50 protein-coding genes and 4 tRNA genes (2 of these 54 only partly in view) are annotated in these 56,886 nt (G+C 72.5%); 38 read left to right on the plus strand and 16 right to left on the minus strand.

The features are described 5' to 3' along the window. Positions 1–541 carry the start of a 3-oxoacyl-ACP reductase gene (locus VR894_RS00560; protein ID WP_324649350.1) on the minus strand. Its footprint begins 818 nt before the window's first position, so 541 of the gene's 1,359 nt are visible here — the first part of the coding sequence; it begins with the start codon at positions 539–541; its stop codon lies beyond the left edge, outside the window. Continuing rightward, positions 541–1,884 carry an acetyl-CoA C-acetyltransferase gene (locus VR894_RS00565; RefSeq protein ID WP_324649351.1) on the minus strand — a complete coding sequence of 448 codons (1,344 nt, stop codon included), beginning with the start codon at positions 1,882–1,884 and terminating at the stop codon, positions 541–543. The genes VR894_RS00560 and VR894_RS00565 overlap by 1 nt, the downstream gene beginning before the upstream one ends. Before the next feature lie 37 nt (positions 1,885–1,921). Here VR894_RS00565 and VR894_RS00570 point away from each other — a divergent pair, with 37 nt between their 5' ends. Both VR894_RS00570 and VR894_RS00575 read left to right on the plus strand, forming a co-directional pair. Continuing rightward, on the plus strand, positions 1,922–2,671 hold the full coding sequence (locus tag VR894_RS00570) for a TetR/AcrR family transcriptional regulator (protein WP_324649352.1): 750 nt from the start codon (positions 1,922–1,924) through the stop codon (positions 2,669–2,671). Continuing rightward, positions 2,668–4,833 (plus strand): acyl-CoA dehydrogenase, encoded by a 2,166-nt coding sequence (locus tag VR894_RS00575; RefSeq protein ID WP_324649353.1) that lies wholly within the window; start codon positions 2,668–2,670, stop codon positions 4,831–4,833. The genes VR894_RS00570 and VR894_RS00575 overlap by 4 nt, the downstream gene beginning before the upstream one ends. A 99-nt stretch (positions 4,834–4,932) precedes the next feature. Here the strand turns inward: VR894_RS00575 and VR894_RS00580 are convergent, their stop codons facing one another. Then, positions 4,933–6,348, minus strand: a complete 1,416-nt coding sequence (locus tag VR894_RS00580) for an HNH endonuclease (protein WP_324649354.1) — start codon at positions 6,346–6,348, stop codon at positions 4,933–4,935. A gap of 224 nt (positions 6,349–6,572) precedes the next feature. Here VR894_RS00580 and purL point away from each other — a divergent pair, with 224 nt between their 5' ends. The 11 genes from purL to purM all read left to right on the plus strand — a co-directional run bounded on the left by purL (position 6,573) and on the right by purM (position 19,648). Next, on the plus strand, positions 6,573–8,894 hold the full coding sequence (gene purL, locus VR894_RS00585; protein WP_324649355.1) for a phosphoribosylformylglycinamidine synthase subunit PurL: 2,322 nt from the start codon (positions 6,573–6,575) through the stop codon (positions 8,892–8,894). Between the two features lie 59 nt (positions 8,895–8,953). Further along, on the plus strand, positions 8,954–10,291 hold the full coding sequence (gene gdhA, locus VR894_RS00590) for an NADP-specific glutamate dehydrogenase (RefSeq protein WP_324649356.1): 1,338 nt from the start codon (positions 8,954–8,956) through the stop codon (positions 10,289–10,291). A gap of 76 nt (positions 10,292–10,367) precedes the next feature. Further along, positions 10,368–10,793, plus strand: coding sequence for a DUF2255 family protein (locus tag VR894_RS00595; RefSeq protein ID WP_324649357.1), 426 nt, complete (start codon positions 10,368–10,370; stop codon positions 10,791–10,793). 91 nt (positions 10,794–10,884) lie between these two features. Further along, the gene (locus tag VR894_RS00600; protein WP_324649358.1) at positions 10,885–11,631 is read left to right on the plus strand and encodes a YceI family protein; all 747 of its coding nucleotides are present in this window, start codon (positions 10,885–10,887) and stop codon (positions 11,629–11,631) included. Beyond that, positions 11,628–12,356, plus strand: coding sequence for a copper homeostasis protein CutC (locus VR894_RS00605; RefSeq protein ID WP_324649359.1), 729 nt, complete (start codon positions 11,628–11,630; stop codon positions 12,354–12,356). The genes VR894_RS00600 and VR894_RS00605 overlap by 4 nt, the downstream gene beginning before the upstream one ends. Before the next feature lie 88 nt (positions 12,357–12,444). After that, positions 12,445–14,712 (plus strand): bifunctional metallophosphatase/5'-nucleotidase, encoded by a 2,268-nt coding sequence (locus VR894_RS00610; protein ID WP_324649360.1) that lies wholly within the window; start codon positions 12,445–12,447, stop codon positions 14,710–14,712. A 78-nt stretch (positions 14,713–14,790) separates the two neighbouring features. Next, the gene (locus VR894_RS00615; RefSeq protein ID WP_416380799.1) at positions 14,791–15,132 is read left to right on the plus strand and encodes a sterol carrier family protein; all 342 of its coding nucleotides are present in this window, start codon (positions 14,791–14,793) and stop codon (positions 15,130–15,132) included. Between the two features lie 49 nt (positions 15,133–15,181). Then, entirely contained in the window at positions 15,182–15,523 is a 342-nt protein-coding gene (locus VR894_RS00620) for a hypothetical protein (protein ID WP_324649362.1), read from the plus strand. Positions 15,524–15,537: 14 nt separating this feature from the next. Then, positions 15,538–16,980 (plus strand): RNB domain-containing ribonuclease, encoded by a 1,443-nt coding sequence (locus VR894_RS00625; RefSeq protein WP_324649363.1) that lies wholly within the window; start codon positions 15,538–15,540, stop codon positions 16,978–16,980. A gap of 41 nt (positions 16,981–17,021) precedes the next feature. Beyond that, positions 17,022–18,545 carry an amidophosphoribosyltransferase gene (gene purF, locus VR894_RS00630; protein ID WP_324649364.1) on the plus strand — a complete coding sequence of 508 codons (1,524 nt, stop codon included), beginning with the start codon at positions 17,022–17,024 and terminating at the stop codon, positions 18,543–18,545. Continuing rightward, on the plus strand, positions 18,542–19,648 hold the full coding sequence (gene purM / locus VR894_RS00635) for a phosphoribosylformylglycinamidine cyclo-ligase (RefSeq protein ID WP_324649365.1): 1,107 nt from the start codon (positions 18,542–18,544) through the stop codon (positions 19,646–19,648). Before purF ends, purM begins: the two co-directional genes overlap by 4 nt. Positions 19,649–19,721: 73 nt before the next feature. On the opposite strand, the gene VR894_RS00640 is transcribed toward purM, so the two are convergent. Further along, on the minus strand, positions 19,722–19,907 hold the full coding sequence (locus tag VR894_RS00640) for a DUF3073 domain-containing protein (RefSeq protein WP_324649366.1): 186 nt from the start codon (positions 19,905–19,907) through the stop codon (positions 19,722–19,724). Positions 19,908–20,192: 285 nt separating this feature from the next. Here VR894_RS00640 and VR894_RS00645 point away from each other — a divergent pair, with 285 nt between their 5' ends. Continuing rightward, positions 20,193–20,420: a BldC family transcriptional regulator gene (locus VR894_RS00645; RefSeq protein ID WP_324649367.1), complete on the plus strand. Its 228-nt coding sequence runs from the start codon at positions 20,193–20,195 to the stop codon at positions 20,418–20,420. Positions 20,421–20,449: 29 nt separating this feature from the next. On the opposite strand, the gene VR894_RS00650 is transcribed toward VR894_RS00645, so the two are convergent. Beyond that, positions 20,450–20,770, minus strand: coding sequence for a DUF3618 domain-containing protein (locus VR894_RS00650; RefSeq protein ID WP_324649368.1), 321 nt, complete (start codon positions 20,768–20,770; stop codon positions 20,450–20,452). Further along, complete coding sequence (locus VR894_RS00655; protein WP_324649369.1) at positions 20,767–21,198, minus strand: phage holin family protein; 432 nt, start codon at positions 21,196–21,198, stop codon at positions 20,767–20,769. Before VR894_RS00655 ends, VR894_RS00650 begins: the two co-directional genes overlap by 4 nt. A 266-nt stretch (positions 21,199–21,464) precedes the next feature. Between VR894_RS00655 and VR894_RS00660 the strand changes: the two genes are divergently transcribed. Then, positions 21,465–26,468, plus strand: a complete 5,004-nt coding sequence (locus tag VR894_RS00660; protein ID WP_324649370.1) for an ExeM/NucH family extracellular endonuclease — start codon at positions 21,465–21,467, stop codon at positions 26,466–26,468. Between the two features lie 141 nt (positions 26,469–26,609). On the opposite strand, the gene VR894_RS00665 is transcribed toward VR894_RS00660, so the two are convergent. From VR894_RS00665 to VR894_RS00675, 3 genes are all read right to left on the minus strand, one after another. Further along, positions 26,610–26,682, minus strand: a tRNA-Phe gene (locus VR894_RS00665). 46 nt (positions 26,683–26,728) lie between these two features. Beyond that, a tRNA-Asp gene (locus VR894_RS00670) sits at positions 26,729–26,802 on the minus strand. Positions 26,803–26,830: 28 nt separating this feature from the next. Next, a tRNA-Glu gene (locus tag VR894_RS00675) sits at positions 26,831–26,903 on the minus strand. Between the two features lie 170 nt (positions 26,904–27,073). Between VR894_RS00675 and VR894_RS00680 the strand changes: the two genes are divergently transcribed. Further along, complete coding sequence (locus VR894_RS00680) at positions 27,074–27,433, plus strand: metallopeptidase family protein (RefSeq protein ID WP_324649371.1); 360 nt, start codon at positions 27,074–27,076, stop codon at positions 27,431–27,433. Position 27,434: 1 nt separating this feature from the next. Continuing rightward, positions 27,435–28,343 carry a cation diffusion facilitator family transporter gene (locus VR894_RS00685; protein ID WP_324649372.1) on the plus strand — a complete coding sequence of 303 codons (909 nt, stop codon included), beginning with the start codon at positions 27,435–27,437 and terminating at the stop codon, positions 28,341–28,343. A 20-nt stretch (positions 28,344–28,363) separates the two neighbouring features. Here VR894_RS00685 and surE read toward each other — a convergent pair whose 3' ends face one another. Both surE and VR894_RS00695 read right to left on the minus strand, forming a co-directional pair. After that, positions 28,364–29,239, minus strand: a complete 876-nt coding sequence (gene surE, locus VR894_RS00690; RefSeq protein WP_324649373.1) for a 5'/3'-nucleotidase SurE — start codon at positions 29,237–29,239, stop codon at positions 28,364–28,366. A 2-nt stretch (positions 29,240–29,241) separates the two neighbouring features. Next, complete coding sequence (locus tag VR894_RS00695) at positions 29,242–30,264, minus strand: 1-phosphofructokinase family hexose kinase (protein ID WP_324649374.1); 1,023 nt, start codon at positions 30,262–30,264, stop codon at positions 29,242–29,244. 57 nt (positions 30,265–30,321) lie between these two features. Here VR894_RS00695 and VR894_RS00700 point away from each other — a divergent pair, with 57 nt between their 5' ends. The 4 genes from VR894_RS00700 to VR894_RS00715 all read left to right on the plus strand — a co-directional run bounded on the left by VR894_RS00700 (position 30,322) and on the right by VR894_RS00715 (position 32,449). Continuing rightward, positions 30,322–30,855, plus strand: a complete 534-nt coding sequence (locus VR894_RS00700) for a GNAT family N-acetyltransferase (RefSeq protein WP_324649375.1) — start codon at positions 30,322–30,324, stop codon at positions 30,853–30,855. Between the two features lie 32 nt (positions 30,856–30,887). After that, positions 30,888–31,310: a peptide-methionine (R)-S-oxide reductase MsrB gene (gene msrB, locus VR894_RS00705; RefSeq protein ID WP_324649376.1), complete on the plus strand. Its 423-nt coding sequence runs from the start codon at positions 30,888–30,890 to the stop codon at positions 31,308–31,310. A gap of 9 nt (positions 31,311–31,319) precedes the next feature. Then, the gene (locus VR894_RS00710) at positions 31,320–32,084 is read left to right on the plus strand and encodes an endonuclease/exonuclease/phosphatase family protein (protein ID WP_324649377.1); all 765 of its coding nucleotides are present in this window, start codon (positions 31,320–31,322) and stop codon (positions 32,082–32,084) included. Between the two features lie 95 nt (positions 32,085–32,179). Next, on the plus strand, positions 32,180–32,449 hold the full coding sequence (locus VR894_RS00715; protein ID WP_324649378.1) for a GlsB/YeaQ/YmgE family stress response membrane protein: 270 nt from the start codon (positions 32,180–32,182) through the stop codon (positions 32,447–32,449). A 58-nt stretch (positions 32,450–32,507) separates the two neighbouring features. On the opposite strand, the gene VR894_RS00720 is transcribed toward VR894_RS00715, so the two are convergent. Next, the gene (locus VR894_RS00720; protein ID WP_324649379.1) at positions 32,508–34,430 is read right to left on the minus strand and encodes a DUF2207 domain-containing protein; all 1,923 of its coding nucleotides are present in this window, start codon (positions 34,428–34,430) and stop codon (positions 32,508–32,510) included. A gap of 190 nt (positions 34,431–34,620) precedes the next feature. Between VR894_RS00720 and VR894_RS00725 the strand changes: the two genes are divergently transcribed. After that, on the plus strand, positions 34,621–36,132 hold the full coding sequence (locus tag VR894_RS00725) for a DEAD/DEAH box helicase (protein ID WP_324649380.1): 1,512 nt from the start codon (positions 34,621–34,623) through the stop codon (positions 36,130–36,132). A 38-nt stretch (positions 36,133–36,170) separates the two neighbouring features. Here VR894_RS00725 and VR894_RS00730 read toward each other — a convergent pair whose 3' ends face one another. Both VR894_RS00730 and VR894_RS00735 read right to left on the minus strand, forming a co-directional pair. Beyond that, positions 36,171–36,320 carry a hypothetical protein gene (locus VR894_RS00730; protein ID WP_324649381.1) on the minus strand — a complete coding sequence of 50 codons (150 nt, stop codon included), beginning with the start codon at positions 36,318–36,320 and terminating at the stop codon, positions 36,171–36,173. A gap of 99 nt (positions 36,321–36,419) precedes the next feature. Beyond that, positions 36,420–36,492 (minus strand) — tRNA-Lys (locus tag VR894_RS00735). A gap of 207 nt (positions 36,493–36,699) precedes the next feature. Between VR894_RS00735 and VR894_RS00740 the strand changes: the two genes are divergently transcribed. Then, the gene (locus VR894_RS00740) at positions 36,700–36,978 is read left to right on the plus strand and encodes a Fe-S cluster assembly protein HesB (protein WP_324649382.1); all 279 of its coding nucleotides are present in this window, start codon (positions 36,700–36,702) and stop codon (positions 36,976–36,978) included. A gap of 110 nt (positions 36,979–37,088) precedes the next feature. Continuing rightward, positions 37,089–37,745, plus strand: coding sequence for a hypothetical protein (locus tag VR894_RS00745; RefSeq protein WP_324649383.1), 657 nt, complete (start codon positions 37,089–37,091; stop codon positions 37,743–37,745). Between the two features lie 2 nt (positions 37,746–37,747). Here VR894_RS00745 and VR894_RS00750 read toward each other — a convergent pair whose 3' ends face one another. Beyond that, the gene (locus VR894_RS00750) at positions 37,748–38,131 is read right to left on the minus strand and encodes a spore germination protein GerW family protein (protein ID WP_324649384.1); all 384 of its coding nucleotides are present in this window, start codon (positions 38,129–38,131) and stop codon (positions 37,748–37,750) included. 158 nt (positions 38,132–38,289) lie between these two features. Here VR894_RS00750 and VR894_RS00755 point away from each other — a divergent pair, with 158 nt between their 5' ends. From VR894_RS00755 to VR894_RS00785, 7 genes are all read left to right on the plus strand, one after another. Next, positions 38,290–38,913, plus strand: coding sequence for a hypothetical protein (locus tag VR894_RS00755; RefSeq protein ID WP_324649385.1), 624 nt, complete (start codon positions 38,290–38,292; stop codon positions 38,911–38,913). Then, positions 38,913–39,794, plus strand: a complete 882-nt coding sequence (gene mshD / locus VR894_RS00760; protein ID WP_324649386.1) for a mycothiol synthase — start codon at positions 38,913–38,915, stop codon at positions 39,792–39,794. Before VR894_RS00755 ends, mshD begins: the two co-directional genes overlap by 1 nt. A gap of 9 nt (positions 39,795–39,803) precedes the next feature. Further along, positions 39,804–42,245: an RNA degradosome polyphosphate kinase gene (locus tag VR894_RS00765; RefSeq protein WP_324649387.1), complete on the plus strand. Its 2,442-nt coding sequence runs from the start codon at positions 39,804–39,806 to the stop codon at positions 42,243–42,245. Continuing rightward, positions 42,242–43,246, plus strand: a complete 1,005-nt coding sequence (locus VR894_RS00770; protein WP_324649388.1) for an NUDIX hydrolase — start codon at positions 42,242–42,244, stop codon at positions 43,244–43,246. The genes VR894_RS00765 and VR894_RS00770 overlap by 4 nt, the downstream gene beginning before the upstream one ends. A gap of 105 nt (positions 43,247–43,351) precedes the next feature. After that, entirely contained in the window at positions 43,352–44,722 is a 1,371-nt protein-coding gene (locus VR894_RS00775; RefSeq protein ID WP_324649389.1) for a Gfo/Idh/MocA family oxidoreductase, read from the plus strand. After that, entirely contained in the window at positions 44,715–46,061 is a 1,347-nt protein-coding gene (locus VR894_RS00780; protein WP_324649390.1) for a Gfo/Idh/MocA family oxidoreductase, read from the plus strand. Before VR894_RS00775 ends, VR894_RS00780 begins: the two co-directional genes overlap by 8 nt. After that, complete coding sequence (locus VR894_RS00785; RefSeq protein WP_324649391.1) at positions 46,058–47,134, plus strand: acetylesterase; 1,077 nt, start codon at positions 46,058–46,060, stop codon at positions 47,132–47,134. The genes VR894_RS00780 and VR894_RS00785 overlap by 4 nt, the downstream gene beginning before the upstream one ends. Here VR894_RS00785 and VR894_RS00790 read toward each other — a convergent pair. Continuing rightward, a complete protein-coding gene (locus VR894_RS00790) occupies positions 47,124–49,130 on the minus strand; it encodes a DUF6807 family protein (RefSeq protein ID WP_324649392.1) in 2,007 nt (668 codons plus the stop codon). The two genes, VR894_RS00785 and VR894_RS00790, sit on opposite strands and share 11 nt — an antisense overlap. A gap of 191 nt (positions 49,131–49,321) precedes the next feature. On the opposite strand from VR894_RS00790, the gene VR894_RS00795 reads away from it, so the two are divergent. From VR894_RS00795 to VR894_RS00825, 7 genes are all read left to right on the plus strand, one after another. Then, positions 49,322–50,260: a sugar ABC transporter permease gene (locus VR894_RS00795; protein ID WP_324649393.1), complete on the plus strand. Its 939-nt coding sequence runs from the start codon at positions 49,322–49,324 to the stop codon at positions 50,258–50,260. Beyond that, entirely contained in the window at positions 50,253–51,194 is a 942-nt protein-coding gene (locus VR894_RS00800) for a carbohydrate ABC transporter permease (protein WP_324649394.1), read from the plus strand. Before VR894_RS00795 ends, VR894_RS00800 begins: the two co-directional genes overlap by 8 nt. A 93-nt stretch (positions 51,195–51,287) precedes the next feature. Next, positions 51,288–52,637, plus strand: coding sequence for an ABC transporter substrate-binding protein (locus VR894_RS00805; RefSeq protein WP_324649395.1), 1,350 nt, complete (start codon positions 51,288–51,290; stop codon positions 52,635–52,637). A 78-nt stretch (positions 52,638–52,715) separates the two neighbouring features. After that, positions 52,716–54,128, plus strand: a complete 1,413-nt coding sequence (uxaC, locus tag VR894_RS00810; protein ID WP_324649396.1) for a glucuronate isomerase — start codon at positions 52,716–52,718, stop codon at positions 54,126–54,128. 13 nt (positions 54,129–54,141) lie between these two features. Further along, positions 54,142–55,581, plus strand: coding sequence for a tagaturonate epimerase family protein (locus VR894_RS00815; RefSeq protein WP_324649397.1), 1,440 nt, complete (start codon positions 54,142–54,144; stop codon positions 55,579–55,581). Positions 55,582–55,657: 76 nt separating this feature from the next. Further along, positions 55,658–56,644, plus strand: a complete 987-nt coding sequence (locus tag VR894_RS00820) for a LacI family DNA-binding transcriptional regulator (RefSeq protein ID WP_324649398.1) — start codon at positions 55,658–55,660, stop codon at positions 56,642–56,644. A 164-nt stretch (positions 56,645–56,808) separates the two neighbouring features. After that, positions 56,809–56,886, plus strand: partial view of a DUF4397 domain-containing protein gene (locus VR894_RS00825; protein WP_324649399.1) — the beginning only. The gene runs 753 nt beyond the window's last position; 78 of the gene's 831 nt are visible here — the first part of the coding sequence; it begins with the start codon at positions 56,809–56,811; its stop codon lies off the right edge, out of view.

The following is a 56,886-nucleotide window of genomic DNA, read 5'->3' on the forward strand; positions in this document are numbered from 1 at the left end:
AGCGCAGCGCGCCCAGCGCCGACGGTGCCAGGACCGGGACGCCGTCGGCGAGCACGACGCCGTTGGCTGTGGCGCCGGCCCGCAGCTCCTTGGCGAGCGACCGGAGGAAGCCGTCCACGCCCTGGCGGACGGCGACCAGCGAGGGGTCGGTGGCGTCGTCGGCGCGGCGGGAGATGGTCACGATGCGGCCGCCGGGGGCCATCCGGCGCAGCACACCGCCGAGCGCGAGGGCGGGACCGCCGAGCGCGGCGGGGGATGCGGCGTCGGTGACGACGAGGACGACGGCGCCCCAGCGCCTGCCCTTGGCGAGCTCCGGGTCGCGGCGCACGTCGAGGTGCCACCCGAGGAGGGCCTCGGCGACGTCGTCCGCCGCCCGCTGCGAGGCGCCGTCGTCGAGCACGAGGACCGGGCCCGGGACGAGCGGCTGGTCCACGCTCGCGGGGTCGGTGCGGCGCAGCCGGACCGGCTGGGGGAGGCCGAGCTTCTTGGCGGCCGACTTGCCCCAGCCGCGGGAGACGAGGTCGAGGTAGGTGTCACTCATCACGCCTCCAGGATCATCGCGGTGGCCTGCCCGCCGGCGGCGCACACGGAGATGAGGCCACGCGTCGTCTCGCCGGTCTGCTGCTTCTTCTCCGCGAGGAGCTTGGCCAGCGTGCCGACGATGCGTCCGCCGGTCGCACCGAAGGGATGACCCGCGGCGAGGGAGGAGCCGGTGACGTTGAGTCGGTCGGGCGCGACGGTGCCCAGCGGCTCCCGGTCCAGGCGCTCGCGGCAGAACTCGGCGTCGTTCCATGCGGCGAGGGTGGCCAGCACCGTGCTGGCGAAGGCCTCGTGGATCTCGACGAAGTCGAAGTCCTCCAGCGTGAGGCCGCGGCGCTCCAGCAGGCGCGGGACCGCGTAGCAGCCGCCCATGAGCAGCCCCTCCGCACCGCCGGTGAAGTCGACGGCGGCGGTCTGGGCGTCGACGACGCGGGCGAGGGCGGGCAGGCCGCGTTCGCGGGCCCAGTCCTCGGTGGCGAGGAGCACCGCGGAGGCGCCGTCGGAGAGCGGGGTGGAGTTCCCGGCCGTCATCGTCGGGTTGTCGCTGCCCGGCGCGGTGAAGGCGGTGCGCAGCTTGCCGAGCTTCTCCAGCGAGGTGTCCGCGCGGAGGAACTCGTCGCGGGTGACGCCGCGGTACGGCGTCAGCAGGTCGTCGAAGAAGCCACGGTCGTAGGCGGCGGCGAGGTTCTGGTGGGAACGGAGCGCGAGCTCGTCCTGCGCCTCACGGGTGATGCCCCACCGCTCGGTGGTGACGGCCTGGTGCTGACCCATGCTCAGGCCGGTGCGCGGCTCGGCGGTGTCCGGCGCGACCGGCGCGAGGTCGCGCGGCCGGATCGCGGAGAGGGCCTTGAGGCGCTCGGGGAGGCTCTTCGCGCGCGAGGCGCGCAGGATCGTGCGGCGCAGGCGGTCGGAGACGACGATCGGGGCGTCGGACGCGGAGTCCACGCCGCCGCCGACACCGACCTCGGCCTGACCGAGGGCGATCTTGTTGCTCACCCCGAGGATCGCCTCGAGCCCGGTCGCGCAGGCGCGCTGCACGTCGAAGGCGGGGGTGTGCGGGTCGAGGGAGGAGCCGAGCACGACCTCCCGGGTGAGGTTGAAGTCGCGGGAGTGCTTGAGCACGGCGCCCGCGCTGACGTCGTCGAGGCGCTCACCGGCCAGCCCGTAGCGGGCGACGAGCCCCTCGAGGGCGGCGGTGAGCATGTCCTTGTTCGACGAGGCGGCGTAGCGGCCGCCGGCGCGGGCGAAGGGAATGCGGTTCGCGCCGACGACGACCGCCGGGCGGATGGATGAGGTCACGGCGTTGTTCCTTCGGTAGCGGGTGGGACGGAGGTCCCTGGCCATCGTGGGACTCAGAGTACCTGATACTCTCGGTCTCGTGATGCCGAGCACACCTGCCGAGGACGACGACGTGCGCGTCGACGGTCGTGACGCCCGCTGGGCCGCGCACCGCAGCTCCCGGCGCGCGGAGCTGGTCCGGGCCGCCCGCCGGGCGGTCCACCACCGTGGCCCCGACCTGTCGATGGACGACCTCGCCGCCGAGATCGGGACCTCGAAGTCGATCATCTACCGCTACTTCACCGACAAGTCCGGCCTCCAGGGGGCGGTCGGCGCCGCCGTCATCGAGGACCTCCGCGCGGCGCTCGGCGAGGTGAGCGGGCGGGTGACCCGGCCGCGGGACCGGATCGCCGCCATGGTCGACGTCTACCTCGGCATCGTGGAGTCCTCCGCCGGTGTCTACGCCTTCGTCACCCAGCCCGAGGCCACCGCCACCGCCGGTGCGCTGCGCGGCTTCGTCGCCGAGATCGAGGACATCGTCGCCGAGGCGCTCCTGCCGGTCCTCCGTCACGGCGGGGCCGAGCACGCGACCGACCGCGCGCTCGCCGCCCTGTGGGGCGCCGGCGTCGTCGGGCACGTCCGCAGCGTCGCCGAGCGCTGGATCGCCGCCCGCGGCGCGGACGCCTCCGCCCCGGGCGCCGCCGACGACGGCGAGGGCCAGGTCGCCGCCATGGACCGCAGCGAGCTCGCCGCACACATCACCGACTGGCTGTGGACCGGAGCAGCGGGCGTCGCCCGTCGGTCCCGCGCCACCCGTCACCGACCCGACGACGCGATCGGAGCACCCGCATGACCACCACCACGAGCAGTCCCCGCACCCCGGAGGACGACGCCGTCGTCCGCGAGCGGTCGGGGCGTCCCATCTCCCCGGACATCGCGGCGGTCGGCCCCGCCGCGGTACCGGTGACCGTGCCGACGTCGGCGGTCAGCCCGGACGCGGCCGCCGAGGACGCGACGGACGTCGTCGACACCAGGGCGGTCGGTGACCTGCTCGACGGTCGCTGGCGCGAGCAGCGCCGCGCCTCCCGCGACCTCGCGCTCCACCCCGACTTCCAGCGGCTCCCCGACCAGACGGTCGCCGAGCACCGCGAGCGCGTGCTGTGGCAGCTGCGCGAGCTCGTCAGCCGCAGCGAGGTGCTCCGCGGCTTCCCCCGCGAGGTCGGCGGCGGCGGCGACCCGGGCGGCAACCTCGCCGGGTTCGAGGAGCTGTTCCTCTCCGACCCGTCGCTGCAGATCAAGGGCGGCGTCCAGTGGGGCCTGTTCGGGTCCGCCGTGCAGCACCTGGGGGTGCCCGAGCAGCACGCGACGTGGCTGCCCGGGATCATGAGCCTGGAGGTCCCCGGCTGCTTCGCGATGACCGAGGTGGGGCACGGCTCGGACGTCTCCTCCATCGCCACCACCGCCACCTACGACCCCACGACCGAGGAGTTCGTCCTCCACACCCCGTTCCCCGCGGCCCGCAAGGAGTACATCGGCAACGCGGCCCTCCACGGGACCGCCGCCGTCGTGTTCGCCCAGCTCGTCACCGAGGGGCGCAACCAGGGCGTCCACGCCCTGTACGTCCCCATCCGGCAGCGCGGCGAGGACGGCGAGCTCACCTTCCTGCCCGGCGTCGGTGGACGGGACGACGGCCCCAAGGGAGGGCTCAACGGCGTCGACAACGGTCAGCTGTGGTTCGACCACGTCCGCGTGCCGCGGGAGAACCTGCTGCGCCGCTACGGCGAGGTCGCCCCGGACGGGACGTACTCCTCGCCGATCACGAGCAAGGGCCGGCGCTTCTTCACCATGCTCGGCACGCTCGTCCAGGGGCGGGTCTCCCTGGGAGGCGCGGCCGTGGGCGTGAGCAAGGCCGCCCTGGCCATCGCCGTGCGGTACGGCGACGAGCGGCGCCAGTTCACCGGCGCGGACGAGCACCGTGAGGTCACCCTCCTCGACTACCAGCGGCACCAGCGCCGCCTCCTCCCGCTCGTCGCCCGCACCTACGCGGCCGCCTTCGCGCAGCAGGGCCTGCTCGAGCGCTTCCACGAGGTCTTCAGCGGGGAGCACGACGACGACGAGTCCCGGCAGGACCTCGAGACCCTCGCGGCCGCGCTCAAGCCGACGACGACGTGGCTCGCGATGGAGACCCTCCAGGAGTCGCGTGAGGCCTGCGGGGGAGCGGGCTTCATGGCCGAGAACCGGCTCGTCACCTGGCGCCAGGACTTCGACATCTACACGACCTTCGAGGGGGACAACAACGTCCTGCTCCAGCTCGTGGGCAAGCGGCTGCTCACCGACTACGGCAAGGCGATGGCGAAGATCGACATCGCGGGCGCGGCACGGTTCGTCGCGGCCCGGGCCGGGGACATGGCGCTGCACCGCACGCCGCTGCGGCGCGCGGCCCAGTCGGTGCTCGACTCCGGCTCCAAGGCGCGCTCGGCGGGCCACCTCCGCGACCCCGAGGTGCAGCGCGAGCTGCTCGAGGACCGTGTCGAGACCATGGTGGCGGGCATCGCCTCGGTGCTGCGCGACGTCAAGGACGCACCGGCCGAGCAGGCGGCCGCGGTGTTCAACGAGCATCAGGACGAGCTCATCGGCGCCGCCCGCGCCCACGCGGAGCTGCTCCAGTGGGAGGCCTTCACCGCGGCGCTCGACGCCGTGCCCGAGGGTGCGACCCGGCAGGTGCTCACCTGGCTCCGGGACCTCTACGGCCTGGAGCGGATCGAGCGGAACCTCGCCTGGTACCTCGTCAACGGTCGCCTCACCGCGCAGCGCGGCCGCGTGGTGACCGGTTACATCAACCGGCTCCTGGCCCGGCTGCGGCCCCACGCCGTCGAGCTCGTCGACGCCTTCGGCTACACCCACGAGCACCTGCGTGCGCCGATCGCCTCCGGTGCCGAGCGGGAGCGACAGGAGGAGGCCGCGGCCCAGCTGCGCCGCCGCCGCGCCCTGCCGGAGCGGGTCGCCGCCACCTGAGCCCCCGGGCTCCGCGCGTCGCCACTGCCCCCCAAGCGGCACGCGCGGACCCGGGCCCTAGGGAGCGCACGAACTTGGCGGAACGGGCCGGTCGTCGTGTCACCCGGCGTGCGGGAGCCTCGGGACGGGCGAGGAGTAGGTGTGCCCGGTGGGCGTGCGGGTCACGACGGTCGGTCCGGCACGGGACCGGTCCCCGGGTGGATCACCACTGCTCTCGGGCGCGGCACTCCACCCGGGCGCCGACTTCGTGTAGTTGCACCTCTCGCAGTAGCCCTGGAGGTTCTCCTCGGCCGTAGCGCCGCCGGCCGCATGGTCCACGACGTGGTCGATGTGCCGCACCGGCGCGTCGCAGTACGGGGTGCGGCACCTGCCGGAGTCGCGGGTGGCCACGTAGTGGGCGAGCCCCGGTGGGGCGAACCGAGACCGGGACTCCATCGCGACGAGGTGCCCGGCGGGATCGGTGAACAGGCGCCGGACCCATGTGCCGCAACCGCCCTCGTCCTCGAGAGCGCGGCGAACCAGGTCGCGTGCCCACCCGGCGGGGACGGTGCCGTACTCGGGCAGGTAGCCGGGTTCGTCGCCACCGGCCAGGGCGTGGTCGGTCATGACGAGCTGGAGGTGGACCTGGGCCGGGACGTCGGCGTCGCTCCCGGTGACCCGGGAGACGAGGGTGTCGGCCATCACCTGCCCGCGACCGCGGTCGTCCCCGGCGGCACGGGCGGCGTCGGCGGCGGCCCGCAGTGCCGCGAAGGCGGCGACGGCCTGGCCGACCGGCAGGAGCGCGGTGAGGTAGGCCATCGTGTCCGGTGCGGGGCGGATGCCGACGAACCGCTCGCGCTCCGCGTGGGCTGCCCGGTCCACCACGCTGTGCGGGTCGAGCCGGTAGGCGAGCCGCTTCGCCAACGCGACCAGGCGCTGGTCACCCGCGCCGACGAGCAGGTGGGCGTCCTTCCACAGCTCCGCGTCGACGTCGCGGCGCTGCTGGGCGCTGAGGCAGATGGTCTCCCGCACCAGGAGGGCGGCCCGCCACTCGGACAGCTCCCCACGGCGCAAGGCGGCGAGCGTGCAGGGCATGTCCGCTCCGAGAGCCCGCGCCATCCCGAGGTGCTGGCCACCGCGGTGCGGCGAGAGCCGGCGGGCGAGCGCGACCTCACCGGCCAGCCCCTTGCCGCGCGTGGCGGCCGGGACGCCGGCGGCCTCCTCGGCGTCGAGCCGTGCTGCGGACAGGTGTGCGGTCACCACGACCTGGGCGCCGGCAGCCGCCGCCTTGAGGTCCTCGAGCTCGCGGAGGAGGTCGATGCACTGCGCCTCCGTGAGCCCCGGGGCGCCCGCGTGCTCCTCGGGACGGGACTCGGGGGAGTCCAGGGTGGGGTCGAGTCGCTCGAGCAAGTCCCTCATCGCGGCGACGTTCTCCCGGCTCAGACCCACCGGACCCGGCGGGCACGTGCTCACGGCGGCCGGACGCCCTGCGCCGGCAGAGCCGGTCGGAGAGCCGCTGAGCGCGTCCGTGACCATGCCTCAACGGTAGGACCGACCACCGACATTTCCGCGACAAGACGCCGAAAGGTGGACCTCGGCCAGTGGGTTTGGGTCCCGCGAGGCAGACCTGTGGATCAATCACGGCGCGGTGGGGAGCTCGCCCGCCAGAGGTCCGTCTGGTGGCGCCATTCGGGCGTCCGCCGCACCGCGCGGTAGATTGTCCGCCGTGCATGCCTTTGCCATCCCATTACGGGGGCTCCATGACTGACGGCCACCAGTCCGACACGGTCGAGAACGCGTCGGCCACGCCGGACGTCACCCTCCCGTACCGCGAGCTGGGGCTCAAGGACGACGAGTACCAGCGGATCGTCGAGATCCTCGGCCGTCGCCCGACCGCCGCGGAGCTCGCCATGTACTCGGTCATGTGGTCCGAGCACTGCTCCTACAAGTCCTCCAAGATCCACCTGCGCCAGTTCGGGGACAAGACCACCGACGCGATGCGGGAGCACCTGCTCGTCGGGATCGGGGAGAACGCCGGCGTCGTCGACATCGGCGACGGCTGGGCGGTGACCTTCAAGGTCGAGTCCCACAACAGCCCGAGCTTCGTCGAGCCGTACCAGGGCGCGGCCACCGGGGTCGGCGGCATCGTGCGCGACATCATCTCGATGGGCGCCCGGCCGGTCGCCGTCATGGACCAGCTGCGCTTCGGGGCGGTCGAGCACCCGGACACCGCGCGGGTCGTCCACGGCGCCGTCGCCGGGATCGCGGGCTACGGCAACAGCCTCGGCCTGCCGAACATCGGTGGCGAGACCGAGTTCGACTCCTCCTACCAGGGCAACCCGCTGGTCAACGCCCTGTGCCTGGGCGTGCTGCGCCACGAGGACATCCACCTCGCCAACGCGTCGGGCGTCGGGAACAAGGTCGTCCTCTTCGGCGCCCGCACCGGCGGTGACGGCATCGGCGGGGCCTCGATCCTGGCCAGCGAGAGCTTCGAGGAGGGCGGTGCCACCAAGCGCCCGGCCGTCCAGGTCGGCGACCCGTTCATGGAGAAGGTGCTCATCGAGTGCTGCCTCGAGCTCTTCGGCGCCGGCGTGGTCGAGGGCATCCAGGACCTCGGCGCCGCCGGGATCTCCTGCGCCACCTCCGAGCTCGCCTCCAACGGCGACGGCGGCATGTACGTCGAGCTTGAGAAGGTGCTCCTGCGCGAGGAGCTCACTGCCGGTGAGATCCTCATGTCCGAGTCCCAGGAGCGGATGATGGCCGTCGTGCGGCCGGACCGCCTCGAGGAGTTCCTCGCGATCGCCGGGAAGTGGAACGTGGAGGCGGCCGTCATCGGTGAGGTCACCGACACCGGCAGGCTCGTCATCGACCACCACGGCGAGCGCATCGTCGACGTCGACCCCCGCACCGTGGCCCACGAGGGACCGGTCTACGACCGGCCCTACGCCCGCCCCGCGTGGCACGAGGAGCTCACCGCGGACGACGCCGCCGCCCTGCCCCGTCCGCTCGCGCCGGACGAGCTGCGTGAGCAGCTCCTGCGCCTCACCGGCTCGCCCAACCTCGCGAGCAAGTCCTGGGTCACCGACCAGTACGACCGTTACGTCCAGGGCAACACCGCGCTGGCCCAGCCCGACGACGCGGGCGTGGTCCGCGTCGACGAGGCCACCGGGCTCGGGGTGGCGATCAGCACCGATGCCAACGGCCGGTTCACCAAGCTCGACCCCTACGTCGGTGCCCAGCAGGCGCTCGCCGAGGCGTACCGGAACGTCGCGACGGTCGGTGCCCAGCCGCTCGCGGTCACCGACTGCCTGAACTTCGGCTCCCCGGAGGACCCGGACGCCATGTGGCAGCTGGTCCACGCCATCACCGGTCTTGCCGACGCCTGCCGGGAGCTCGGCGTCCCGGTGACCGGTGGCAACGTCTCGCTCTACAACAGCACGGGGTCGCCCGGCCGGGTCGACTCCTCGATCAACCCGACCCCCGTGGTCGGTGTCCTCGGAGTCATCGACGACGTCACCCGGGCCACCCGGTCCGGCTGGACCGCGCCCGGCCGCGCGGTCTACCTCCTCGGCACCACCGCCGAGGAGCTGTCCGGGTCCGCGTGGGCCGACGTCGTCCACGGCCACCTCGGCGGGCGACCGCCCGCCGTCGACCTGGGTGCCGAACGCCGGCTGGCCGAGGTCCTCGTCAACGCCTCCCGTGACCAGATCGTGGAGTCCGCGCACGACCTGTCGACCGGTGGGCTCGCCCAGGCGCTCGTCGACTCCTGCCTGCGTTACGGTGTCGGGGCCCGGGTGAGCCTGGCCGCGCTGTGCGAACGTGACGCGGTCGACCTCGCCACCGCACTGTTCTCCGAGACCGGCGCCCGCGCCGTCGTCTCCGTCCCGCGCAGCCAGGAGGTCCACCTCCAGGACCTGTGCACCGCCCGCGGTGTCCCGTTGCTCCGCATCGGGACCACCGACGACACCGGCCCCGAGTCGACCGACGGCCGGCCTGTGCTCGACATCGACGGTGTCGGCACGCTCCCGCTCAGCGAGCTGCGCGAGGTCGCCGACGCGACCCTCCCCGCGCACTTCGGCTGAGCACCCCCGACCGGCCCCCAGCGGGCCCCGTCTGCCTGAGAAGAAGGAGTGGTTCCCCGATGGAAGAACAGCTCGAGCACGCCTATGAGGAGGTGCTTCGTCGCAACCCTGGCGAGGTGGAGTTCCACCAGGCCGTGCGTGAGGTCTTCGAGTCCCTCGGCCCGGTACTGCGCAAGAACCCGCGGTACGTGGACGCCGCCGTGCTCGAGCGCCTGTGCGAACCCGAGCGGCAGATCATCTTCCGCGTCCCGTGGGTCGACGACGCCGGCCGCGTGCGCATCAACCGCGGTTTCCGCGTGGAGTACAACTCCGCGCTCGGCCCCTACAAGGGGGGTCTGCGTTTCCACCCCTCGGTGTACCTGGGCATCGTCAAGTTCCTCGGCTTCGAGCAGATCTTCAAGAATGCGCTGTCCGGCATGCCCATCGGTGGCGGCAAGGGCGGGTCGGACTTCGACCCCCGCGGCCGCAGCGGGCAGGAGATCATGCGGTTCTGCCAGTCGTTCATGACCGAGCTCTACCGCCACCTCGGGGAGTACACCGACGTCCCCGCCGGTGACATCGGCGTGGGGCAGCGGGAGATCGGCTACCTCTTCGGCCAGTACAAGCGGATCACCAACCGGTACGAGTCCGGTGTGCTCACCGGGAAGGGCATCAGCTGGGGTGGCTCGCTCGTGCGGACGGAGGCGACCGGCTTCGGCACGGTGATGTTCGCCAACGAGATGCTCGCGACCCGCAAGGACGGCTTCGAGGGACGCCGGGTCAGTGTCTCCGGCTCCGGGAACGTCGCGATCTTCGCGATGGACAAGGCCATGCAGTACGGCGCGACGGTGGTCTCCTTCTCCGACTCCTCCGGCTACGTCGTCGACGAGGCAGGGGTGGACCTCGAGCTCCTCAAGGAGATCAAGCTCGAGGACCGGGGGCGCGCCAAGGACTACGTCGAGCGCCGCCCCGGGTCCCGGCTCGTCACCGAGGGGTCCATCTGGGACGTGCCTGCCGACGTCGCACTGCCGTGCGCCACGCAGAACGAGCTCGACGCCGCGGACGCGCGCACCCTGCTGAAGAACGGGGTCGTCGCGGTGGCGGAGGGTGCGAACATGCCCACGACGCCCGAGGCGCTGCGCCTGTTCCAGGAGAGCGGCGTGCTCTTCGGCCCGGGCAAGGCGGCCAACGCCGGTGGTGTGGCGACCTCGGCCCTGGAGATGCAGCAGAACGCCAGCCGCGACTCCTGGACCTTCGAGCACACCGAGGAGCGGCTCGCCGACATCATGCGGGACGTGCACCGTCGCTGCGCGCAGACCGCCGACGAGTACGGGCGTCCCGGCGACTACGTCGTCGGTGCGAACATCGCCGGCTTCATCAAGGTCGCCGACGCGATGCTCGCCCAGGGCGTCATCTGACCACCCCACCGGCCGGTCCTCGGGACCGGCCGGTGGTGCCCGGGAATACCCGCGCGGCCGTGCGGTTGCCACCCGCATGAGCTTCGAGGACGTGGTGGACCTGCTCGACCGGACGAAGGTCGTCGCGGTGGTGACGACCAGAGCCGGCGGGGCGCCCGTGGCGACGCCCATCTGGTCGATGGTCGTCGACGGCGTGCCGTACGTGCGGTCCGCCTACGGCCCCGGCTCGTGGTGGTACCGGCACATCCTCGCGGGGCGCCCGGTGGGGTTCGCCATGGGGGACGGTGCGGTGGCCGAGCGCGACCGTGGGGCAGCCCTCGCGCTGCCCCGCGAGCTCGTCACGGCGGCCCACGTCCCGGCCGACGACCCCGTCCAGCAGCTCGTCGACGAGGAGATCACCCGTAAGTACGCCGGGGAGCCCCGGTCGTCGATCGACTCGATGCTCAGTGAGGAGGCCCGCGCCTGCACGCTGCGGGTCACGGCGCCCCCGGCGCACCGCTGACCGGCGAGCCGCCCCGGACGCGCGCTCGGCGGCCGGGCCACTAGCATCGCAGGTGCACGCGCCGCCGGGGCACGCTCGAGAAGGGGCCATCATGGTCGAGGTCGACGACGATCTCGTGGGCGAGTGGGAGTTCGACCCGGCGCACACCCGCATCGGGTTCTCCGCACGTCACGCCATGGTGACGAAGGTGCGCGGTGCGTTCAACGAGATCGAGGGCCGGATGCTGGTGCACCCCGACGGCCCGGCGCGCTCCTCCGTCACCGTGCGGCTCGCGGCTGCCAGCGTCGACACCCGCAACCCCCAGCGCGACGCGCACCTGCGCAGTGCCGACTTCTTCGACGCCGAGCGTCACCCGGACATCGTGTTCCGCAGCACGCTCATCGACGAGGTCGAGCCCCGCATGTTCATGGTGGTCGGCACCCTGACGATCCGTGACACCAGCCACGAGGTCGCGATCCCGATCGAGCTGCGGGGGGTCGGCCGCGGCGCGGACGGGGAGCTGCGCGCGGGCTTCGAGGGCACCCGGCGCGTCGATCGCCGCGACTGGGGGTTGGAGTGGCAGGTCGCCCTGGACACCGGCTCGGTGCTCGTGTCCGAACGGGTGACGATGGAGTTCGAGATCTCCGCGGTCAAGCTGCCGGCGGCGACGGGCGGCGACACGCAGGTCACCGCCCCCGGCACCGGCGCGCTGACGGACGCCCACACCACCGTCACCGCCACGACCGGCAGCCCGAGAACACCGGCCGGTACGGGGACCCCCGCCCAGCGGGGCCGGTCGGGTGGCCGCCACCGTGCCCCCGGTGGCTGGTTCTCCCGCGTCCGCGGGATGCGCCGATGAGCCCCCGCAACCGCCCGGTCGAGGTCGAGGTCGCGGTCCAGGACGCGGCCGGGGCGGCCGTCGCCCGGGAAGCGGGCGCCGACCGCGTCGAGCTGTGCGCCGCGCTCGACGTCGGTGGTCTCACCCCGAGCATCGGCACGGTCGAGGCGGTGGTCGCCACCGGTATCCCCGTCCACGTCCTCGTCCGGCCACGCCCCGGCGGCTTCCGCTACTCGGCGTCCGAGGTGACGCTCATGGTGCGCGACATCGAGGCGATCGTCGACGCCGGTGCCGCCGGCGTGGTCGTCGGCGCGCTCTCGCGGCATGACACGCTCGACCGTCACGCCCTGGAGGCGCTGCACTACGCCGCCGAAGGGCTCGAGGTGACCGCTCACCGGTGCGTGGACGCACTCGACGACCCGGTGGGTGCCATCGACCTCCTCGCTCGACTCGGTCTCACCCGCGTCCTCACCTCCGGGGGCGCGGCCACCGCCGTCCGGGGTGTGGAGACCCTCAGCCGGATGGTCGAGGCCGCCGGTGACCGTGTCCAGGTGATGGCCGGCGGTGGTGTGGTGCCGGCCGACGTCCCGGCGCTGGCGGCCACCGGCGTGGCCGCGGTGCACCTGTCCGCTCGCCGGCGCGTCCCGGACGGTGGCCCCTCCGGGCCGGGCGGTGGTCCGGTCGGGTACGACGTCACCGACCCGGGCGTCGTCGCGGCCGTCGTCGCAGCCCTCACATCCGGCTGAGCTCACTGCTCCAAGGGCGTTCCGCAGCCGCGGCGTTGGCGCTATGGTGACGAGCGTCGGACACAGTCATTGGTCGAAGGACATCGCCATGCGCCGCAGACGTCGCACTCTCCGTCCCGCTCGCACCGCCGTCGCCGCACTCGGCGTCGCCGGTGTCGCCACGCTCGGCCTGGGCGCGGTCCCCGCCGGTGCCGTCGTGGAGGAGGACGGTGACGTCGTCATCGACCTCGTCGGCATCAACGACTTCCACGGGCGGATCTCCACCGAGGACAGCAACGGCGCCGTCGCACTCGCCTCGGCGGTGCAGGACGTCCGCGCGGCCAACGCCGACAGCGTGTTCGTCTCGGCCGGCGACAACTTCGGTGCCTCCACATTCACGTCGATGATCAACGACGACGTCCCCACCCTGGAGATCCTCAACGAGCTCGACCTCGCCGTCTCAGCGCTCGGGAACCACGAGTTCGACCAGGGCCTCGACACGCTGTGGGAACGCATCGACGGGCGTGACGCGACCGGTGACGACGCCGCCTGGCCGGCCCTCGAGTTCCCCTACCTCGGGGCGAACGTCGTCGCGCCGGGGGAGCGGCAGTTCCAGGACTACCACGTCCACACCGTCGAGCCCGCGGGCGCCGACCCGGTGAGCATCGGCTTCATCGGCCTCCTCACGGAGGACATGCCCTCCCTCGTCGCCCCCAGCGGCATCGAGGGGATGGAGTTCACGGACATGACCGAGGCGGCCCTCGAGGCCGCCGCGGAGCTGACCGACGGGGTGGACACCGAGGAGAACGGGGAGGCCGACATCGTCGTCGTCCTCGTCCACGAGGGCGCCTCCACCGAGGCCGGCGTCACCGACCCGTCGACCGACTTCGGCGCCCTCGTCGGCGCCCTCGCCGGGGACGGCCGCATCGACGCCGTCTTCTCCGGACACACCCACGCGCAGTACGAGGTCGCCGTCGAGCGGGACGCCGCGGCGCCGATGGCCGTCATCCAGACCGGCTCGTTCAGCGACGCGCTCGGGCAGGTCACCCTGACCTACGACCCGGAGGTGGGCGGGGTCGTCGCCGTCGGCACCGAGCTGATCGCGCTCGGTGGCGAGGACGAGGACGGGAACGACTGGACCTACCCCACCCGTGAGGGCGACGAGGTCGTCGAGACCGTCGCGGCGATCGTCGCCGCCGCCGAGGAGAACGCCGAGGAGCTCGGCGCGCAGCCGGTCGGCGTCATCACCGCGGATCTCAATCGCGCCCGGCAGTCCGACGGCAGCGAGAACCGCGGTGGCGAGTCGACGATCGGCAACCTCATCGCCGACGCGCAGCTGTGGGCGGCCCAGGAGCAGCAGCCCGACAACCCCCCGGTCCTCGCTCTGATGAACCCGGGCGGGATCCGGGCGGACATCCAGGGCGACGACGACGGTGTGGTCACCTACCGGCAGGTCGCGACGGCCCAGCCCTTCGGCAACACGCTCGTCACGCTCGACCTCACCGGCGCCCAGGTCGTCGACGTGCTCGAGGAGCAGTGGCAGCCCGACGGCGCGAGCCGGCCGTTCCTCAAGCTCGGCGTGTCGGAGAGCCTGTTCTACGTCTACGACCCCGAGGCTCCCGCCGGTGAGCGGATCTCCGGCGTCTTCGTCGACGGGGAGGAGATCGACCTCGACGCGACGTACCGCATCGTCACCAACTCCTTCCTCGCGAGCGGCGGCGACAACTTCACCACCTTCGCGGAGGGCACGAACGCCACGGACTCCGGCCTCATCGACCTCGCCGCGTTCGTCGACTTCTTCGCCTCCAGCGAGGTCGTCGAGACGCCCACGGCGCAGCGGGCCGTCGGTGTGCACTGGAACACCGACCAGACCGTCGCGCACCTGCCCGGGGACGAGATCTCCCTCGACCTGTCCTCGCTGTCCTACAGCACCGACGAGCCGAAGCCGGAGGAGGTGCACGTCACGCTGGTCGACCCGGAGACCGAGGCCGTCGTCGACCTCGGCACGGTCGCGGTGGACACCGCGATCGTCGACACCACCGACGAGGTGGGTCGTGCCGCGATCCGGGTGACCGTCCCGGAGATCGACGGGCTGGAGGGGATGGAGCACTGGCGGCTGGAGATCTCCGACGAGCTCACCGGCACCCTGTGGTTCGACGTCGTCCTGGCGGCCGAGGAGGAGCCGACCCCGACGCCGACGCCCACGCAGGAGCCGCCGACCAAGCGTCCCCCGGCGCCGTCCCCGGCACCCACCCCGCCCGCCGGTCGGCTGCCGGACACCGGTGCCGAGACCACCGGTCCGCTCGTCGCCGGAGCCGCGCTCGTGGCACTCGGCGCGCTGCTCGTCGCCGCGGTCCGCCGGCGGGTGACCACGTAGCCCCACCCCGGGGGCGCAGTCCGGGAGCGCCGCTACGGTAGGCGCGTGGCACGACGACGGATCGACCCGGACGAGGGCATGACGGCGCTCCGCCGGTGGCGGGAGGCCGACGACGACGGGACGGAGCTTCCGGCGGCGACCGTGCGGACGGCGGTGCGTTTCACGCTCGAGGAGCTGGCGATCGGCTCGCCCGGGAACTCGGTCGAGGTGCGGGTGCCACCGGCGGCGGCCGTGCAGGCGATCGCCGGACCACGGCACACCCGGGGGACGCCGCCGAACGTCGTCGAGACCGACATGCGGACGTGGCTGCGCCTGGCGACGGGGCGCGTGTCCTGGAGCGAGGCGGTGACGACCGGCGCCGTGCGCGCCTCCGGCGTCCGCGCCGACCTGTCCTCCGCCCTCCCGCTGTTCTCCCGCTGACGCGCGGCACGACATCTCGGTGGGCGGCGACCGGCGGTAGGTTGGCCGGGTGAGCTCGTCCACCCCCGAACCTGCCTCCGCGCCGTCGCCCGACCGGGCGGCCGCGGAGGCAGCACCCGTGCCCGACGACGGCGCCCAGGTCTTCGTCGTCGACGTCGCGGACCCGAGCCGGCTCAGGCGCGCACCCCGGTACGGCCGGTTCGGGTTCGTCGGGTTCCTGCTCGGCGCGGTCCTCTCGCTCGCGCTCCTGCCCCTCGGGGACTCAGGAGCCTCGCCGGGGTCGCTCTTCCTCCTGCTGCTCCTGGGGCTCGGCACGGCCGGTGTCTTCGGTGGCCTCCTCTGGGCGTTGGTCGCCGACCGGCGCTCCCTGCGCCGGCGCGGCCGGGAGTGACGGGGAGGTCCGGCATGCCCTCCCGGCAGGTTCACCTCCCGGTCCCTCCGGCGCGCGTCGCCCAGGCGCTGGAGCGGCTGCGCACCGAGCTCGACATCCCGGTCGAGCACCCCCCGGCGGCGCTCGCGGAGGCCGAGCGGGCGGCGGGGTCCCAGCACTCTCCCGACGTCCCGGACGCGCGGGACCTGCCGCTCGTCACGATCGACCCGCCCGGGGCCCGCGACCTCGACCAGGCCGTGCACATCGAGGAGGACGGCGACGGGTTCGTCCTCCACTACGCGATCGCCGACGTCGCCGCCTTCGTCGCCCCCGGCTCCGCCCTCGACGAGTCCGTGCGGGACAGGGGCGTCACCGTGTACGGCCCGACCGGCTCGACCCCGCTCCACCCGGAGGTCCTCAGCGCCGGGGCGGCGAGTCTCCTCCCCGGCCAGGACCGTCCCTCCTACCTCTGGCGCATCGCCCTGGACTCCGCGGGGGCGGTGCGCGACGCCGTCGTCCGGCGCGCGCTCGTCCGCAGCCGCGCACAGCTGACCTACGAGCAGGTCCAGCGCGTCGTCGACGGCGCGAGGGACCCCGACGTCCCGGAGCTGCTGCCCCGGCTGCTGCGACGCGTCGGCGAGCTGCGGCTCGCGCAGGAGCAGGAGCGCGGTGGTGTCTCCCTGGAGATCCCGGAGCAGGAGGTGGTCCCGCTCAACGGCGGGTACGCGCTGAGCTTCCGTGCCACCCTGCCCGTCGAGGAGTGGAACGCGCAGGTCTCCCTGGTCACGGGCATCAGTGCGGCGGCCATCATGCGGGACGCCGGCATCGGCATCCTCCGGACCCTGCCACCTGCCGACCCCCGCGACCTCGCCCGGCTGCGTCGCACCGCCCGGGCGCTGGGCATCGACTGGCCGGCCGAGCAGTCCTACCAGGAGCTGGTCCCCACCCTCGACTCCGCCGTCCCGGGCCACGCCGCGTTCCTCGCCAACGCGACCACCCTCTTCCGCGGAGCGGACTACGCCGTCCTCGGTGAGGCCGGCGACGGCGAGGACTCCCAGCACTCCGCGATCGCCGCGCACTACGCCCACGTCACCGCGCCGCTGCGGCGCCTGGTCGACCGCTACGGGCTCGAGGCGTGCCGCGCGACCTGTGCCGGTGAGCCGGTCCCGCAGTGGGTGCAGGACGCGCTGCCCGCGCTGCCCAGGACCATGGCCCGCACCACCCAGCGCGCCGGCCGGTACGAGCGCGGGGCCGTCAACGCGGTCGAGGCGCTCGTCCTGGAGGGGCGCGTCGGCGAGGAGTTCCCCGCCGTCGTCGTCGACGTGGACGACGACGCCGGACGCGGTACCGCCGTCATCGCCGAGCCGGCGGTCGAGGCCACCGTCCACGCGGCCCGGCTCCCGCTGGGCGAGGAGATCCGGGTGCGCCTGGAGGAGGTCGACGTCGCCGGTCGGTCGGTGCGCTTCTCAGCAGTGTGACCGGGAGGGGCGCACCGCCTCGGATGTGGGACCATAACGGCGTGCGACGCGGAGACGGACGGCTGAGTCACGACCTGCTCCCGGGGGAGAGGGCACCCCAGGACGAGTGCGGGGTGTTCGGTGTCTGGGCGCCGGGCGAGGAGGTCGCCCGGCTCACCTACTTCGGCATCTACGCCCTCCAGCACCGCGGCCAGGAGTCCGCCGGGATCGCGACGAGCAACGGGGAGCAGCTTCTCGTCTACAAGGACATGGGGCTGGTGTCCCAGGTCTTCGACGACCGGACGCTGTCCGCGCTCCAGGGGCACATCGCCGTTGGTCACGTCCGGTACGCCACCACCGGGGCCAGCGCCTGGGAGAACGCCCAGCCGACGCTGGGACCGACGGGCACGGGCACCGTGGCCCTGGGCCACAACGGCAACCTCACCAACACGCGCCGGCTCATGGAGCTGGTGCGGGAGCGGTCCGGCGCCGACCTCACCGGTGAGCTGGGCCGGGGCAGCTCGACCGACACCGCCGTGATCACCGCCCTGCTCGCCGGGTCGGGACAGGAGCCGGCGGGGTCGCTGGAAGCGACGGCGATGAGCGTGCTGCCGATGCTCCAGGGCGCCTTCTCCCTCGTCTTCATGGACGAGCACTCCCTCTACGCGGCCCGTGACCCGCACGGGTTCCGTCCCCTCGTCCTCGGGCGCCTGCAGCGCGGCTGGGCGATCGCCTCCGAGACGGCTGCCCTCGACATCGTCGGCGCCACCTTCGTCCGGGAGGTGGAGCCGGGCGAGCTCGTCGTCGTCGACGAGAACGGGCTGCGGTCGCAGCGCTTCGCCCAGGCCGAGCCGCGGGGCTGCGTCTTCGAGTACGTCTACCTCGCCCGTCCCGACACCCAGATCGCCGGCCGGTCCGTCAACGCGTCCCGCAGCGAGATGGGCCGGGTGCTGGCCCGCGAGCACCCGGTGGACGCCGACCTCGTCATCCCCACGCCCGACTCCGGCACACCCGCCGCGATCGGGTACGCGCAGGAGTCGGGACTTCCCTTCGCCCAGGGGCTGGTGAAGAACGCCTACGTCGGGCGCACCTTCATCCAGCCGACGGACACCATCCGGCAGCTCGGCATCAAGCTCAAGCTCAACCCGCTCCGTGAGGTCATCGCCGGCAAGCGGCTCGTCGTCGTCGACGACTCGATCGTCCGCGGCAACACCCAGCGCGCGCTGGTCCGGATGCTGCGCGAGGCGGGCGCCGCCGAGATCCACGTCCGCATCTCCTCACCGCCCGTCAAGTGGCCGTGCTTCTACGGCATCGACTTCGCCACCCGCGCCGAGCTCATCGCCAACGGGATGACCATCGAGGAGATCCGCGCGTCGCTGGGCGCCGACAGCCTCGGGTACATCTCCACCGAGGGCATGATCGAGGCCACCGCCGTCCCGCGCGAGCGCCTGTGCACCGCCTGCTTCACCGGTGAGTACCCCGTGCCGGTGGAGGACGCGCCCGCCGAGGTGGAGCACGCCCGCGGCGGCTACCAGATCCTCCCTCCCCGGTCCCCGGGGTCCCTGACCATCGCTGGAGCGCAGTGAGCACCGAGAACCGCACCCCCATCAGCTACTCCGCGGCCGGCGTCGACACCGAGGCGGGCGACCGTGCTGTCGAGCTGATGAAGGGTGCCCTGCGCGCCACCCACGGGCCCGAGGTCGTGGGCGGGGCCGGCGGGTTCGCCGGGCTGTACGACGCGTCCGCACTGCGGGAGTACCGCCGGCCGCTGCTGGCGACCTCCACCGACGGTGTCGGCACGAAGGTCGCCATCGCCCAGGCGATGGACATCCACGACACCATCGGTCACGACCTCGTCGGCATGGTCGTCGACGACATCGTCGTCGTCGGGGCGCGGCCGCTCGTGATGACGGACTACATCGCCTGCGGGCGCGTCGTGCCCGAACGGATCGCCGACATCGTGCGCGGGATCGCCGAGGCCTGCGCGCTGACGGGCACGGCACTGGTCGGCGGGGAGACCGCCGAGCACCCCGGCCTCCTCGGCGTCGACGACTACGACGTCGCCGGGGCCGCCACCGGCGTCGTCGAGGCCGACCGCGTGCTGGGCCCGGACCGGGTGGAGGAGGGTGACGTGCTCGTCGCCCTCGCGTCCTCCGGCCTGCACGCCAACGGGTACTCGCTGGTCCGGCGGGTGCTGGACCTCAGTGGGTGGACGCTCGAGCGGGACGTGCCCGAGCTCGGCCGCACCCTGGGGGAGGAGCTGCTCGAGCCCACCCGTCTCTACACCCGGCTGTGCCTCGAGCTCGCGGAGGACGACGGCCTGCACGCGCTGTCCCACGTCACCGGGGGAGGGTTGGCAGCGAACCTCGCCAGAGTGCTGCCGGCCGGTCTGGTCGGTGACGTCGAGCGGGGCTCCTGGCAGGTGCCGCCCGTGTTCGACCTCGTCCGGCGCCTCGGTCCGGTGGAGTGGGCGGACCTCGAGCAGACCCTCAACCTCGGCGTCGGCATGGTCGCCGTGCTCGCGCCGGCAGCGGCGGCCCGGGCGGTCGAGCGCGCGCGGGCAGCCGGGATCGCGGCGTGGGAGCTCGGGACGGTCGCCCGGCTGACGGACCTCCACGACGACGTCGTCACAGGCACCAAGGGTATGAAGGGAGGCGCCGTGCGCATGCACGGCGCCTACCGTCACTGAACCTCAGCTCGGGCACGCGACGCAGAACCGGTGCTGACCAGCACGGTCGCGGTCGTCGTCGCGTGGTCGACGCTCAGCCGGAGCGGGTGCCCCAGTCGTCGTCGTCCTCTGCGGAGGGGATGTCGTAGTCGTATGTGTCCCGGTTACGGTCCTGAGACGCGAGCTCTCGTTCCAGGGCTCGGTAGTCGGTCTCCGGGCTGTAGTACTTCAGCCGGCGAGCGACTTTCGTCTGCTTGGCCTTCTGACGGCCGCGCCCCATGGCGTCGACCCCCTCCAACGTAGAAGAGGGGCAGGCACTGACGTGGTCAGTGCGGCCCCGATGCTGTGGTCATGGTTCGTGGGACCAACGGTACATGGTCCAAGGGCGGTTGAGCCATCTCGGGACGGTGCGCCCGCTCACTCCGCGTGCCGTCCGTGGATCAGGGGCACGGCTCGGGGTATGGGACCATCGTCCGCATTTTGCCCGTTTCGCACGAGTTACCGTGACGAACAAGCGCGCCGGGGCCCGGGGCGGGAGCACGTGGTAACGGAACTGAGGTGCACCATGGACGACAACCACCATGAGGAGACGCTGCTCACCCCTGGCGAGGTGGCGGCACGGTTCCGCGTGGACCCGAAGACGGTCACCCGATGGGCGAACGCCGGCAAGCTGAGCGCCGTGCGGACCCTCGGCGGCCACCGCCGGTACCGGCGCAGCGAGGTCGACGAGCTGCTCGCCGCCAACGGGATCGTGGCCACCGACGTGCTCGAGCGTCACGTCCCCGCGGGCTGAGCCGCTGCACCGGCCCGCCCGGGCCCCCGTCAGCCGGAGCGGCGCGAGGCGATCGCGGTGATGACCGCGAGCGCGGCGACCCCGGCGCCGACGATCCCGATCGCCTTGGGGTCCCCCGCCTTGACGTCCTCGAGGAGGGACTGCGCCTTCGTCTCGGCGGCCTTCGCGGCGTGCCGTGCGGACTCACCGGTGCGTGCCGCGGCCGCCTTGAGGTTGGAGGTGGCGTCCTTGATCTGCTCCCGCGGGTCGAGCATGGTGCTGAGCTCGTCGACCGAGCTGGCGAGCTCCTGCCGCGTGCGGGCGAGGTCCGCCTCGATCTGCTCGGGCGTGCGCTTGTCCTGGCCGCTCATGAGCTGAGCCCCTTCTTCACTGCGTCGATGTCGGCCTTGAGGTTGGCCTTCGTGTCCTCGGCGGACGGTGCCTCACCGGACTGGAGCAGCTTCTTCCCGACGAGCGCGACGATCGCCGCGATGACGAGCAGGACGACGGCGACGATGAGGGCCGACAGCCACGCCGGCAGCGCCTCCGCGAGCCCGAGCACGGCCGTGGTCAGCAGGAGGGCGAAGGCGAAGAAGCCGAGCAGGGCCGCAACGGCGAACATCGCCGCACCCGCGCCGACCTTCTTGGCCTTCTCGGTCGCCTTGACCTGGATCAGCTCGATCTCACCGCGCAGGATGCGCGAGAACTGGTCGGAGATCCGGGCCACCAGCTCCCCGACAGTGGGGCGGCCCGGTGGCTCGTTCCCGGTCCCGACGTTCTGCGGTGCCGCAGTGCTCACGCGTCTCCCTCTTCTCCGCGCCGAGGCGCCGTCGTCGTGCACGTGCACTCCCCATGATTGCCGCCATCAGCGTGCCGTGCACATCGTTGGCTGTGCTGGGACGGGCACATGACCCGATTCTGACAGGCGGGTGAACGTTCGATGTCTCGATTGGTGAGACGTTGACGGGGTCATGGCCTGTGTCACATCATGGGAGGGCTTGCCCTCCGTGCGCCCGACGTCGCGCGCACTCTCACCCCCCGGCGCTCGCCGGAGAAGGAGCAGAAGTGAGTCGAGTCCCCCGCAGGTCCACCACTCGCAGCCGAGGGGGTGTGGCCGCGGTCGGAGTTGCCTCCCTCATCCTCACCCCGCTCGTGGCCGTCGCGCCCGCCTCGGCGGTCACCAGTGACGGACCGGTGTTCATCAGCGAGATCCACTACGACAACGCCGGCACCGACGTCGGCGAGGCCGTCGAGGTCGAGGCGCCCGAGGGCACCGACCTCACCGGCTGGCAGATCGTGCTCTACAACGGCAACAACGGTGCCACGTACGGCACCACCGCCACGCTCAGCGGTCCTGTCGACGACAGCGGTGTCGTCGTCCAGGAGTATCCCGAGAACGGGATCCAGAACGGCGCGCCCGACGGCATCGCCCTGGTCGGCCCCGACGGCGCGGTGGTCGAGTTTCTCTCCTACGAGGGCGTCATGACCGCCGCCGGGGGACCGGCCGACGGCGCGCAGAGCACCGACATCGGGGTGGCTCAGCTCGGGCAGGACCCGGAGGGCATGACGCTCCAGCGCATCGCCGGCGAGTGGGTCGGCCCGATCGCGAGCACCCTCGGGACCAGGAACCCGGCCGAGGTGCCGGACCCCGACCCGATCGAGCCCGTCGAGCCCGTGGCGATCGCCGAGATCCAGGGCACCGGCGACGCGACTCCGCTCGCGGGCCAGGTCGTGACGACGCGTGGCGTGGTCACCGCTGCCTATCCGACCGGTGGCTTCAACGGCGTCTACATCCAGACGCCGGGCACAGGCGGCGACCTCGACGCCCACGACGCCTCCCACGGGATCTTCGTCTACGGCGGCGGCGAGAACATCACCTCCGACCTGGCCATCGGCCAGCTCGTCGAGGTCACCGGCACCGCCGGGGAGTACAACGGCCTCACCCAGATCACCGCCCAGCTCGTGGAGGTCGTCGACGAGGCGGCCGACGCCGTCGTCCCGGCGGAGATCGCCTGGCCGGAGACGGACGCCGAGCGCGAGCTCTACGAGGGCATGCTCGTCGCCCCGCAGGGCGAGTTCACGGTCACCGACACCTACCCGACCAACCGCTACGGGTCGGTCGGGCTCGCCGCCGGCAGCGAGCCGCTGCGTCAGCCGACCGACGTCGCCCGGCCGCTGAGCGACGAGGCGCTGGCCGTCGCGGCGGACAACGAGGCACGCGCCGTCACCCTGGACGACGGGTCGAGCTGGGACTACACCAACTTCGACCGCGACAACCACGAGACCCCGGTCCCGTACCTCAGCCTGGAGGACCCGGTCCGGGTGGGTGCCCCCGTCACCTTCACCGACCCGGTGATCGTCGACTACCGCTTCCAGTGGAACTTCCAGCCCACCACCCAGGTCACGGGGGACAACGGCGAGGCGCCGGCGACCTTCGGCAACACCCGCACGGCGGCCCCGGCCGACGTCGGCGGTGACGTCACGCTGGCGACGTTCAACGTGCTGAACTTCTTCACCAGCCTCGGCATCGACGAGGCCGGGTGTGAGTACTACCCCGACCGCGTGGGCAACCCGACGACGACCGACTTCTGCGAGGTGCGCGGTGCCTACGACGCCGAGAACCTCGCACGTCAGACGGCCAAGATCGTCGCGGCGATCATCGCGCTGGACGCCGACGTCGTCGCGCTGGAGGAGATCGAGAACTCCATCCGCTTCTCCGACGACCGGGACGCCGCCCTCGCGGCGCTCGTCGCGGCGCTGAACGCCGAGGCCGGCGACGGCGCCTGGGCGTACGTCGAGTCACCGGCCGACCTGCCGGCCGACGAGGACGTCATCCGCAACGCGTTCATCTACCAGACCGACGCCGTCGCGCCGGTCGGAGAGTCCCAGATCCTCATCGGGGACGAGGCGTTCTCCAACGCGCGCGAGCCGCTCGCGCAGGAGTTCGCGATGGTCGACGAGGCCGGCGCCGTCATCGAGGGGGCCGACACCTTCGTGGCGATCACCAACCACTTCAAGTCGAAGGGGTCGGGCAGCGGCGAGGGCAACGAGGACATCGGTGACGGCCAGGGCGCCTCGAACGCGGACCGCGTCGCGCAGGCGACCGCGCTCGTCGAGTTCGCCGCCGAGGTCTCGGCGGAGGCCGGGACCGACCTGGTCTTCCTCGCCGGTGACTTCAACTCCTACACGTTCGAGGACCCGATGATGGTCTTCGACGAGGCCGACTACGTGAACATCGCGCAGCTGCTCACCGACGAGTCGACCTACTCCTTCAGCGGTCTGGTCGGCTCCCTCGACCACGTCCTCGGCAGCCCGGCGGCAGCGCAGGCGGTCACGGGCGCCGACATCTGGAACATCAACGCCTACGAGGCGATCGGGCTCGAGTACAGCCGGTACAACTACAACGTCACCGACCTGTACGACGAGAGCCCGTACCGGTCCAGCGACCACGACCCCATCATCGTCGGGATCGACCTCAACGACCCGACGAAGGTGGACATCAACCTGCTGGCCATCAACGACTTCCACGGCCGGCTGTTCGACTACGACACCGACGACGAAGGGAACGTCACCGGCAACGACACCCTCAGCTTCGCGGGCACCATCGAGGAGCTGCGCGCCGCGGAGGGCGAGGAGAACACCCTGTTCCTCTCCTCCGGTGACAACATCGGCGCCTCGCTGTTCACGTCCTCCCTCCAGGAGGACAAGCCGACCATCGACATCCTCAACGCGCTCGACCTGGCGACCTCCGCGGTCGGCAACCACGAGTTCGACGGCGGTTTCGCGAACCTCACGGGCCAGGTGGACGACTGGGCCGACTTCGAGTACCTCGGCGCGAACGTCTACGGCGCGGACGGCGAGCCGGCCCTGCCGGAGTACGCGACCTTCGACGTCGACGGCGTGACCGTCGCGATCGTCGGTGCCGTCACCCAGGAGACCCCGACGCTGGTCCGCCCCGGCGGCATCGAGGGGCTGACCTTCGGTGACCCCGTGGAGGCGGTCAACCGGGTCGCGGGAGAGCTCACCGACGGCGACACCGGCAACGGCGAGGCCGACGTCATCGTCGCCGCGTACCACGAGGGTGCCGGCTTCGACGAGAACTCCTCGACGCTCGAGCAGGAGGTCGAGACGAGCGAGGTCTTCGCGCACATCGTCAACGACACCAGCGCGGAGGTCGACGCGATCTTCAACGGTCACACCCACAAGGTCTACGCGTGGGACGGCCCGGTGCCGGGCGCGGACGGGGAGTTCCGTCCGGTGATCCAGGGCGAGAGCTACGGGGAGTACGTCTCCCAGGTGGTGCTCACCGTCGACCGTGCCTCGCGCGACGTCGTCGAGTACTCGGCGCGCAACGTCGGCATCACGGACACGCCGATGGACGAGCTCCTCGCGGCCTTCCCGCGGGTCGCGGAGGTCAAGACCCTCCTCGACGCCGCGCTGGCCGAGGCCGAGGAGATCGGCAGCGAGGTCATCGGTTCCGCGACGGAGGACATCACCACAGCCCACCGCGTCGGCGAGGACGGCAGCCTCGTCCGGGACGACCGCGGCAGCGAGTCGACGCTGGGCAACCTCGTCGCGGACGCGCTCGTCGCCGAGCTGAGCGCCGAGAACTTCGGCGGCGCGGAGATCGGCGTGGTCAACCCCGGTGGCCTGCGGGCCGAGCTGCTCGAGGGGGACATCACCTTCGCCGAGGCGAACGCGGTGCTCCCGTTCCTCAACGACCTGTGGACCCTCACCCTCACCGGTGAGCAGTTCACGGAGCTGCTCGAGCAGCAGTGGCAGCCGGACACCGCGTCCCGCGACTACCTGCACCTCGGTCTGTCGGAGAACGTGACCTACACGATGGACCCCGACGCGCCGCGTGGCGAGCACATCACCTCGGTGATGATCGACGGGCAGCCGCTGGACCCGGACGCCGAGTACCGCATCGGGACGTTCTCCTTCCTCGCCGAGGGTGGTGACAACTTCACCGTCTTCGAGGGGGCGACCGACATCCAGCAGACCGGTCTGCTCGACCGGGACGCCTGGATGAACTACATCGAGGAGAACTCCCCGCTGAGCCCGAGCTTCGCACGACGGGCCACGGTCGTCACGCCGCTGCCGGGCGAGCTCGTCGCCGGGCAGCAGGTCTCCTTCGAGGTCAGCAGGCTCGACCTCACCTCGCTGGGCAGCCCCGCGAACACCGAGCTGTCCGTCTACCTCGTCGGTGAGGACGGTGAACGCGGCGACGTCGTGCACACCGCCTCCGTCACCGACGGAGCCGCGACCGTGACCTTCACGGTGCCGGCCGGCCTCGCCGGCCAGTACACCCTGGAGATGGTGGCCGCACCCAGCGGCACCACCATCCAGGTGCCGGTCACCGTCGGAGGCGACCTGATGCCGCTGCGGTACGGGTTCTTCCTCACCAACAGCTGGACCGGTGGGGTGGCCGACCACGTGTTCCACTACGGGCGGTACAACGACGAGGTGCTCATCGGTGACTGGGACGGCGACGGCAAGGACACCATCACCGTGCGCCGGGGGAACCGGTTCTTCGTCAACAACGCTCCCAAGGGCGGACCGGCCGACTCGGTGTTCGACTACGGCCGCGTCGGGGACGTCGTCCTCGTCGGTGACTGGGACGGCGACGGCGTGGACACCCTGGCCGTGCGCCGGGGCAACGAGTACTTCGTGAAGAACTCACTCACCGGGGGACAGGCGGACCTCGTCGTCGGCTACGGCCGGGCGAGCGACACGGTCCTGGTCGGCGACTGGGACGGTGACGGCGACGACACCTTCGCCGTGCGCCGCGGATCGCGGTACTTCGTGAAGAACACCATCGCCTCGGGGGAGGCCGACCGCGAGTTCGCCTACGGGCGGGCGGACGACGTGACCCTCGCCGGCGACTGGGACGGCGACGGCGAGGACACCTTCGCGGTGCGCCGCGGGAAGGTGTACTACGTGAAGAACTCCCTGCACGGGGGCGACGCCGACATCGTGGTGGCCTACGGCCGCGACGACGACGAGGTCTACGTCGGCGACTGGGACGGCGACGGCAAGGACACCCTCGGGGTGCGCCGCACCCCGTAACCACCGCATGACCGCGTGACCACCGGAGCCCTGCACCACACCAGGTGCAGGGCTCCGGTGCCTCACGACCCGCCGCGAGCGCGGTGGAGCACCCCGGCTCCGGACGCACAAAAGCCCCCGGCGGACCGAGGGCTTTCGTTGTGGCTCCGACCGGCGTCGATCCGGTGACCTTTCGATTTTCAGTCGAACGCTCTACCAACTGAGCTACAGAGCCTTGTTGAGCGAAGGCCCGGCCAGTGACTGACCGGGCCTTCCGCCCGCGACCCCGACGGGACTCGAACCCGCGACCTCCGCCGTGACAGGGCGGCGCGCTAACCAACTGCGCTACGGGGCCTCAATGTGAGACCTAGCTATTCTGTTCGCACCCCCAACGGGATTCGAACCCGTGCTACCGCCGTGAAAGGGCGGGGTCCTAGGCCGCTAGACGATGGGGGCCCATCAGGACGCCCGTGACGCCGAGGCGCCCCAAGACCTCCATCAGCATAGGGGCACAAGTGCCGCGGGAGCAAAACTCGCGGCTGTGGCGTGCAGCACGCCTGCGGGGCCCCTGCCGGACGGGCGGGCGGCGCGGCACCGGTCATCGCCCATGGGCGATGATGAGGACCATGGTCGAGATGTCGCGCGCCGAGTTCGAGGAGGCCGTCAGTGACGGGCTCGACCTCGTGCCGCCCGAGCTGACGGCGCAGATGGACAACGTCGTCGTGCTCGTGGAGGACGAGCCGCCGGAGGACTCCGGTGACCCGGACCTCCTCGGCCTCTATGAGGGCACCCCGCTGACCGAGCGGGACTCGTGGTGGGCGGCGGGCTCGCTGCCCGACCGGATCACCATCTTCCGCGGGCCGACGCTGCGCTTCTGCGAGAGCCGCGAGGAGGTCATCGAGGAGGTCGCGGTCACCGTCGTGCACGAGATCGCCCACCACTTCGGCATCGACGACGAGCGGCTCCACGAGCTGGGGTGGGGCTGACGTGGCACACGACCACCACCACACCGCGGCCGCCGTCCACCGTCCCCGGCTGCTCGCCGCCTTCGTCGTCACGGCCACCGTCATGGTCGCCGAGGCGGTCGGCGGGTGGCTGTCCGGCTCGCTGGCGCTGCTGGCCGACGCCGGCCACATGCTCTCCGACACCGCCGGGCTGGGCCTCGCGCTCACCGCCACCTGGATCGCCTCGCGCCCCGCCCGCGGCAGGTGGACCTTCGGCTGGCAGCGCGCGGAGATCCTCGCGGCACTCGTCAACGGCGTCATCCTGCTGGTGGTCGGCGTCGTCGTCATCGTCGAGGGCGTCGGGCGGCTCGGGACCGAGCCGGAGATCCGGACCGACCTGATGATCGGTGTCGGCGCGGTGGGTCTCGTGGCCAACCTCGTCTCGCTGTGGCTCCTCGTCGGTGGGCGTGAGGAGAGCCTCAACGTGCGCGGCGCCTACCTCGAGGTGCTCGGCGACCTCATCGGCTCGGTCGCGGTGCTCCTCGCCGCCGTGGTCATCGCGCTCACCGGATGGACGCCGATCGACGCGCTCGCCTCCATCGGCATCGGGCTGTTCATCATCCCGCGCGCCGCCCTGCTGCTGCGCGACGTCGCCCGCGTCCTGCTCGAGGGGGCTCCGCGCGACATGTCGCTCGCCACGCTGCGTGAGCACATGTGCGGTGTCGAGGGGGTCGTCACCGTCCACGACCTGCACGCGTGGACGATCACCTCCGGCGTCCCGGTCGTCTCCGCCCACGTCGTCGTCGAGGACGAGGTGCTCGTCCCGGACCGGTTCTGCGTGGTGCTCGACGCACTGCAGCACTGCCTCGAGGGCCATTTCGACGTCGAGCACTCCACGCTCCAGCTGGAGCCGCGCGGGCACAAGGTGACCGAGGTGCGGCTGCACGACTGACGGCTGGGACGGCCGTGTCGTCACTCCGGGCTGTCGTCCCCGCCCTGCTCCTCGTCGGTGATCTCGCCGCTGGGCCTGTCGTCGCCCGAGCTCATCACCGTGCCGGAGCCGACGTCGACGTCGACCGGGGCGTCGCCGCTCCCCTCGAAGGACGGCAGCTCGGTCTCACCGGGGTCGTCGTAGGGCGCGCTGAGCAGCGTCGCCGTGGCCCAGCCACGGGTGAGGAGGTCGTGGTCGGAACCGGGCTCGTCCCGTGCGGTGACCCCGGAGTACGTGAGCATGACGTAGTCCTTGCCCTTCTCCCGGACCCGCGCCTGCACCGCACCGAAGCTCGCCAGGTGGGCCGGGCGCAGGCCGCGCAGCTGGTCGACCGGGATGTCGGGGACGTTGACGTTGAGGACGCGCTCGTCCACCGGCTGCTCCTGGAGCCACGCGAAGGCGTGCGTGGTCACGAGCCGTGCCGTCGCCCAGTGCTGCGGGTCGGCGGACGCGATGGAGACCGCCAACGAGCTGATGCCCTGCGTGGCGGCCGAGAGCGCCGCTCCCACGGTGCCCGAGTGCAGCGTCGCGCGACCGGTGTTCGCGCCGAGGTTGACGCCCGACAGGACGAGGTCGGGCCGTGGCCCGAAGGCGCCGTAGGCAGCCACGAAGGCGATGAGTGCCGGCGCTGCCTTGACGCCGTAGGAGACGACGCCGTCGGGCAGGCCGGGCGGCCGCTTGTCCACGAGCGCGAGGCGTCCGTCGACCTCCTGCGCGGTCAGTGACGCGCTCGCGCCGGAGTACTGGCGGTGCGGGGCGGCGACGACGACCTCGCACCCGGCCTCGAGCGCGACCTCCGCGAGCACCACCAGGCCCGCCGACTCGATGCCGTCGTCGTTCGTGATGAGCACACGCATGGTCAGCCCTCCGTCCCTGGCCCGGCGTCCGTGTCGGCGGCGGCCTCCCCGTCGTCGTCGTCCTCCACGTCCACCACGTCCTCGATGCCGATCCGTCCGGCGAAACGCTCGATCTGCTCCCGACGCCCCGTACCCAGCCCGCGACGAGTGACGTTGAGGGCGCCGGCGGCCGCACCCAGCCGCGCCGCCTCGGCGAGACCGGCTCCGCGTCCCAGCGCCACCGCGACCCCCGCGGTCATCGAGTCGCCCGCGCCCCGGTGGTCGAGCGGTGTGACGACCGGGCCGACGAGGAGCCGGGAGGACTCGGCGGTGACGAGGAGGGTCGGCTCGCCCGCCCGTGAGATGAGCATGGCCTCCACCCCCTGCTCCACGAGCCGACGACCGGCGGCCTGGAGCTCCCCGACGGACTCCCCGGTGGTCAGCCCGGCGGCGCGGAGCTCCTCGTGACTCATCTTCAGCACGGTCGGGCCCTCGGACGCGGCACGCTTGGCCGCCTCGCCGGACAGGTCGGCGACGATCGGCTTGTCGACGCTGCGGACGTCACGCACGAGCCGGGAGAAGAAGGTCGGGGGCAGCACCCGCTCCGGCTCGGCGCCGGCGAGCACGAGGACGTCGGACTCCAGCGCCTCGACGAGCACGGTCCCGTAGAGGTCGTCGAGCTCGTGGCGGGTCAGCTGCGGGGGCACCATGTGCGCCAGGGTCTCCCGGTCGCCGCCGCGCCGGTCGTGGACGTAGGCGCCGTTGCCGGCGTTGTAGGGCACGGCGCGGACGGTGAGGTTCTCCTCGGCGAGCATCTGCGCGAGCACGGCACCCACCTCGCCGCCGAACGGCCCGCAGACGGTCACCTCGGCGCCCAGCGAGATCGCCATCCGGGCGATCCACAGACCCTGCCCGCCGGGGTGGAGGTGGAGGTCGGCGCCCTGGGGGTACTCGTCGTCGTCGCCCGGCTCGATCTCGACCATGAGAAGCGGCGTGGGCGTGAGGACGCACAGTTTGGGTCGGTGGACCGCAGCCTGCTGCTCCATGACGTGAGCCTAGGACCGCACAGGACAGGGCGCAGTGGGACGGTGCACACTAAGGCGATGGAGCCAACGGCAGGGCAGGCACGGCAGCAGCCCGCAGGCGGGCCGCCGGTGCGGATCCTCGAGGGTCAGGCGGGCAGCAAGGCCGCCGCCCGGGCCATGCGTGCGTACCTCGCCGAGCTCGAGGACCGGATCGACATGGACCCCAGCCTCGCGGAGGCGGTCGACCCGGCCGAGGTCACCCCGCCGCGCGGTGACTTCATGCTCGTCAGCGAGGTCGCGTCGGGGGACGTCGTGGGCTTCGGCGCGGTGCTCGTGCTCGAGCCGGGCGTCGTGGAGATCAAACGGATGTGGCTGAGGCCCGACGTCCGCGGGCGCGGGCTGGGCCGGTTCCTGCTCAAGCACCTCGAGAACCGGGCCCGCGCGCTCGGTGGCCGCCGGGTGCTGCTCGGCGTCAACGATTCGCTCGTCGAGGCTTGCGGTCTCTATCGCGCCAGCGGCTACGAACCCGTCGAGCGGTTCGCGCCGAGCCCACATGTCACGCACTTCTTCGGCAAGCAGCTCGTTCGCGGCGAGCCGAGCGACGAAACGTGACTTCCCGGGCAGGACAGGCGCAAGATGGGGTCATGAGCACCGACAACCAGCGCGTGGCGTTCACCAAGGTGGCGCTGAGCGAGGAGGAGTGGCGTGAGCGCCTCTCCCCGAAGGAGTACCACGTCCTGCGCGAGGCGGGCACCGAGCGGCCGGGCACCGGCGAGCTCCTCCACGAGACCCGCGAGGGCACCTACCGGTGCCGTGCGTGTGGCGCCGAGCTGTTCCGCTCGACGACGAAGTTCGACGCCCACTGCGGGTGGCCGAGCTTCTACTCCCCGCAGAGCTCGGACGCGGTCACCCTCCTCGAGGACCGCACCCTGGGCATGGTCCGGACCGAGGTGCGCTGCGCCCGGTGCGACTCCCACCTGGGCCACGTCTTCGACGACGCGCCGCAGACCCCCACCGGCGACCGCTACTGCATGAACTCCGTGGCCCTCACCTTCGACGAGGGATAGCACCCGTCCGTGCTGGTGGTGACGTCGAACATCCAGCACGGGCACCCGCTCGTCGGGGACGCCCGGACCGCCGAGCGCCTCGCGGCGGCGTTCCGGGACGTCCCCGGTGACCTCCTCGCCCTGCAGGAGGTCGACAAGGGCCAGGCCCGCAGCGGGCGGGTGGACCAGACCGCGGTGATCGCCGAGGCCCTCGGCTTCCGTTGGCACCGGTTCGCGGCCGCGTTCGCCGGCTCGGTGCGAGGACCGCGCCGGCGCCCGGCCGACTCCCGCGTCCCCGACGACCCGGGCTACGGCGTCGCACTCCTCAGCCGGTGGCCGGTGCGGTCCTGGCACGTGCGGCCCTTGCGTGCCGCGCCGCCGGGGCTCGCCCCCACCGACGGCCGCCTCGGCTTCCGGGTGCGTGTCGACCAGCCACGGGTGCTGCTCGCCGCCGTCGTCGGGGCCCCCTTCGGCCCGGTGACCGTCGGCTGCACCCACCTGTCCGTCGTCCCTGCGGTCGCGCGGCGCCAGCTCGCCGAGTCCGTGTGGGCGCTGCGCACCCTGCCGGGGCCGCACCTGCTCGTCGGGGACCTCAACCTCGGGGCCGACGAGGCTGCCCGGGCGACGGGCATGCGCGGGCTCGCGGAGGCGAGGACCTTCCCGGCGCACCGGCCGCGCCACCAGATCGACCACGTGCTCGCCGGCCCCGGCCTGCGGGCCGACGGCGAGGCGAGCGTCATGCGCCTTCCGGTCTCCGACCACCTGGCGCTCACCGTCGGCGTCGCCCCCGGCTGACCGGTTCGGCGTGCGGCCCTCCTGGGTGCGTGCCACGATTCCGGACGACCGCGGCGCCGTCCCTCTGGCGGCGCCCAGTGAACGGAAGGAACGCCATGGAGCTCATTGGCCTCATCATCTTCGGAGCCGTCATCGGAGCACTGGCTCGCCTCTTCATGAAGGGCGACCAGAACCTCGGCATCCTGTGGACGATCATCCTCGGTGTGCTTGGTGCGCTCGCGGGCCACTTCCTGGCCGGAGCGCTCGGGGTGGAGGACACCCCCGGCATCGACTGGATCCGGTGGGCGATCTCCATCGTCGCCGCGATCCTCTTCATCAGCATCTACCTGGGGATCACGAACAAGAACACCACCCGGCGCCGCTGACGCCACGCCGGCCGGTTCCCCCTCCAGGGAGCCGGCCGGCGTCGTTGTTCCCGGAGCCTCAGCGCCCGCCCCCGCCGCCCCCTCCTCCGCCGCCACCGGAGAAGCCGCCACCCCCGCCGGATGAGCCGGAGCCGCCGGAGGAGCCCGGCGTGGAGGACAGCGCTGTGCTCGCCGTGGAGGAGAAGCTCGACAGGGAGCTGCCGAGGTCGCGGAAGCCGGTCGCGTCGAAACCGTTCGTGCCCACGTACCAGGTGGGCCGCGCCACGGGCGCGCCCCGCGCCTCGAGGTCGGCGACGATGCCGGCCCAACGCTCGGCGACGTCGTAGACGATCGCGTAGGGCAGGTACCGGGAGAAGATGTCCTCCCCCTCCTCGAACCGCAGCTGGTGCGCCTCCGCCGTCGACAGGTAGAGCTCGAAGCCGCGGGACTGCTCGTGCAGGGCACGGCCCGTCGCCGTGCGCTGCAGGCTGGCCCTCCGGGTGACGGCGGCGGCGATGAGGAGAGCGGAGACGGGGAGCCCGACGGCGAGCAGGAGGACGAACGACGTCGCGGACAGCAGCGTGACCGACAGCCCGCCGAAGACGTGCAGCGCGGCGAGTCCGAAGACGACTGTCTGGACGACGGCCACCCCCGACCGTCGGGCGCCACCGGGCTTGAGCGGCTTGGTGAAGAGCCTGCGGGCGTCGATCCCGTGGGCGAGCTGCTTGCGTGCGGTGCGCATCGTGCCGGCGAAGGTGTTGCGCAGCTGGGACATCTTCACCTGACGCCGGCCGGCGAAGATCGTGCGCAGCAGCGTCAGCTCGTAGTCACGCAGCTGCTCCGTCGGTGCCTGCGGCGACGTCGCCACCAGCAGCCAGTCGTTCGGCCTGCCGCGCCAGCCGGTCCCCGCCTCCTGGATCCGCAGGTGGCCGCGCACCGCGAGGTCGATGAGCGTCGCCGAGACGTGCGTCGTCGACGCGTGCTTGTCGTCGACCGCCCCGACCTCGCCCGGCCGCAGGTTGTCCGGCGGCGTGAACCGGACGGCGACGGCCGGCTCCTCGCTCAGCTGCTCGACGCGCGGAGTGCTGCCGGGTGCCGGCAGCACACCCGGCGGCAGGTCGGCGTAGTGGAGGTCGCGGCCCCGGCGCACGCGCCGCACCCCGTAGGCCACCGGCCCGATGAGACCGAGGGGCGCCAGCCACGCGACGTTGTCCCGGACGGCGTCGGCGACCGGGGCGAGGGCGCTGTCCTCCCGCTGCCGCGGCGTCTGCGTCGACGGTTCGAGGATCGGCTCGATCGGGCCGAAGGTGCCGGGAGGGAAGGCGGCCATGACCGTCACGCCCTCGCCGGGGTCGAGGCGGCCGCTGGTGCCCACGAGCCGTGCGCCGTCGGCGGTGAGCGTCGCGCACTGGGCCGTGGCCCCCTGCCCGCCCTCGTAGCAGGCGTGGTCGACGACGTCGGTGGGGCCGGTGACGGTGACGCTCGCCTGCTCGACGGGCACGTCCCAGTCGTGCCCGGTGGCGTTCCAGTAGAGCTCGTCCTGGTCGGGGACGTCCGGGTCGTCGCGGACGGCGTTGAGGGCGCCGTCGACGACGTAGCTGAGGACGTAGGTCTGCCGGCCGCTGCGTCGGTCGTCCGAGCCGTCGGGTGCGCCGACGTCGACCCGCACCCGGGAGCCCTGGTCGTACACCCACACGCCGGCCGGTGCCCCGGTGGGGCTGGTGACGGCGAAGTCGTCGTACTCGTAGACGCGGACCATGCCCGGCTCGGGCGGGTAGTCGAACCGCGCGTCGAGCACGCGGGTGAGGCCGAGCCCCTCGCGGCTGCCGAAGTCCCAGTCGTACGTCTCGGTGACCTGCAGGCTACCGTCGGCCTGGACGTCGATCGCGATGTCCAGGCGACGGATGACGTCGTTGCCGGCCGCCGTCGCGGTCGCCGGGACGAGCAGGAGCGGCGCGAGAATCAGCGCGAGAGCGGCGAGGAGGTGTCGTCCACGGGTCACGCCCGGCACGGTATCGCGGCGGACGTGAGACGAGACGCACTGCGCCGGATCGCGCCCAGTGGTGCATACTCGAGGGCGTGGGCACCGCGCATCGCGAGCCCAGCGTCGTCGAGTTCGAGCGCAGCCACGGCTGCCGCCGGTTCCTGTACGGCGAACTCCGACCAATCTCTGAGCCTGAAAGGCCCACCCTTTGACTTCCTTTGCCTCGTTCGACCTGCCCGAGCCCGTCGTCCGTCACCTGACGGCCTCCGGGATCGCGGCACCCTTCCCCATCCAGGCGGCCACGCTCCCCGACACCCTGCAGGGACGCGACGTCCTGGGCCGGGGCCGCACCGGCTCGGGCAAGACCCTCGCCTTCTCCCTCCCGCTCGTCACCCGCCTGGCGGGCCAGCGACGCGTCCCGAACCGTCCGCGCGGCCTCATCCTCGTTCCGACCCGTGAGCTCGCGAACCAGGTGGACGCCGTCGTCTCCCCGCTCGCCACCGCGCTCGGCATGGTGACGACGACGATCTTCGGCGGCGTCAACCAGACCCGTCAGGTCAACGCGCTGCGGGCCGGTGTCGACATCGTCATCGCCTGCCCGGGCCGGCTCGAGGACCTCCTCGGCCAGGGCGTCCTCAGCCTCGACGACGTCCGGATCACCGTCCTCGACGAGGCGGACCACATGGCCGACCTCGGCTTCCTCCCGGGCGTCAAGCGCATCATGGACCGCACCCCCGCCAAGGGCCAGCGGCTGCTCTTCTCGGCCACGCTCGACAACGGCGTGGACGTCCTCGTCAAGCGCTACCTCAGCGACCCGCTGCACCACTCGGTGGACAGCGCGGAGTCGCCGGTCGCCGCGATGACCCACCACGTCCTGGCGCTCTCGGGCGCCGAGGACAAGAAGCGCGTCGTCCGGGAGCTCGCCGCGGGCAGCGCGAAGCGACTGCTGTTCACGCGCACCAAGCACCAGGCCAAGAAGTGGGCCAAGCAGCTCACGGCCTCCGGGATCCCCGCGGTGGACCTCCACGGCAACCTCACCCAGCCGGCCCGTGAGCGGAACCTCGCCGCGTTCTCCTCCGGCGCCGTCCGCGTCCTCGTGGCCACCGACATCGCGGCCCGCGGCATCCACGTCGACGACGTCGAGCTCGTCGTCCACGTCGACCCGCCCGCCGAGCACAAGGCCTACCTCCACCGGTCCGGCCGCACCGCGCGTGCAGGGGCGGGTGGCGACGTCGTCACGCTCATGCTGCCCGAGCAGACGGGCGACATGCGGACGCTGGCGCGGCAGGCGAAGATCTCCGCCAAGCCGGTCTCCGTGCGACCGGGTGACGCGCACATCCAGCGGCTCGTCGGAGAGCTCGCCCCCGTCATCACCCCCGCGGAGGCGCTCGCCGTCGTCCCGGGCCCGGCACCCCAGCAGCAGCGCGCGGCCGGTGGTGGCGGACGCCGTCGCGGCGGCAGCGGCCGCGGCCGTGGCACCGGTGCCCAGGGGGGCTCCGGTCGCTCGTCGGCCGCGTCCGGCGCGGCAGCCGGCGGCGCCCGCGGCGGCCGTGGCGCCCAGCCCTCCGGTGGTCGGTCCGGCGGCTCCGGCCGTGGCGCCGGCTCCCGCGCGGTCTACTCGTCCGCGACCGGTCAGCCCGCGGTGGACTCTCGCCAGGGTGGCGGCGGTGCACGCGGTCGCGGTGGCCGCCGCGCGACGTCCGGCGTACGCAGCGTCTGACCTCGGGGCCTCGTCGGGCCCCGGTCGGACCGGCGGTGCTACCGCCCGCGGTTCCTCCTGCGGTCCTGGGCCTTCGCCCACAGCTCCTTCGCCTTGCGCTGGTTCTCCGGCTTGGCGGCCTGGCGCTGGACGATCTGGATCGCCTTCATCGCGATGCCACCACGAATCGCCTTGCGTAGGAATCCCATGTCGTCCTCCTGAGGTGAGCGGCCCGACGGGGGCTCGTCGGCGTGCGCGGAACGACGGTACGAGTGGCGGGCGCCTCCCGCCAGCGGGGGCACCTGCGGTGGGCCCCGTGGGGCTCGAACCCACAACCCACGGATTAAAAGTCCGCTGCTCTACCCATTGAGCTAGAGGCCCGGGACGCACCGCAGTCACTCGGGTGCATCGCCAGAGGACAGGGTACGCGGACAACTCCGCCACGAGTGCCCACCACCGTGGCCGGGCCGCCGTGCCGACCCGTGGAACGCCTCATCTCTCTCTCCGGTTGCACCAGACCGGATCGTTGCGCACCGTAGTACGTGGGATGTCCTATGTCTCTCGGCGCTGACGTCACTTGGGGGAAGCATGCTCAGGCTCACCGACAATGCCAAGGCGGCCATCACCGGGATCACCTCCCAGTCCGGCCTGCCGCGGACCGGCGGGGTGCGCCTCGCGCTCACCCGTGACGCGGACGAGGTCGAGATGACGCTCTCGCCGCAGCCGGAGAACGGGGACCAGGTCATCGACGAGGACGGCGCACGCGTCTTCGTCGAGGATGCCGCCTCCCCGCTGCTCGCCGAGCACACGCTCGACGCCGAGACCGGGCCCGAGGGCCTCGGCTTCGCGCTGCGCAAGGCCAGCTGACCACTGCACCCGGGGGCGGAGGAGGGACCGTGCGCGTCGCGTTCCCGACCCTCTGCGCCGCCGGCTGACCTGCGCCAGAATCGGGGGAACGACTCCGGAGGGGGAGTGCAATGGACGGCCGCGAACGACCACGACGACCCGCCATCCTGGACAACAAGGACGCCGAGCTCATCTGGGGTGACTCGGACCCCGCGCTCTCCTCCGAGGCTGCCCACTCGACCGCGAACGCCGTCCTCTACGGCCCCAGCCACCTCGCCGAGGACGAGCGCCTGGCCGAACGGGTCGGGGCGATCATCGACGCCGAGGGGCTCGACGAGATCGCCGGGCTCTGGTCCCGCAGCCCGGCCACGACCCTCCCGGGCGCGCTGTGGCGCCTCTACCTCCTACGGGCGTGGCTCGAGCGTGACCCCGACACCATCACCATGCGCTTCCGCGCAGGCACCGCGGAGTCCGCGCCCTCGGCCGTGCGTGAACCGAACGTCGACGACGGGCAGCGTGACGCCGTCGTGGCCCCGCAGCCACCGGTGCTGGACGAGGTGCTCGCCCAGCTCTTCGCCGGGACCAGCGAGGTCGCGCTCGCGGACGTGCTGGAGCAGAGTGCGGCCTTCCTCCGGGTCCTCGCCGACGGCGCGGAGGCCGACCCTCGCTGGCACACCCACGACGACGCCGCCGCGCAGCCGGTCACCCGCCGTCCCGACGCCCTCGTCGCGACGGCTCACGAGCTGCAGCAGGCGGCCGCCCGGGCCAGGGCCGGCACGCTCGACTGAGGTCAGCGGCCCCGCCTGCGGATCGCCCGGGCGAGCGCGAGGACCGTGATCGCCCCGAGGACCTGCCCGCCGAGGATCACCCGATTGAGGTCCAGCGCCGGCTGCCAGCTCACCTTCCCGTCCCGCACGGTGTACACGCCGAGCGCCTTCACGCGTACCCCGAAGCCGCCCCCGCCGCCGTTGCCCTCACCGCTGCCGCGGGGCTCCTCGCCCGGAACCCCGAGCGCACCGGCGCCGTAGCCCATGCCGCTGCCCCCGATCACCTTCGCGACCGGGATGACCAGCGTGCCGCCCGACTCGTACGCCTCACCGAAGACCCGCCGCACCCGCAGCGCGTCGTCGGCCGCCTCCACCGGCAGGGTGGCGTCACCGGCTGTCGTGTCCATCTGTCTCCTCCGCGTCCCAGGACTCCAGAGAGCCAGCACACCACGCGGCCCTCGACGACGGAAGCCCCGCCCACGTTCCGCAGACCGCGGGCATCTCGTAGCATCGGGGGGGTTCGCACTGCGGGGGACCGCGTCCGGGCCAGTCGGAGGGAGGATCCATGGAGCGCAAGCCGCGCCGACCGGCGATGCTCGACGCCCAGACCGCCGAGCGCATCGTCGGCGACGTCGACCCGGCGCTGCGCTCGCAGGCCGCCCACACGACGGCAGCCGTCCTCGTCCAGCGCGGCCGCGCCGGTGCGGAGGACCCCGAGCTCCTCGCACGTCTGGTGTCGCTGGTGGACACCCAGGGGCTGGACACGATCGCCGAGCTGTGGGCGCAGAGCCCGTCCACCACGCTCCCTGGTGCCCTGTGGCGGCTCTACCTCATGCGCGAGTGGGTGCGCACCGACCCCTCTCGGATCGCCGACCGTTTCGCGCTGGGCCGGCAGCGCGCGGAGGTGGCCGGGGTGATCGCGGGTGTCGTCGAGCCTCCCGGCCCCGCCGACGTCGCGCGCCTCGCCGACGCCGTCCTGGCCGGTGTCTACGAGGGAGACCTCGACGTCGCCCTCGACCGTGCCGCCGCCTTCGTCCGTGTCGTCGCGACGGGCTCCGCCCTCGACGCCGACTGGATCGACGACGGCGACGTCGCGGACCGCCTCACCCGGCGTGCCGGTGCGCTGCTCCGTACCGCCGAGGACCTCGAGGGCGCCGCCGAGATGTGGCGCGCAGGGACGCTCGACTGATGGACCTGGGCACCGGACTCACCGGGCCGGCCGGCCCCGACGCGGTCCTGCGCCTCGTCGGCCTGGTCTCCGACGTCGACGGCGTGGCTCCCGTCAACGAGCAGACCGTGCTGGCCGTCCGCCACGGCGCCGGGGACTACCGGCACCACTGGCTGGCGGACGACGGACAGGTCCTCGGATACGCCGCCGTCGCCGGCGACGGCAGCGGCGAGCTGTGCGTCCACCCGGAGTGGCGGCGGCGCGGTCTCGGGCGACGGCTGCTCGCCACGGTCCTCGGGGAGGCGCCGGACCTCGCCCTGTGGGCGCACGGCGACCTGCCCGGCGCGCAGGCACTGGCGCGGTCCGCGGAGCTTCGCCGGACGCGTGAGCTGTGGAAGATGGCCCTCGAGCTCGAGCTCGAGGCGGGCACAGGGCCCGCGGTGCGGGGTGCGGGGGCCGGGCCGGCCGGCGTGGGTCTGCGGACCTTCGTCGTCGGGCAGGACGAGGAGGCCTGGGTCGCGCTCAACGCCGCGGCCTTCGCCGACCACCCCGAGCAGGGCCGGATGACCGTCACCGACGTGCAGCACCGCCAGGCCGAGGCCTGGTTCGACCCGGCGCTCCTGTGGCTGGCCCACGAGGCGGGGCGGCCGGAGCACCTGCTCGCCTCCATGTGGGTCAAGCCCGAGGGGGACGAGGCGGAGATCTACGCGCTGGGAGTGGCGCCCGACGCCCAGGGGCGTGGACTGGGCGGGTGGCTGACCGGGGTGGCCCTGGACGAGATGGTGCGGCGTGGGTACGCGCGAGCGACGCTGTACGTCGAGGGCGACAACACCCCGGCGATCCGCACCTACCGGAGGGCCGGGTTCGCCAGGGTCGCGCTCGACGTTCAGTACTCGCGCTGAGGTGGCAGCATGAGCACCATGCCAGACCCTGACGTCACCACGCCGGGCACGCTCGAGAACGTGCCATCCCAGGACGCCGAGCTCACGCCGGACGACGACGGCACGACCAACGGCGCCGCGACGGACGCGGGCGAGCGTGACGGGGAGAGCGCCACGGACGAGGGCGGCGAGCGTGACGGGGAGCGCGCCACGGGCGAGGGCGAGCGTGACGGAGAGGCCGACCCGGTCGTCCTGACCGGCGCGTCGGCGCGCCCCGAGGAGGTCGCCGACCAGGTGGAGGAGCTCGCCGGCGAGGCGCGGGACACGGGCACCGACCCGCTCACCACCGAGCTTCCCGACGGCCGGTTCGCCGACCGCGAGCTCGGCTGGCTCGCCTTCAACCAGCGGGTCCTCGAGCAGGCCCAGGACACCACCCAACCGTTGCTCGAGCGAGCGTGGTTCCTGTCGATCTTCGCCTCCAACCTCGACGAGTTCTTCATGGTGCGTGTCGCCGGCCTCAAGCGCCGGATCGCCACCGGCCTGGCGGTCCCGGCGGCCTCGGGGCTCTCGCCGCGTCAGGTCCTCGAGGGCATCAGCGTGCGAGCGCACGAGCTCATGGAGGAGCACGCGCGCACCTTCGCCGAGGACATCCAGCCGGCGCTGGCGGCCGAGGGCATCGAGATCCTCCACTGGTCCGAGCTCTCCGAGAGCGAGCAGCAGCGGCTGCGCAAGTACTTCCGCAAGCAGATCTTCCCCGTGCTCACCCCGCTCGCCGTCGACCCGGCCCACCCGTTCCCCTACATCTCGGGCCTCTCGCTCAACCTCGCCGTCGTCGTCCGCAACCCGAGCTCCGGCAAGGAGCACTTCGCGCGGGTCAAGGTCCCGCCACTGCTGCCGCGGTTCATGGCGGTGGACGCGACCGGGAAGCCGCACCGCCCGGACGAGACGTCCTCCGGCGGGGACGACGGACGCACGGCGTTCGTCCCGCTCGAGGAGATCATCGGTGCGCACCTCGACTACCTCTTCCCCGGGATGGAGATCGTCGAGCACGACACCTTCCGCGTCACCCGCAACGAGGACCTCGAGGTCGAGGAGGACGACGCCGAGAACCTCCTCCAGGCGCTGGAGAAGGAGCTCATGCGCCGGCGCTTCGGTCCCGCGGTCCGGCTCGAGCTCGCCACGGGCATCAGCCCCCACGTGCGCGAGCTCCTCGTCCGCGAGCTCGGTGTCACCGAGCAGGAGGTCTACGAGCTGCCGTCCCCGCTCGACCTCACCGGCCTCGAGGTCATCCACGAGCTCGACCGACCCAGCCTCAAGTATCCGAAGTTCGTCCCGGTCACGGCCCACGGCCTCGCCGAGGTCGAGAGCGCCAAGCCCACCGACGTCTTCGCCGCGATCCGTCGCGGCGACGTCCTGCTCCACCACCCCTATGACTCGTTCTCGACGTCGGTGCAGCAGTTCCTCGCCCAGGCCGCCGCGGACCCGCAGGTGCTCGCCATCAAGCAGACCCTCTACCGGACCTCCGGTGACTCCCCGATCGTCGACTCACTCATCGACGCCGCCGAGGCGGGCAAGCAGGTGCTGGCGATCGTGGAGATCAAGGCCCGCTTCGACGAGCAGGCGAACATCTCCTGGGCGCGCAAGCTCGAGGAGGCGGGCGTCCACGTCGTCTACGGGATCGTCGGCCTCAAGACGCACTGCAAGCTCTCCCTCGTCGTGCGCAACGAGAAGGACGGACTGCGTCGCTACTGCCACATCGGCACCGGCAACTACCACCCCAAGACCGCACGCGGCTACGAGGACCTCGGGCTGATGACCTGTGACACGGACGTCGGCCAGGACCTCACCAGGTTGTTCAACCAGCTCTCCGGCTATGCACCCAGGTCCCGTTTCCGGCGGCTGCTCGTCGCGCCGCGCTCGATCCGCCCCGGTCTCATCGAGCGCATCGAGCGGGAGATCGCCGGCCACCGCGCCGGGCGCCCGGCGTGGATCAAGATCAAGACCAACGCGATCGTCGACGAGGCCCTCATCGACGCGCTGTACCGGGCGAGCCAGGCGGGCGTGCCGGTCGACATCGTCGTCCGCGGCATCTGCGCGGTCCGGGCCGGGATCCCGGGCCTGAGCGAGAACATCCGGGTGCGGTCGATCCTCGGACGGTTCCTCGAGCACTCGCGGATCTTCGCCTTCGCCGGCGACGAGGAGCTGCCGGACGTGTGGATCGGCAGTGCGGACCTCATGCACCGCAACCTCGACCGGAGGGTCGAGGTGCTGGTCAAGATCGTCGACCGGGCGCAGGTCGCGTTCCTCGTCGACCTCCTCGACCGGGCGGTCGCCCCGACGACGTCGACCTGGCACCTGCTCACGGACGGCACCTGGGAGCGGAACCAGTTCGGCGACGACGGTGAGCCGCTGGAGGACCTCCAGGAGCTGCTCATCGCCCGAGCGCGGCGCCGAGTGGCCGCCAGCCGATGAGCCCAGCCCGCCCCGCTCCCGTGCAGGCAGCCGGCACCGTCGTGTGGCGCCTCAACGAGCGCAAGAAGCTCGAGGTCCTGCTCGTCCACCGGCCTCGGTACGACGACTGGTCCTGGCCCAAGGGCAAGCTGGACGACGGCGAGAGCCTGGCCGCCTGCGCGGTCCGGGAGACCGCGGAGGAGACGGGCGTCCAGGTGGTCCTCGGCCAGCCGCTGCCCAAGGTCACCTACCGGCTGGGGGACGGACGCCGCAAGGAGGTCCACCTCTGGGCCGCCCGACCCGTTCCCGACGGCGACCTCTCCCTGCGCGGGAGGCCGCTCGTCACGCCGGCGACGGAGCGGGAGATCGACGAGGTCCGCTGGGTGGAGGTCAAGGCTGCCCGCAAGCTGCTCACCCACGAGCACGACCGGGAACCGCTGGGCATCCTCGTCGACCAGTGGAAGGACGAGCGGCTCGACACCTGGGCGCTGCTCATCGTGCGGCACGCTCGGGCACGCAAGCGCTCCGCGTGGAAGGGCGGGGAGTCCACCCGTCCCCTGACGGACGGGGGCGAGGCGCAGGCGCGGCGGCTGGTCCCGCTGCTCGCCGCCTACGGAGTCAACCGGGTGCTCTCGAGCCCCTGGCGTCGCTGCGCCGACACCGTGACGCCCTACGCTCAGGCGATCGGCGTGGAGCTGGAGATGCACCCGGAGATCACCGAGGACGCTCACCGGGAGAAGCCCCGGCGGGCACGCGAGCTGGTGCGCACGGAGGCCAAGGTGCGCGCCCCGGGGGTGGCGATCTGCACCCACCGGCCGGTGCTCCCCACCCTCATGGAGGAGATCGCGGTGAACACCCCGCACCGCATCATGAAGCAGGTCCCCGAGTCCGACCCGTGGCTCAAGACCTCGGAGATGCTCGTCGTGCACGTCGGGCGGCGACCGGGCCGCGCGGCCGTCGTCGTCGCGCTGGAGAAGCACCGGGCGCCGTCGCACAAGGACGCGCTCGCCGCTGCCGAGTAGCGCGGTGCCCGCACGGGCGGTGCCCGTGCCACCGGCACTCCCCAGGGCGGTCACGATCTGGCACACTGGCGTGTGAAAACGCTTCCGCACCGTCGGGGAGGACCCATGACCGAGCAGCGCCGCCGTCGGTACGCCGTGGCAGGGACGGGGCACCGCGCCCAGACGTACGTCGAGGCCATCCTCGGTGAGCACGCCGACGTCGCCGAGCTCGTGGGGTGGTGCGAGCCGAACCCGGCACGCCTCGACTACTACGACGACCTCGTCGCGGCCGCCGGCGGCGCCGCGCCGCCGCGCTACTTCCCGGAGGACCTCGGGACCATGGTCGCCGAGCAGCGGGTGGACCGCGTCATCGTCACCGGACCGGACCACACCCACGCCGACCTCGTCAGCCGGTCACTGCTCGCAGGCGCCGACGTCATCGTGGAGAAGCCGCTGACGATCGACGCGGCAGGGTGCCGGACCATCGACGACGCCGTGCGGCGCAGCGGCCGCGAGGTCGTCATGACCTTCAACTACCGCTACTCACCGCGCAACAGCACGCTGCGGGAGGTCGTCGCGAGCGGGGCCGTCGGTGAGGTCACGTCCGTGCACCTGGAGTGGGCGCTCGACACGGTCCACGGCGCCGACTACTTCCGTCGGTGGCACCGCCTCAAGCACAGGTCCGGTGGGCTCCTCGTGCACAAGGCCTCCCACCACTTCGACCTCGTCAGCTGGTGGCTCGCCGACAGTCCCACACGCGTCTACGCCCGCGGCGGGCTGCGCTTCTACGGGGACGCGGGCGGCGGTGCGGCGCAGGCGGGGCCCCGACCCGTCCGAGGGACCGCAGGGCCGGGCGGTGACCCGTGGCTGCTGGACCTGCGCAAGGACGAGCGCCTCCAACGGCTCTACCTCGACGCCGAGCGCTACGACAACTACGTCCGCGACCAGGACGTCTTCTCCCCGGGGATCACGATCGAGGACAACCTGGCCGTCCTCGTCGACTTCGAGCGAGGGGCCGTGCTCACGTACTCGCTCAACGCCCACGCGCCGTGGGAGGGCTACCGGGTGACGGTCAACGGCACCCGTGGACGGGCCGAGCTCGAGGTCGTGGAGCGCGCGTCGGTGGAGGTCGACGCCGCGGGTGCCCCGGCCGCCGACCTCCCGGCCGACGCGGTGCGTCCGCGGGGGCAGCGCCTCGTCGTGCAGCGTCACTGGGAGCGCGCCCGAGAGGTGCCGATCCCCATGGGCAGCGGCTCCCACGGCGGTGGGGACGCGATCGCGCTCTCGGACCTCTTCCGCGGGCCGGGGGAGGACCACCTGGGCCGGGCGGCCGGCTACGCCGACGGCGTCCGCTCGGTCGCGGTCGGCATCGCCGCCAACGAGTCCCTCCGCACCGGCCGGCCGGTCGACATCGCCGACCTCCCCCTCGCCGCAGACCCGGCCGGGTGTGACATGCTTGGCGGAAGCGTTTTCGCAAAGGAGAGAGACGATGACTGAGCAGACGGGCCGACGTCGCTACGCGGTGGCCGGGGTGGGGCACCGGGCGCAGATGTACATCGACGCCGCCCTCGGCGACCACGCCGAGGTGGCGCAGCTGGTGGCGTGGTGCGAGCCCAACCCGGGCCGCGCGGGCTACTACGACGAGCACGTCGTCGGCGCCGGTGGGCAGCCTCTCCCTCGCTACGAGCCCGCGGACCTCGAGACGATGATCGCCGAGCAGCGCGTGGACGTCGTCGTCGTCACCAGCCCCGACCACACGCACGCCGACCTCGTGAGCCGCGCGCTGCGCGCCGGGGCCGACGCCGTCGTCGAGAAGCCGCTCACGATCGACGCGGCAGGGTGCCGGACGATCGACGACGCCGTCCGCGACACCGGCCGCGACGTCATCATGACGTTCAACTACCGGTACTCCCCGCGCAACAGCACCCTGCGCGAGGTCATCGCCGACGGTCGCATCGGCGAGGTCACGTCGGTCCACTTCGAGTGGGCGCTGGACACCGTGCACGGCGCGGACTACTTCCGCCGCTGGCACCGCGAGAAGGACAAGTCGGGCGGCCTGCTCGTGCACAAGTCCTCCCACCACTTCGACCTCGTCAACTGGTGGCTCGCCGACGCGCCCCGCCGCGTCTTCGCCCTCGGGAGCCGCAGGTTCTACGGCGACGACGGCGCAGGGGCGGCGACGGCCGCCCAGCCGCGGCCGGCCCGCGGCACGGACGCGCCCGCGGGCGACCCGTGGGCGCTGGACCTCACCGCGGACGAGCGGCTCAAGCGGCTCTACCTGGACTCCGAGGAGCACGACGGCTACCTCCGCGACCGCGACGTCTTCGACCCCGGCATCACGGCCGAGGACACCATGGCCGTGCTCGTCGAGTACGAGCGCGGTGCCTACCTCACGTACTCGCTCAACGCCCACGCGCCGTGGGAGGGGTACCGGGTCACCGTCAACGGCACGCGCGGCCGCGCGGAGCTCGAGGTCGTCGAACGCGGCTCGGTCGAGCTCGACGCCCAGGGCAGCGCGGTGCTCGACCCCTCCGCGAGGGACGCCGCCGACGTGGACGAGCTCCGTCCGAAGGGAGAGCGGCTCCTCGTACAGCAGCACTGGGAGCGGGCGCGCGAGGTCCCGATCCCCATGGGCGTCGGGTCGCACGGGGGCGGCGACGCGATCCTCCTGGCCGACGTCTTCCGTGGGCCGCAGCCGGACCCGCTCGGCCGCCCCGCGGGGTACCCCGACGGCGTGCGGGCGGTGGCCGTCGGCATCGCGGCGAACGAGTCGATCCGCACCGGCTCGCCGGTCGACGTCGCGGACCTGGGGCTCGGAGGCGTCGAGCGCCGGTGACGAGCGACATCGCGGGCTACGACGACTGGCCCGCCGTCGTCCGCGCGCGACCGACCGTGTCCGGTGACGCCGTCGCGACGGCGGTGGGGCGTGCCCTCGGGGTGCCCCACCCCGAGCCCGGCCCGGCGGAGGTGCGCGGTCGCAGCGTCCGTGACGGCGTCGAGCGCACCGAGCTGTGCTGGCGCACGGGCCTCGGACCGCCGACCCGCGCGTGGTACCTGCGGCCCGCGGGAGCGGGGGACGCGCGGCTGCCCGCCGTGCTGGCCCTGCACTGCCACGCCAACGTGAAGTCCGTCGGCGCCGAGCGGCTCGTGGGCACGGCGCGGCCGGTCGCCGTCGACCTCCAGCGGGAGCTGTACGGCGGACGCCCGCTGGCCGAGGGGCTGGCCCGTGCCGGGTTCGCCGTGCTCGCCCACGACACCTTCGGGTGGGGGTCGCGAGGCTTCGCGCTCGACCCGCTGCCCCGTCGGGTCGACCGCTGGCTCCGTGACGAGGACCGCGAGCTCCCGGACCCCGACCGCCGGTACGACGCGGCCGCGTCGCTGCACGAGGGCACCGTCGCCAAGTACGCCGGGATCCTCGGCACGTCCATGGCGGGCATGGCGGCCCACGACGACCTCGCGGCACTGCGGCAGCTGCGCGCCCTCCCGGGGGTCGACACCGACCGGGTGGCCGTCACCGGCTTCTCCGGCGGTGGGGGCCGCGCCGCGGTGCTCACGGCCCTCGACCCCGCGATCCGGGCCTCGGCGATCGTGTGCATGATGTCCACCTTCGCGGCGCTGCTCCCCGAGCACCTCGACGCCCACTCGTGGTACCTCGCGGTCCCCGGGCTCCCGGCGATGCTGGACTGGCCCGAGGTGGCGCTCGGCCGGGGCAGCCACGACCAGCTCGTCGTCTACGCCGAGGACGACGAGCTCTTCCCGCGGGCCGGCATGGTGGCGGCGGACCGGATGCTCCGGGAGCGGTTCGAGCGGGACCGCTACGCAGCCGAGTGGTACCCGGGCCCACACCGCTTCGACGCGGCGATGCAGGACCGGGTCGCCGAGTTCCTCACCGGCGCCCTCACGCCCTGAGGGCGGCGACCACCTCGTCGTCGGTGAGGCGGCCGTCGGCGACGACGGCCCGCACGCTGCGCGTCACGCTGCCTCCTGCAGGGACGACGACGGGTGAGTCCCAGGCGAGCGCGGAACCGATGCCCGGGTAGCCCGCGACGCGCACGAACCACGGGTCGGCCGCCGTCACGTCGTCGTCGGGCGCGAGCGCGATGGTGAAGTCGCCACCGTCGGCCCGGGCCGACCAGGCGAGCCAGGGGGCCGTCGTGCCGTGCACCTCGTCCTCGCCACGGTGCGTCGCGGTCCGGACGTCCACGTCGTCACAGGCGGGCAGTCGCCAGAAGTAGCCGCCGTACCCTCCGGCCGGGCGGCCGTTGCTGCCGGGGCTGCCCAGGGCGACGTCGTCCGCGGAGTCGTTGTGCAGGGTGAAGGACAGGGTGAGCTGCCAGGCGTCGGCCTGCTCCGCCCACGTGATGCGCCGTGTCTCCCGCAGCAGGGGGCGGTCGTCGTGCGCGCGCCACGCCAGGTGCTCGACGAGGTGGCCCGGTGACTGCTCCTGCCACCGCTCGTGGGTGATGCGGCCGTGGTCGGACCGCCACTGGTAGCCCTCGCCGCGCAGGTAGGTCCGGCCGCCCCACAGGTTGTGGCCGGCGACGTCCTGGACGGCCACGCCCACACCGGCGTGCCAGGTGTGGTCCGCCGGTGCGCTGTCCGTGACGACGACGCCGCCGCGGGTGCGCACCGGGTGGAGGTGGGGGCGGGGGCTGTCGAGCGGGCTCGTCCCGGACCCGTCGACGTAGGTCGCCACGGCGGTCCCGGCCACGTCGAGGCTCGCCAGGTCCCTGTGCCGGGGCGCCCACGGCGCACCGAGCGCCGTGAAGGTGCGCAGCTCGTGCCCCACGCGCTCGCACCAGTGCTCGACGTCGTGGACCACCGGGTGCCGGCCGGCGTCGTCGTCGGTCCACGTGACGTGCTCGGCCGGGACGGGCGCCGGGTCCGGAGCGGTCCGGACGGCCTCGAGGACGGTCATGAACGCGCCGCTGTCCGCCAGCGGGCTGAGGAGCGGGACGGTGGCATCGGTGAGGTGGTCGAGGAGGTTGTCCACGAGCGGGGTGCGCCCGACGCTCAGCCGGCGTCGTCCGCCACGCCCGTCGACCTCGATCTCGTCGGTCGTGTAGGACAGCGTGATCGCGCCCCGGGTGCCGTGCACGATGACGCGCGGCACCGTCTGCCGCGCGGCTGCGAGGGTGAGGCCGAGCGCCACCGGGGTGCGGTCGGGCATGACGACGCGGACCGAGGAGGTGTCGTCGGCCTCGATGTCATGGGCGTGGAACAGGTCGAGCTCGAGGGCGGCGACGTCCTCGCGGCGCCGCGCGCCGGCGACCCGCAGCGCCGTCGCGACCGCGTGCGCCAGCGGGTTGGTGAGCACGCCGTCGACGACGTCGCGACCGTCGAGGCGTCGTCTGCCCGCCCACCGGGACCGTGCGTAGTAGTCCGTGCTGCGCAGCCACGTGCCGACGCCTCCGACGCCGGTCACCTCACCGATCTCCCCGTCGCCGACGATGCGGGCGATCTCCGCGAAGGCGTGCGACCCGAAGGACTGGAAGCCCACCTGGCAGGCCAGCCCGGTCTCCTCCGTGAGGTCGAGGAGCGCGGTGAACTCGGCGAGCGAGGCCGTCGGCGGCTTCTCCAGCAGGACGTGGCTGCCGGCTCGTAGTGCCGTCGCCGCGAGCTCGGCGTGGGTGTCGATCGGGGTGGCGATGATGACGACGTCGGGTGCGGTCGCCGCCAGCAGCTCGGTGAGCGCGGTGAAGTGGGGCGCGCTCCCGACGAGCTCGCGTGACTCGCCCTCGGGGGCGCGCGTGTCGGCCACCCCCACCAGCTCGCACCGCCCCGCCGCGACGAGTCCCTGCAGGGCGCGCAGATGGTGCAGGCCGTAGCCGTTCGCCCCGGCGAGCGCGACCCGGAAGCGGCGCAGGGGTGACGAAGGTCCCATCGGGGTGCTAGCGTCTGTCATGTTGTAAGCGTTTCCGCACGACGGTGTGATGTCAAGCACCGGGGTGCTGCGAAGCGGCAGCACACCCCGTCCCACAGCTGGGACCAGGGGCCACCGACGTCTCGGTCAGTCGACGCAGATCCACCGAGGAGGAGCAGTGAAGTCCACACCGACACGGTCCAGCGCGAGGCGCTGCCGGGCGAGGAGTGAGCATGTCGGCACTCGGTGAGCTCGCAACCATCCGTAACCGCAAGGGCAGGGCGACGAGAAGCCCGGCCGAGCGCAACGACGGCAAGGCGGCGATCTTCTTCCTGGCCCCCTGGTTCCTCGGCCTGGCGCTGATCGTCGCGGGCCCCCTCGTGGCCTCCCTGTACCTCTCGTTCACCGACTACGACCTGCTCTCGGACCCGGTGTTCACCGGTCTGGAGAACTACGCGCAGATGCTGGAGGACCCACGGCTGCGCACGTCGCTCGTGGTGACCTTCACCTACGTGTTCGTCTCCGTGCCGCTGCAGCTGGCGGCCGCGCTCGGGCTGGCGCTGCTGCTGGACCGCGGCCTGCGGGGCCTGCCCATCTACCGGTCGGCGTTCTACCTGCCCTCGCTCATCGGGTCCTCGGTGGCGATCGCGCTGCTGTGGCGGCAGATCTTCGGCAGCGGCGGCCTCATCAACCAGGTGCTCGCGCTCGTCGGGATCGAGGGTCAGGGCTGGATCTCCCACCCCGACTACGCGCTCGGGACGCTCATCGTGCTGAACGTGTGGACGTTCGGGTCGCCGATGATCATCTTCCTCGCGGGTCTCCGCCAGATCCCCGAGATGTACTACGAGGCGGCCTCGCTCGACGGCGCGTCGCGGGTGCGGCAGTTCACCAACGTCACCCTGCCGCTGCTGACGCCGATCATCTTCTTCAACCTCGTGCTGCAAGTCATCAACGCCTTCCAGACCTTCACGCAGTCCTACATCGTGTCGAACGGCACGGGCGGTCCGGTGGACTCCACGCTCTTCTACACGCTGTACCTCTACCAGCAGGGGTTCACCGCGCTGAACATGGGCTACGCCTCGGCCATGGCCTGGCTGCTGCTCATGATCATCGCCGGCATGACCGCCGTGAACTTCTTTGCCTCCAAGTACTGGGTGTTCTACAATGACTGACCTTCCGGCGAAGGCCGACATCCTCACGCCCCGCGACGAGACCGACCGCAACGTCGCCGAGCTTGCCGCGGACCGGCCGCTGCCCCCGCCCCCACCGACCCGGCGACGGCGTCAGGTGCGCTCAGCGGTCAAGCACGTCCTGCTCATCGCGGCGGCGCTCATCATGCTCTACCCGCTGCTGTGGATGATCGCGAGCTCCTTCAAGCCGGACGCGCTCATCTTCCGAGAGCCGGGGCTCATCCCCAGCGAGGTGACCCTGGAGAACTACTCCTCCGGGTGGAACGCGCTGCTCCACCCCTTCAGCCACTACCTGGCGAACTCGGCGGTGGTCGTCGCCGGCTCGGTGATCGGGAACCTCGTGTCCTGCTCACTGGCGGCCTACGCCTTCGCGCGGCTGAACTTCAGGTTCCGCGGGCTGTGGTTCGCGATCATGCTCATGTCGATCATGCTGCCGATCCACGTCATCATCGTGCCGCAGTACGTCCTGTTCTCCGAGCTCGGCTGGATCAACACCTTCCTGCCCCTCATCGTGCCCAAGCTGCTCGCGACCGACGCGTTCTTCGTCTTCCTCATGGTCCAGTTCTTCCGCGGCATCCCCCGGGAGCTGGACGAGGCGGCGCGCATCGACGGTGCGGGTCACCCCCGCATCTTCTTCCAGGTCATGCTGCCGCTGTCCCTCCCGGCGCTGGCGACGACGGCGATCTTCACCTTCATCTGGACCTGGAACGACTTCTTCTCCCAGCTCATCTTCCTCATCGACCCGGAGATGCACACGGTCCCGATCGCGCTGCGCTCCTTCCTCGACTCCACCGGACAGAGCTCGTGGGGCGCAATGTTCGCGATGTCGATCATCTCGCTCGTCCCGCTCTTCATCATCTTCCTCTTCGGCCAGAAGTACCTGGTCAAGGGGATCGCCACCACCGGCCTCAAGTAGACCTCCAGCACGGCTCCCAAGCCTCGGGCCCGACGTGGTGCCCGAGCCGGCAGGCCCAGCGCCCGTCGACCGGCAAGAAAGAGGGAAACCACCATGAAGAACCCATCCCCCCGTCCCCGTCGTCCCCTCCTCCTGCGGGCCGCAGCGCTCGCGGCGATCGGATCGCTCGCGCTCACGGCATGCGGTCAGGGCGAGAACCCGGCCGACACGTCCGACGACAGCCCGGCCGCAGACTCCACCGAGGGGGCCGACGGCGAGGCCACCATCCGCTTCTCCTGGTGGGGGTCGGACGCCCGCCACCAGCTGAACCAGGAGCTCATCGAGGCCTTCGAGGCCGAGCACCCCGACATCACCGTCACCCCGGACTACACCGACTGGGGAGGCTACTGGGACAAGCTCGCCACCCAGACCGCCGGTGGTGACACCCCCGACGTCCTCATGCAGGAGGAGCGCTTCCTGCGTGAGTACGCCGACCGCGGTGTGCTCGCCGACCTCTCCGAGTACGACATCGACACCTCGCAGATCGAGGAGTCGATCGTCAGCAGTGGCGAGTTCAACGACGGGCTGTGGGGCATCCCGACGGGGGTCAACGTCCGCACGATGATCGCCGACCCGCAGATCTTCGAGGAGGCCGGCGTCGAGATGCCGGACGACACGACGTGGACGTGGGACGACTACCACGAGCTCATGGTGCAGATCAGCGAGAACACGCCCGAGGGCGTCTGGGGCGCCCAGGACTTCGGGATCACCGAGTCGGTGGACATGACCATCTGGGCACGTCAGCACGGGCAGGACCTGTGGGACGAGAACGGGGAGATCGGATTCGAGCCCGAGACCATGGCCGCGATGTGGGAGCGGTCCCTGGCACTCATCGAGGCAGGCGGGGCCCCGCCGGTGAGCACCGGCCTGGAGATCGACGCGGGTGGCCCCGAGCAGTCGCTCGTCGCCACCAACAGCGGCGCGCTCTCCCCGTTCTGGACCAACCAGCTCGAGGCGATCGCCGGTGCGGCGGGTCGTGACCTGGAGCTGCTCCGCTACCCCGGTGAGACGCAGTTCGACCGCCCTGGGCTCTACCTCAAGCCCGCGATGGCGCTGTCGATGTCCGCGGACAGCGACCACCCCGAGGCCGCGGCCACCTTCATCGACTGGATGCTCAACAGCCCGGAGGCCGGGGAGATCATCCTCAGCGACCGTGGGCTGCCGGCAAACCTCGAGGTCCGGGAGCACATCATGGACCAGCTCAGCGAGGCCGAGCAGCAGGCCGCGACCTTCATCGAGGAGGTCTCGGCGGACATCCCCGACTCCCCCAACACCCCGCCCCGGGGCGCGGGCGAGGTCAACGACCTCCTCAAGCGCGTCAACGAGGAGGTGCTCTTCGGGCAGACCACGCCGCAGGAGGGCGCCGAGCGGTTCATCTCCGAGGCCGCGTCGATCACCGGCTGAGCCGGCGGCCGGGAGCCCGCAGAGTGCGGGCTCCCGGCCCCGTCCCACCACCGCTCGCCGCCTACTCCGAGGTCACCCATGCCGCGCAGACTCTCCGTCCACCCCGACCGACTCCTCCCCGCACGCCCCGAGCTCCGGGACATCGCCCGTGAGCTGTACGCGGAGGTCGCCGACCTGCCGATCATCTCCCCGCACGGGCACGTCCCCGCGCAGTGGTTCGCCGACGACGTCCGGTTCGACAACCCGACGGCGCTGCTGCTCACGCCCGACCACTACCTCAACCGGGTGCTGCACGCGCACGGTGTGCCGCTCGAGCACATGGGCGTCGGGCAGGGCGACTTCTCCGCGACGCAGGCACGCGAGGCGTTCCGGACCTTCTGCCGCCACTGGAAGGAGTTCCGGGGGACGCCGATGAAGTTCTGGTTCGAGGCCCAGCTCGTCGAGGTCTTCGGTGTCGACCTGGAGCCGGGTGAGGACAGCGCGGACGAGATCTACGACCACATCGACGGGCGGCTCGGTGAGGAGCAGTTCCGCACCCGCGCGCTGCACGACCGCTTCGGCATCGAGCTCATCGCCACGACCGACGACCCGTGCGACGACCTCACCGCCCACCGGCGCATCGCCGAGGACCCGGAGTGGTCCGCGACGGTCGTCCCCACCTTCCGTCCGGACCGCTACCTCGAGCCGGCGCGCCCGACGTGGAACGAGGACGTCGACCGGTTGGCGGAGGTCTCCGGGCACGACACCGGGACCTACTCCGGCTGGGTCGCCGCGATGGAGGCCCGCCGTGCCCACTTCAAGGCGCACGGGGCCGTCTCCAGCGACCACGCCCACCTCGACGCGGGCACCCTCGCGCTGAGCGCGGTGGAGTCCGAGCAGCTCTACGCCCGGGCCCGGGCGGGCACGATCACGGCGGAGGACGGCGCCCGCCTGCGCCGCGGCATGCTCCTCGAGCAGGCCCGGATGGCCAGTGAGGACGGGCTCGTCATGACCCTGCACCCCGGGGCGTGGCGCAACCACCACGGCGCGACCTTCGAGCGCTTCGGGCCCGACGTCGGCGCGGACTTCGCCGTGGCCACCGACTACGTCCGCCCGCTCCAGCCGCTGCTGGACGCGTTCGGCACGCACCCGAACTTCCAGCTCGTCGTGTTCACGCTGGACGAGACCGTCTTCTCGCGTGAGCTCGGGCCCATGGCGAGCTTCTACCCCAGCGTGTTCGTCGGTGCGCCGTGGTGGTTCATCGACTCACCCGACGCGATCCTGCGCTACCGCAGGGCCGTGACGGAGTCCTGCGGGTTCGGCAAGACGTCGGGGATGATCGACGACACCCGCGCTCTCCTGTCGATCCCGGCCCGCCACGACATGGCCCGCCGGCTGGACTCGGGTTACCTCGCGGAGCTGGTGGCCGACCACCGCCTCACCCTCGACGAGGCCCGCGACACCGCCCACGACCTCGTCGTCCGCCAGCCGCGGCTGGCGTTCAAGCGCTAGGAAAGGACCACTGGTGACTCTGAGGAACGACACCTACGAGGCGCGGGTCGTCCGCGCCGGCACCGACCGGCTGCTGCGGGTGAGTGCCCCCGAGCCGGCGGCCCTGGACGCCTTCACGGGGACGTCCGGGCAGGGGGAGGGGCGCTACGTCCTCGAGGGGCCGCTGTCCGCCGCGAACGCCGCGGCACTCCGGGTGGCCTTCCCGCACCTGCGTCCGGCGCTCATCGGGCGCGAGCGGACGTCGGTGGGCACCGGGGACCGTCTCGGCCTGGCCACCCCCGGCCACGTCCGTGCCTTCCAGCAGTCCGGCGGGGGAGTCGTCCCCGTCTTCGCCCAGCAGTCGATCCGGGAGATGGACCGCCTCGGCCGGGACGCCCAGAGCGTGATGGACGACGCGACGTTCGGCTGCGTGCAGGCCGGCTGGTCCGGCGACGTGGGCGCGGACTGCGACCACATCAAGACGACCGACGGCATCGACCGTGGCCTCGCCGCCGGCTTCACCATGTTCACCCTCGACCCCGGCGACCACGTCGTCGACGTCCGCGGCGGGATCGACGACGCCCGGGTCGCTGCCGTGCCGTGGGGCCTCCTGGAGGACGACGTCGCCGGCCTGCGTGCGCGGTACGTCGGCACGACCCTGGACGTCGGGGACCGCCACGTGACGATCGGTGAGGAGGAGATCCTCACCGCCGCCGTGAAGTACGGCGCCTGCGTGGCCGAGGCGCGGCGCCTCCACGACCACCTCATGGACCGGGCGACCTACCCGGTGGAGGTCGAGATCGCCGTCGACGAGACCGACTTCGTCACGAGCTTCGTCGAGCACTACTACCTCGCGGCGGAGCTGCGCAGGCTCGGGGTGGGCTGGGTCAGCTTCGCCCCCCGGTACGCCGACGGCTTCGAGAAGGGCGTGGAGTACCTCGGCGAGCCGGAGTCGCTCCGCGCGAACCTGCTCGGGCACACGGCCGTGGCCGAGGCGCTCGGCGGGTACAAGATCTCGCTGCACTCCGGGTCGGACAAGTTCAGCATCTACCCGCTCGCGGTGGAGGCGACCGGGGGCCGGATCCACCTCAAGACCTCGGGAACGAGCTACCTGTGCGCGCTGGAGGTCGTCGCCCGCCAGGACGGTGACGTCCTCGCCGAGATCTGGTCGGTCTCCCGGCAGGCGTTCGTCCGGGCCCGGGCGTCCTACCAGGTGTCCGCCGACGTGACGCGGACGCCGGAGACGCTCGAGGGCGTGGACCTCGTCGAGCTCGTGTCGGCCTTCGACTCGCGCCAGATCCTCCATGTGGGCTACGGGGACGTGCTCAACACGACCGGGGCGGACGGCCGCCCGCTCCGAGCCCGCCTGCACGAGCTGCTCGTCGCCCACGACGACGCGTACGCCACCGTCGTCGCCGAGCACCTCGCGCGGCACGTCGCGCCCTTCGCGGCCGCGGTGACGTCCCGCGCATGACCGGCGGCCGGTGTCGTGCCGTGACGCTAGGCTTACGCGGCATCGCTTCCGCAGACCATCGGTGAGGGGGCAGGGCATGGCGACGATCCACGACGTGGCGCGTGAGGCAGGCGTGTCGATCGCGACCGTGTCCCGCTCGCTCAACGGCCAGACGCGGGTGAGCGAGGCGACCAGGCGCCGGGTGCTCGAGGTGGCCCAGGCGCTGGAGTTCACCCCCAACCGGGCCGCCCGCGGTCTGGTCACCGGCCGGCTGGGAAACGTGGGTGTGCTCGTCCCCGACGTCGCCAACCCGTTCTTCGGGCCCATCGTCGCCGGGATCGAGCAGGTCGCGCAGGGCCGCGACATGGGGGTGTTCCTCGCCGACTCGCGCGAGGACCCCGACGCGGAGGTGCACCTGGTGCGCCGGCTCGGCCAGCAGGTCGACGGCGTCATCCTCGTCGCCTCACGCATGCCCGACGAGTCGCTCCTCTCGCTCGCCGAGCGGGTGCCGATCGTGCTCGTCAACCGGGTGGTGCCCGGCCTCCCGGCCGTCGCCGTCGACGCACGCCAGGGCATGGCCGACCTCCTCACCGAGCTCGCGGAACGCGGGCACCGCACCGTGACCTACCTCGACGGTCCGTCGCGGTCGTGGTCGGGCCGGACGAAGCGCGCCGGGCTCGAGGACGCCGCCGCCCGGCACGACGTCGAGCTGCGCGTCCTGGGTCCGTACGCGCCGAGCTACGCCGCGGGGCGCGCCTCCGCGCAGGACGTGATCGACGACGGCGCCAGTGCCGTCGTCGCCTTCGACGACCTCATCGCCTGGGGCCTGCTCACCCGGGCACAGGAGCTCGGGGTCCGGGTGCCCGAAGACCTCTCGATCGCCGGCTTCGACGACGCCATCGAGGAGGGCATGGTGCGCCCAGCACTGACCACCGTGTCCCCGCAGGGTGCGTCGATGGGCTCCGTCGCCGCCCAGATGCTCATGCGCGTGCTGGGCGGCGAGGCTCAGCCCGCCGTCGAGATGCTGGCCTGTGAGGTCCTCGTGCGCGGCTCCACGGCGGCACCGCGCCGAGCGGGCCGCTGACCGCAGGACGACCTCCAGGGCCAGCGGGCGCCCGGGCACGATCCGGTGCCGTCGCGGAGGCGCGTCGCGAGGTCCGCGGAAGAAAAGTTCATGCACGTGCATCCAAACCGGCTCGGGCCGACGAATACCTGGTGTCAGCACGACCACCACGACTGGAGGACACCATGAGCACCACCGCATTCCGTCGCGCAGGACTCGGCGCCGCCGCAGGCCTCACGATGCTCGCCCTCGCCGCCCCGGCC

The organism is Georgenia sp. H159, assembly GCF_035607575.1.
GTDB lineage: Bacteria > Actinomycetota > Actinomycetes > Actinomycetales > Actinomycetaceae > Oceanitalea.

Bases quoted from the DNA above. Each gene is read 5' to 3' on its own strand.
- VR894_RS00580 (WP_324649354.1), bottom strand. From the start codon at position 6,348: ATGGTCACGGACGCGCTCAGCGGCTCTCCGACCGGCTCTGCCGGCGCA.
- uxaC (WP_324649396.1), top strand. From the start codon at position 52,716: ATGCCGCGCAGACTCTCCGTCCACCCCGACCGACTCCTCCCCGCACGC.
- VR894_RS00645 (WP_324649367.1), top strand. From the start codon at position 20,193: ATGGACGACAACCACCATGAGGAGACGCTGCTCACCCCTGGCGAGGTG.
- gdhA (WP_324649356.1), top strand. From the start codon at position 8,954: ATGGAAGAACAGCTCGAGCACGCCTATGAGGAGGTGCTTCGTCGCAAC.
- VR894_RS00790 (WP_324649392.1), bottom strand. From the start codon at position 49,130: ATGACAGACGCTAGCACCCCGATGGGACCTTCGTCACCCCTGCGCCGC.
- VR894_RS00755 (WP_324649385.1), top strand. From the start codon at position 38,290: ATGGAGCGCAAGCCGCGCCGACCGGCGATGCTCGACGCCCAGACCGCC.
- VR894_RS00625 (WP_324649363.1), top strand. From the start codon at position 15,538: ATGCCCTCCCGGCAGGTTCACCTCCCGGTCCCTCCGGCGCGCGTCGCC.
- VR894_RS00750 (WP_324649384.1), bottom strand. From the start codon at position 38,131: ATGGACACGACAGCCGGTGACGCCACCCTGCCGGTGGAGGCGGCCGAC.
- VR894_RS00595 (WP_324649357.1), top strand. From the start codon at position 10,368: ATGAGCTTCGAGGACGTGGTGGACCTGCTCGACCGGACGAAGGTCGTC.
- VR894_RS00780 (WP_324649390.1), top strand. From the start codon at position 44,715: ATGACTGAGCAGACGGGCCGACGTCGCTACGCGGTGGCCGGGGTGGGG.
- VR894_RS00650 (WP_324649368.1), bottom strand. From the start codon at position 20,770: ATGAGCGGCCAGGACAAGCGCACGCCCGAGCAGATCGAGGCGGACCTC.
- VR894_RS00745 (WP_324649383.1), top strand. From the start codon at position 37,089: ATGGACGGCCGCGAACGACCACGACGACCCGCCATCCTGGACAACAAG.
- VR894_RS00570 (WP_324649352.1), top strand. From the start codon at position 1,922: ATGCCGAGCACACCTGCCGAGGACGACGACGTGCGCGTCGACGGTCGT.
- VR894_RS00610 (WP_324649360.1), top strand. From the start codon at position 12,445: ATGCGCCGCAGACGTCGCACTCTCCGTCCCGCTCGCACCGCCGTCGCC.
- VR894_RS00600 (WP_324649358.1), top strand. From the start codon at position 10,885: ATGGTCGAGGTCGACGACGATCTCGTGGGCGAGTGGGAGTTCGACCCG.
- VR894_RS00740 (WP_324649382.1), top strand. From the start codon at position 36,700: ATGCTCAGGCTCACCGACAATGCCAAGGCGGCCATCACCGGGATCACC.
- VR894_RS00715 (WP_324649378.1), top strand. From the start codon at position 32,180: ATGGAGCTCATTGGCCTCATCATCTTCGGAGCCGTCATCGGAGCACTG.
- VR894_RS00575 (WP_324649353.1), top strand. From the start codon at position 2,668: ATGACCACCACCACGAGCAGTCCCCGCACCCCGGAGGACGACGCCGTC.
- VR894_RS00695 (WP_324649374.1), bottom strand. From the start codon at position 30,264: ATGGAGCAGCAGGCTGCGGTCCACCGACCCAAACTGTGCGTCCTCACG.
- VR894_RS00820 (WP_324649398.1), top strand. From the start codon at position 55,658: ATGGCGACGATCCACGACGTGGCGCGTGAGGCAGGCGTGTCGATCGCG.
- VR894_RS00770 (WP_324649388.1), top strand. From the start codon at position 42,242: ATGAGCCCAGCCCGCCCCGCTCCCGTGCAGGCAGCCGGCACCGTCGTG.
- VR894_RS00605 (WP_324649359.1), top strand. From the start codon at position 11,628: ATGAGCCCCCGCAACCGCCCGGTCGAGGTCGAGGTCGCGGTCCAGGAC.
- VR894_RS00800 (WP_324649394.1), top strand. From the start codon at position 50,253: ATGACTGACCTTCCGGCGAAGGCCGACATCCTCACGCCCCGCGACGAG.
- msrB (WP_324649376.1), top strand. From the start codon at position 30,888: ATGAGCACCGACAACCAGCGCGTGGCGTTCACCAAGGTGGCGCTGAGC.
- VR894_RS00775 (WP_324649389.1), top strand. From the start codon at position 43,352: ATGACCGAGCAGCGCCGCCGTCGGTACGCCGTGGCAGGGACGGGGCAC.
- VR894_RS00765 (WP_324649387.1), top strand. From the start codon at position 39,804: ATGAGCACCATGCCAGACCCTGACGTCACCACGCCGGGCACGCTCGAG.
- VR894_RS00700 (WP_324649375.1), top strand. From the start codon at position 30,322: ATGGAGCCAACGGCAGGGCAGGCACGGCAGCAGCCCGCAGGCGGGCCG.
- VR894_RS00680 (WP_324649371.1), top strand. From the start codon at position 27,074: ATGGTCGAGATGTCGCGCGCCGAGTTCGAGGAGGCCGTCAGTGACGGG.
- VR894_RS00805 (WP_324649395.1), top strand. From the start codon at position 51,288: ATGAAGAACCCATCCCCCCGTCCCCGTCGTCCCCTCCTCCTGCGGGCC.
- purL (WP_324649355.1), top strand. From the start codon at position 6,573: ATGACTGACGGCCACCAGTCCGACACGGTCGAGAACGCGTCGGCCACG.
- VR894_RS00640 (WP_324649366.1), bottom strand. From the start codon at position 19,907: ATGGGGCGCGGCCGTCAGAAGGCCAAGCAGACGAAAGTCGCTCGCCGG.
- surE (WP_324649373.1), bottom strand. From the start codon at position 29,239: ATGCGTGTGCTCATCACGAACGACGACGGCATCGAGTCGGCGGGCCTG.
- VR894_RS00795 (WP_324649393.1), top strand. From the start codon at position 49,322: ATGTCGGCACTCGGTGAGCTCGCAACCATCCGTAACCGCAAGGGCAGG.
- VR894_RS00565 (WP_324649351.1), bottom strand. From the start codon at position 1,884: ATGGCCAGGGACCTCCGTCCCACCCGCTACCGAAGGAACAACGCCGTG.
- VR894_RS00730 (WP_324649381.1), bottom strand. From the start codon at position 36,320: ATGGGATTCCTACGCAAGGCGATTCGTGGTGGCATCGCGATGAAGGCG.
- VR894_RS00615 (WP_416380799.1), top strand. From the start codon at position 14,791: ATGACGGCGCTCCGCCGGTGGCGGGAGGCCGACGACGACGGGACGGAG.
- mshD (WP_324649386.1), top strand. From the start codon at position 38,913: ATGGACCTGGGCACCGGACTCACCGGGCCGGCCGGCCCCGACGCGGTC.